This is a genomic window from Nonomuraea sp. ZG12 (genome assembly GCF_052068115.1).
Lineage (GTDB): Bacteria > Actinomycetota > Actinomycetes > Streptosporangiales > Streptosporangiaceae > Nonomuraea.
Window position 1 is genome coordinate 54393 of record NZ_JBQHCW010000017.1, and the last position, 53638, is coordinate 108030.

56 protein-coding genes, 1 tRNA gene and 1 pseudogene (1 of these 58 running past the window's edge) are annotated in these 53638 nt (G+C 69.7%); 30 read left to right on the forward strand and 28 right to left on the reverse strand.

The window, feature by feature from the left end:
- The 3 genes from ACTMTF_RS33995 to ACTMTF_RS34005 form a co-directional block, all read left to right on the forward strand.
- Positions 1 to 71: the 3' portion of a DUF6461 domain-containing protein gene (locus tag ACTMTF_RS33995; protein ID WP_441114350.1), read on the forward strand. It extends 511 nt beyond the left edge of the window; 71 of the gene's 582 nt are visible here — the last part of the coding sequence; its start codon lies beyond the left edge, outside the window; it ends in the stop codon at positions 69 to 71.
- Between the two features lie 296 nt (positions 72 to 367).
- On the forward strand, positions 368 to 730 hold the full coding sequence (locus tag ACTMTF_RS34000) for a hypothetical protein (protein ID WP_441114351.1): 363 nt from the start codon (positions 368 to 370) through the stop codon (positions 728 to 730).
- A gap of 1146 nt (positions 731 to 1876) precedes the next feature.
- Entirely contained in the window at positions 1877 to 2086 is a 210-nt protein-coding gene (locus tag ACTMTF_RS34005) for a hypothetical protein (RefSeq protein ID WP_441114352.1), read from the forward strand.
- Positions 2087 to 2682: 596 nt separating this feature from the next.
- Here the strand turns inward: ACTMTF_RS34005 and ACTMTF_RS34010 are convergent.
- The 3 genes from ACTMTF_RS34010 to ACTMTF_RS34020 form a co-directional block, all read right to left on the reverse strand.
- A complete protein-coding gene (locus ACTMTF_RS34010) occupies positions 2683 to 3153 on the reverse strand; it encodes an IS110 family transposase (protein WP_441114353.1) in 471 nt (156 codons plus the stop codon).
- Between the two features lie 155 nt (positions 3154 to 3308).
- The gene (locus ACTMTF_RS34015) at positions 3309 to 3620 is read right to left on the reverse strand and encodes a hypothetical protein (RefSeq protein WP_441114354.1); all 312 of its coding nucleotides are present in this window, start codon (positions 3618 to 3620) and stop codon (positions 3309 to 3311) included.
- A gap of 113 nt (positions 3621 to 3733) precedes the next feature.
- Positions 3734 to 3804, reverse strand: a tRNA-Gly gene (locus ACTMTF_RS34020).
- A gap of 103 nt (positions 3805 to 3907) precedes the next feature.
- Here ACTMTF_RS34020 and dcd point away from each other — a divergent pair.
- The 3 genes from dcd (at position 3908) to ACTMTF_RS34035 (ending at position 6343) form a co-directional block, all read left to right on the forward strand.
- Positions 3908 to 4483 carry a dCTP deaminase gene (dcd, locus tag ACTMTF_RS34025; protein WP_397011180.1) on the forward strand — a complete coding sequence of 192 codons (576 nt, stop codon included), beginning with the start codon at positions 3908 to 3910 and terminating at the stop codon, positions 4481 to 4483.
- Positions 4484 to 4716: 233 nt separating this feature from the next.
- Positions 4717 to 5334: a DUF47 domain-containing protein gene (locus ACTMTF_RS34030; RefSeq protein WP_049567507.1), complete on the forward strand. Its 618-nt coding sequence runs from the start codon at positions 4717 to 4719 to the stop codon at positions 5332 to 5334.
- Positions 5335 to 5338: 4 nt separating this feature from the next.
- Positions 5339 to 6343 (forward strand): anion permease, encoded by a 1005-nt coding sequence (locus ACTMTF_RS34035; protein ID WP_441114355.1) that lies wholly within the window; start codon positions 5339 to 5341, stop codon positions 6341 to 6343.
- On the opposite strand, the gene mshD is transcribed toward ACTMTF_RS34035, so the two are convergent.
- The gene (mshD, locus tag ACTMTF_RS34040) at positions 6276 to 7250 is read right to left on the reverse strand and encodes a mycothiol synthase (protein ID WP_441114356.1); all 975 of its coding nucleotides are present in this window, start codon (positions 7248 to 7250) and stop codon (positions 6276 to 6278) included. The genes ACTMTF_RS34035 and mshD overlap by 68 nt on opposite strands.
- Before the next feature lie 108 nt (positions 7251 to 7358).
- Here mshD and ACTMTF_RS34045 point away from each other — a divergent pair, with 108 nt between their 5' ends.
- The gene (locus ACTMTF_RS34045; protein ID WP_441114357.1) at positions 7359 to 9140 is read left to right on the forward strand and encodes a bifunctional metallophosphatase/5'-nucleotidase; all 1782 of its coding nucleotides are present in this window, start codon (positions 7359 to 7361) and stop codon (positions 9138 to 9140) included.
- A 204-nt stretch (positions 9141 to 9344) separates the two neighbouring features.
- Here ACTMTF_RS34045 and ACTMTF_RS34050 read toward each other — a convergent pair whose 3' ends face one another.
- Positions 9345 to 9920: a TetR/AcrR family transcriptional regulator gene (locus ACTMTF_RS34050; protein ID WP_441114358.1), complete on the reverse strand. Its 576-nt coding sequence runs from the start codon at positions 9918 to 9920 to the stop codon at positions 9345 to 9347.
- 152 nt (positions 9921 to 10072) lie between these two features.
- Between ACTMTF_RS34050 and ACTMTF_RS34055 the strand changes: the two genes are divergently transcribed.
- Together ACTMTF_RS34055 and ACTMTF_RS34060 are read left to right on the forward strand one after the other, a co-directional pair.
- Positions 10073 to 11122: an aldo/keto reductase gene (locus ACTMTF_RS34055; RefSeq protein ID WP_397011190.1), complete on the forward strand. Its 1050-nt coding sequence runs from the start codon at positions 10073 to 10075 to the stop codon at positions 11120 to 11122.
- A 211-nt stretch (positions 11123 to 11333) separates the two neighbouring features.
- Complete coding sequence (locus tag ACTMTF_RS34060) at positions 11334 to 12317, forward strand: NAD-dependent epimerase/dehydratase family protein (protein WP_441114359.1); 984 nt, start codon at positions 11334 to 11336, stop codon at positions 12315 to 12317.
- Positions 12318 to 12351: 34 nt separating this feature from the next.
- Here the strand turns inward: ACTMTF_RS34060 and ACTMTF_RS34065 are convergent, their stop codons facing one another.
- Positions 12352 to 13830: an MFS transporter gene (locus ACTMTF_RS34065; protein ID WP_441114360.1), complete on the reverse strand. Its 1479-nt coding sequence runs from the start codon at positions 13828 to 13830 to the stop codon at positions 12352 to 12354.
- Between the two features lie 237 nt (positions 13831 to 14067).
- Here ACTMTF_RS34065 and ACTMTF_RS34070 point away from each other — a divergent pair, with 237 nt between their 5' ends.
- Positions 14068 to 15477 (forward strand): purine-cytosine permease family protein, encoded by a 1410-nt coding sequence (locus ACTMTF_RS34070; protein WP_441114361.1) that lies wholly within the window; start codon positions 14068 to 14070, stop codon positions 15475 to 15477.
- 29 nt (positions 15478 to 15506) lie between these two features.
- A complete protein-coding gene (locus ACTMTF_RS34075) occupies positions 15507 to 16019 on the forward strand; it encodes a hypothetical protein (protein ID WP_441114362.1) in 513 nt (170 codons plus the stop codon).
- On the opposite strand, the gene ACTMTF_RS34080 is transcribed toward ACTMTF_RS34075, so the two are convergent.
- Complete coding sequence (locus ACTMTF_RS34080) at positions 15958 to 17760, reverse strand: alkyl/aryl-sulfatase (RefSeq protein WP_441114363.1); 1803 nt, start codon at positions 17758 to 17760, stop codon at positions 15958 to 15960. The two genes, ACTMTF_RS34075 and ACTMTF_RS34080, sit on opposite strands and share 62 nt — an antisense overlap.
- Positions 17761 to 17862: 102 nt before the next feature.
- Between ACTMTF_RS34080 and ACTMTF_RS34085 the strand changes: the two genes are divergently transcribed.
- The 3 genes from ACTMTF_RS34085 to ACTMTF_RS34095 are packed head-to-tail and all read left to right on the forward strand — an operon-like array spanning position 17863 to position 19952.
- Positions 17863 to 18528 carry an HAD family hydrolase gene (locus ACTMTF_RS34085; RefSeq protein WP_441114364.1) on the forward strand — a complete coding sequence of 222 codons (666 nt, stop codon included), beginning with the start codon at positions 17863 to 17865 and terminating at the stop codon, positions 18526 to 18528.
- Positions 18525 to 18995 carry an N-acetyltransferase family protein gene (locus ACTMTF_RS34090; protein ID WP_441114365.1) on the forward strand — a complete coding sequence of 157 codons (471 nt, stop codon included), beginning with the start codon at positions 18525 to 18527 and terminating at the stop codon, positions 18993 to 18995. Before ACTMTF_RS34085 ends, ACTMTF_RS34090 begins: the two co-directional genes overlap by 4 nt.
- An 18-nt stretch (positions 18996 to 19013) precedes the next feature.
- The gene (locus tag ACTMTF_RS34095) at positions 19014 to 19952 is read left to right on the forward strand and encodes a ribose-phosphate diphosphokinase (protein WP_397011206.1); all 939 of its coding nucleotides are present in this window, start codon (positions 19014 to 19016) and stop codon (positions 19950 to 19952) included.
- Here the strand turns inward: ACTMTF_RS34095 and ACTMTF_RS34100 are convergent.
- Complete coding sequence (locus ACTMTF_RS34100; protein ID WP_441114366.1) at positions 19949 to 20713, reverse strand: SDR family oxidoreductase; 765 nt, start codon at positions 20711 to 20713, stop codon at positions 19949 to 19951. The two genes, ACTMTF_RS34095 and ACTMTF_RS34100, sit on opposite strands and share 4 nt — an antisense overlap.
- A gap of 90 nt (positions 20714 to 20803) precedes the next feature.
- Here ACTMTF_RS34100 and ACTMTF_RS34105 point away from each other — a divergent pair, with 90 nt between their 5' ends.
- The 3 genes from ACTMTF_RS34105 (at position 20804) to ACTMTF_RS34115 (ending at position 23173) form a co-directional block, all read left to right on the forward strand.
- Entirely contained in the window at positions 20804 to 21538 is a 735-nt protein-coding gene (locus tag ACTMTF_RS34105) for a nucleotidyltransferase domain-containing protein (RefSeq protein WP_441114367.1), read from the forward strand.
- A gap of 43 nt (positions 21539 to 21581) precedes the next feature.
- Entirely contained in the window at positions 21582 to 22223 is a 642-nt protein-coding gene (locus tag ACTMTF_RS34110) for a maleylpyruvate isomerase N-terminal domain-containing protein (RefSeq protein WP_441114368.1), read from the forward strand.
- A 113-nt stretch (positions 22224 to 22336) separates the two neighbouring features.
- On the forward strand, positions 22337 to 23173 hold the full coding sequence (locus tag ACTMTF_RS34115; protein ID WP_441114369.1) for an NAD(P)H-binding protein: 837 nt from the start codon (positions 22337 to 22339) through the stop codon (positions 23171 to 23173).
- Here ACTMTF_RS34115 and ACTMTF_RS34120 read toward each other — a convergent pair.
- The 6 genes from ACTMTF_RS34120 to ACTMTF_RS34145 form a co-directional block, all read right to left on the reverse strand.
- Positions 23152 to 24162 carry an ABC transporter ATP-binding protein gene (locus ACTMTF_RS34120; protein WP_441114370.1) on the reverse strand — a complete coding sequence of 337 codons (1011 nt, stop codon included), beginning with the start codon at positions 24160 to 24162 and terminating at the stop codon, positions 23152 to 23154. The genes ACTMTF_RS34115 and ACTMTF_RS34120 overlap by 22 nt on opposite strands.
- The gene (locus ACTMTF_RS34125; protein ID WP_441114371.1) at positions 24159 to 25133 is read right to left on the reverse strand and encodes an ABC transporter ATP-binding protein; all 975 of its coding nucleotides are present in this window, start codon (positions 25131 to 25133) and stop codon (positions 24159 to 24161) included. The genes ACTMTF_RS34120 and ACTMTF_RS34125 overlap by 4 nt, the downstream gene beginning before the upstream one ends.
- Positions 25130 to 26011, reverse strand: a complete 882-nt coding sequence (locus tag ACTMTF_RS34130; RefSeq protein WP_397011222.1) for an ABC transporter permease — start codon at positions 26009 to 26011, stop codon at positions 25130 to 25132. The genes ACTMTF_RS34125 and ACTMTF_RS34130 overlap by 4 nt, the downstream gene beginning before the upstream one ends.
- On the reverse strand, positions 26008 to 27039 hold the full coding sequence (locus ACTMTF_RS34135; protein ID WP_441114372.1) for an ABC transporter permease: 1032 nt from the start codon (positions 27037 to 27039) through the stop codon (positions 26008 to 26010). Before ACTMTF_RS34135 ends, ACTMTF_RS34130 begins: the two co-directional genes overlap by 4 nt.
- Complete coding sequence (locus tag ACTMTF_RS34140) at positions 27036 to 28844, reverse strand: ABC transporter substrate-binding protein (protein WP_441114373.1); 1809 nt, start codon at positions 28842 to 28844, stop codon at positions 27036 to 27038. Before ACTMTF_RS34140 ends, ACTMTF_RS34135 begins: the two co-directional genes overlap by 4 nt.
- 119 nt (positions 28845 to 28963) lie before the next feature.
- Complete coding sequence (locus ACTMTF_RS34145) at positions 28964 to 30592, reverse strand: ABC-F family ATP-binding cassette domain-containing protein (RefSeq protein ID WP_441114374.1); 1629 nt, start codon at positions 30590 to 30592, stop codon at positions 28964 to 28966.
- 28 nt (positions 30593 to 30620) lie between these two features.
- Here ACTMTF_RS34145 and ACTMTF_RS34150 point away from each other — a divergent pair, with 28 nt between their 5' ends.
- From ACTMTF_RS34150 to ACTMTF_RS34170, 5 genes are all read left to right on the forward strand, one after another.
- Positions 30621 to 30968, forward strand: a complete 348-nt coding sequence (locus tag ACTMTF_RS34150; protein WP_397011230.1) for a DUF2809 domain-containing protein — start codon at positions 30621 to 30623, stop codon at positions 30966 to 30968.
- A gap of 32 nt (positions 30969 to 31000) precedes the next feature.
- Positions 31001 to 31537 carry a type 1 glutamine amidotransferase domain-containing protein gene (locus tag ACTMTF_RS34155; RefSeq protein WP_441114375.1) on the forward strand — a complete coding sequence of 179 codons (537 nt, stop codon included), beginning with the start codon at positions 31001 to 31003 and terminating at the stop codon, positions 31535 to 31537.
- A gap of 98 nt (positions 31538 to 31635) precedes the next feature.
- Positions 31636 to 33159: an amino acid permease gene (locus ACTMTF_RS34160; RefSeq protein ID WP_397011234.1), complete on the forward strand. Its 1524-nt coding sequence runs from the start codon at positions 31636 to 31638 to the stop codon at positions 33157 to 33159.
- A gap of 62 nt (positions 33160 to 33221) precedes the next feature.
- The gene (locus tag ACTMTF_RS34165) at positions 33222 to 33449 is read left to right on the forward strand and encodes a FitA-like ribbon-helix-helix domain-containing protein (protein ID WP_441114376.1); all 228 of its coding nucleotides are present in this window, start codon (positions 33222 to 33224) and stop codon (positions 33447 to 33449) included.
- Complete coding sequence (locus ACTMTF_RS34170; protein ID WP_441114377.1) at positions 33446 to 33835, forward strand: type II toxin-antitoxin system VapC family toxin; 390 nt, start codon at positions 33446 to 33448, stop codon at positions 33833 to 33835. The genes ACTMTF_RS34165 and ACTMTF_RS34170 overlap by 4 nt, the downstream gene beginning before the upstream one ends.
- Position 33836: 1 nt before the next feature.
- Here the strand turns inward: ACTMTF_RS34170 and lipB are convergent, their stop codons facing one another.
- The 4 genes from lipB to ACTMTF_RS34190 form a co-directional block, all read right to left on the reverse strand.
- Entirely contained in the window at positions 33837 to 34472 is a 636-nt protein-coding gene (gene lipB / locus ACTMTF_RS34175; protein ID WP_441114378.1) for a lipoyl(octanoyl) transferase LipB, read from the reverse strand.
- Positions 34473 to 34489: 17 nt separating this feature from the next.
- Complete coding sequence (locus tag ACTMTF_RS34180) at positions 34490 to 34672, reverse strand: PspC domain-containing protein (protein WP_397011238.1); 183 nt, start codon at positions 34670 to 34672, stop codon at positions 34490 to 34492.
- A gap of 63 nt (positions 34673 to 34735) precedes the next feature.
- Positions 34736 to 35242 carry an HAD domain-containing protein gene (locus tag ACTMTF_RS34185; RefSeq protein WP_397011240.1) on the reverse strand — a complete coding sequence of 169 codons (507 nt, stop codon included), beginning with the start codon at positions 35240 to 35242 and terminating at the stop codon, positions 34736 to 34738.
- Positions 35239 to 36159, reverse strand: coding sequence for an AraC family transcriptional regulator (locus ACTMTF_RS34190; protein ID WP_441114379.1), 921 nt, complete (start codon positions 36157 to 36159; stop codon positions 35239 to 35241). Before ACTMTF_RS34190 ends, ACTMTF_RS34185 begins: the two co-directional genes overlap by 4 nt.
- Positions 36160 to 36235: 76 nt before the next feature.
- Between ACTMTF_RS34190 and ACTMTF_RS34195 the strand changes: the two genes are divergently transcribed.
- Together ACTMTF_RS34195 and ACTMTF_RS34200 are read left to right on the forward strand one after the other, a co-directional pair.
- Positions 36236 to 37051 (forward strand): NmrA family NAD(P)-binding protein, encoded by an 816-nt coding sequence (locus ACTMTF_RS34195; RefSeq protein ID WP_441114380.1) that lies wholly within the window; start codon positions 36236 to 36238, stop codon positions 37049 to 37051.
- Between the two features lie 160 nt (positions 37052 to 37211).
- Positions 37212 to 38042 (forward strand): undecaprenyl-diphosphate phosphatase, encoded by an 831-nt coding sequence (locus ACTMTF_RS34200; protein WP_441114381.1) that lies wholly within the window; start codon positions 37212 to 37214, stop codon positions 38040 to 38042.
- 39 nt (positions 38043 to 38081) lie between these two features.
- Here ACTMTF_RS34200 and ACTMTF_RS34205 read toward each other — a convergent pair.
- Positions 38082 to 39158: pseudogene (locus ACTMTF_RS34205) on the reverse strand (MFS transporter); the annotation flags it as partial.
- 84 nt (positions 39159 to 39242) lie between these two features.
- Between ACTMTF_RS34205 and ACTMTF_RS34210 the strand changes: the two are divergent.
- The 3 genes from ACTMTF_RS34210 (at position 39243) to ACTMTF_RS34220 (ending at position 42895) form a co-directional block, all read left to right on the forward strand.
- Positions 39243 to 39560 carry an ArsR/SmtB family transcription factor gene (locus tag ACTMTF_RS34210; RefSeq protein ID WP_441114382.1) on the forward strand — a complete coding sequence of 106 codons (318 nt, stop codon included), beginning with the start codon at positions 39243 to 39245 and terminating at the stop codon, positions 39558 to 39560.
- A complete protein-coding gene (locus ACTMTF_RS34215; protein WP_441114383.1) occupies positions 39547 to 42099 on the forward strand; it encodes an ATP-dependent RNA helicase in 2553 nt (850 codons plus the stop codon). Before ACTMTF_RS34210 ends, ACTMTF_RS34215 begins: the two co-directional genes overlap by 14 nt.
- Before the next feature lie 70 nt (positions 42100 to 42169).
- On the forward strand, positions 42170 to 42895 hold the full coding sequence (locus ACTMTF_RS34220) for a hypothetical protein (RefSeq protein WP_441114384.1): 726 nt from the start codon (positions 42170 to 42172) through the stop codon (positions 42893 to 42895).
- A gap of 127 nt (positions 42896 to 43022) precedes the next feature.
- Here the strand turns inward: ACTMTF_RS34220 and ACTMTF_RS34225 are convergent, their stop codons facing one another.
- Genes ACTMTF_RS34225 through ACTMTF_RS34235 form a run of 3 tightly spaced genes read right to left on the reverse strand, consistent with a single transcriptional unit; the run spans position 43023 to position 44873 of the window.
- The gene (locus ACTMTF_RS34225; protein WP_441114385.1) at positions 43023 to 43673 is read right to left on the reverse strand and encodes a GPP34 family phosphoprotein; all 651 of its coding nucleotides are present in this window, start codon (positions 43671 to 43673) and stop codon (positions 43023 to 43025) included.
- The gene (locus ACTMTF_RS34230; protein WP_441114386.1) at positions 43648 to 43917 is read right to left on the reverse strand and encodes a hypothetical protein; all 270 of its coding nucleotides are present in this window, start codon (positions 43915 to 43917) and stop codon (positions 43648 to 43650) included. Before ACTMTF_RS34230 ends, ACTMTF_RS34225 begins: the two co-directional genes overlap by 26 nt.
- A gap of 5 nt (positions 43918 to 43922) precedes the next feature.
- Positions 43923 to 44873, reverse strand: a complete 951-nt coding sequence (locus ACTMTF_RS34235; RefSeq protein ID WP_441114387.1) for an SPFH domain-containing protein — start codon at positions 44871 to 44873, stop codon at positions 43923 to 43925.
- A 319-nt stretch (positions 44874 to 45192) separates the two neighbouring features.
- Here ACTMTF_RS34235 and ACTMTF_RS34240 point away from each other — a divergent pair, with 319 nt between their 5' ends.
- Complete coding sequence (locus ACTMTF_RS34240) at positions 45193 to 46635, forward strand: amidase (RefSeq protein ID WP_441114388.1); 1443 nt, start codon at positions 45193 to 45195, stop codon at positions 46633 to 46635.
- Between the two features lie 28 nt (positions 46636 to 46663).
- On the opposite strand, the gene ACTMTF_RS34245 is transcribed toward ACTMTF_RS34240, so the two are convergent.
- The 6 genes from ACTMTF_RS34245 to ACTMTF_RS34270 form a co-directional block, all read right to left on the reverse strand.
- Positions 46664 to 47512: an aldehyde dehydrogenase family protein gene (locus ACTMTF_RS34245; RefSeq protein WP_441114389.1), complete on the reverse strand. Its 849-nt coding sequence runs from the start codon at positions 47510 to 47512 to the stop codon at positions 46664 to 46666.
- Entirely contained in the window at positions 47505 to 47693 is a 189-nt protein-coding gene (locus tag ACTMTF_RS34250; protein ID WP_397011263.1) for a hypothetical protein, read from the reverse strand. The genes ACTMTF_RS34245 and ACTMTF_RS34250 overlap by 8 nt, the downstream gene beginning before the upstream one ends.
- Positions 47683 to 49107, reverse strand: a complete 1425-nt coding sequence (locus ACTMTF_RS34255) for an aldehyde dehydrogenase family protein (RefSeq protein WP_441114462.1) — start codon at positions 49105 to 49107, stop codon at positions 47683 to 47685. Before ACTMTF_RS34255 ends, ACTMTF_RS34250 begins: the two co-directional genes overlap by 11 nt.
- 665 nt (positions 49108 to 49772) lie before the next feature.
- Positions 49773 to 50699, reverse strand: a complete 927-nt coding sequence (locus ACTMTF_RS34260) for a hypothetical protein (protein WP_441114390.1) — start codon at positions 50697 to 50699, stop codon at positions 49773 to 49775.
- A 6-nt stretch (positions 50700 to 50705) separates the two neighbouring features.
- The gene (locus ACTMTF_RS34265) at positions 50706 to 51164 is read right to left on the reverse strand and encodes a hypothetical protein (protein ID WP_441114391.1); all 459 of its coding nucleotides are present in this window, start codon (positions 51162 to 51164) and stop codon (positions 50706 to 50708) included.
- A gap of 132 nt (positions 51165 to 51296) precedes the next feature.
- On the reverse strand, positions 51297 to 51725 hold the full coding sequence (locus ACTMTF_RS34270; protein ID WP_441114392.1) for a hypothetical protein: 429 nt from the start codon (positions 51723 to 51725) through the stop codon (positions 51297 to 51299).
- Between the two features lie 248 nt (positions 51726 to 51973).
- On the opposite strand from ACTMTF_RS34270, the gene ACTMTF_RS34275 reads away from it, so the two are divergent.
- Positions 51974 to 52543 (forward strand): SMI1/KNR4 family protein, encoded by a 570-nt coding sequence (locus ACTMTF_RS34275; RefSeq protein WP_441114393.1) that lies wholly within the window; start codon positions 51974 to 51976, stop codon positions 52541 to 52543.
- Positions 52544 to 52773: 230 nt separating this feature from the next.
- A complete protein-coding gene (locus ACTMTF_RS34280; RefSeq protein WP_441114394.1) occupies positions 52774 to 53322 on the forward strand; it encodes a hypothetical protein in 549 nt (182 codons plus the stop codon).
- Positions 53323 to 53638 lie beyond the last annotated feature (316 nt).

Genomic DNA, 53638 nt, shown 5'->3' on the forward strand with positions numbered 1-53638 from the left:
CCCGGTTGACCGACGTGGTGCTGACCCCGGAGATCATCAAAGGGCCGCTCATGAGTGGCGTCGTTGGCTGATCCGTCCGCGATGCCACGTCCGACGGACAGCCTGGAGGCTGGCACCACATTCCACTGCCCGGTCTGCCCGCGTTGCGGCACGGCTCGAACTCAAAACCTGCGGATTGAAAGATCCAGTTCGCCTCGCTCCGGATCGTTCAACGCAGGTCAAAGGGTGTGGGAGGTCCTTTGTGAACGGTTGTGAACGGCCTCGTATTGCAACCCGAATTGCAACCGGGGCGGCTCGCTGATTGCAGCGATCTCAGGGGTGCTTGATGGCTGTTGCCGCCCGCAGCGTCCCTGCCAGAGTGGGCTGCATGATCGAGATTGACGGGCCTTTCTATCGGGTCAACGACCCGGCCTTCGAGATGACGGTCCCTGTATGGGAGGGATACGTCCCCGAGACCGCTGATCAGGCCGACGCGATCGTCACACTGCCAGATGGCACCCGTCGGTACGCGACGTTCATGACACTTGGCGTCGTCAGCGGGATCATGGATCGCTGGCAGGAGACCGGCGAGCATCTCAGCGGTCGGTACTTCTCCTGCTCGGGTTTGATCATTATCCGCGAGCCTGGCTTCGCCTCGATGATCGCGGCCATCCGAGACATGATCGCAAGCGGAGACATCGAGCATGCATGCGGCCTGCTTCCGCCCGATGACGAGGAGGATGCGGGTTGAGGGGGCACGGAATTGATCGCGCAGCGACGCCGCAGGCACCCACAGCTGGCGGATTCGATCGGGACTCTCGACAGAGAGGAGAACAGGACCGCCGGATCAGAGGTGCACCGTACCGCCCTTGTCATGATCGCTTGCCTCTGTTTACATGTTCGAAGTGAGTCGCGATTCCGATATCGGCGGGCGTCCGGAACCTATTCCGGCGAAGGTGAATCCGACGAACGGAAGGGGGAACCACACCACGCTGCTCCTTGTCCTGGGCTCAGTCCCCCTTCTGCTTGCCAACTGGTACATCGGTCTCATGATCCTTGAACCCACCTGCACCCTTTTATATGAGGGTGGCAACATAACGGAGTGTGTTGGTGGGCTTTCAGAGGAAGAGATGGCCGCCGCATCCGGAGTCCTCGCGTTGGTTCTACTCCTCATTCAGATGAGACTGATCGTCATAGTGCGTCGGCGCACCCGCGAAGCGTAGCGAGGCCCGCACGATCGGCGACGGAGCGCCTTGGGGCGGCAAGTACGCGTCAGTGCGGCGGATGGGCCTCAAAGACCAGCCACGTCGCTCGGTGGGCCAAGCTGAGGAACAAAGCCCTGGGCCTTCGATCGCCCCCGCCCACCAACGGCGACCGGCCGCGATGTCGCCGATCTGTAGTTGAGCTTGGGCCACGTCGGCGTAGATGACGGCGATGCGCTTGGGGTCGGCGTCTTCGCCCACAGAGCTGAGAGCTTGCTGCCCGGCTGCGATGACCTGGCGTTCGGTAGCCGCCCCTCCAGCGCGCACGCCCGATAGGCGTGGGTGCATGTCTGGATGATCGGATGCCGCTCTCCTTGGCGGCCGGCGCTGAGACGCGGTCGAACGATGCGTACTGTGCGGGCTGCTTGAGGTCCCAGGCCGGCCAGGAAGCCAGTGTCGCCGCCTCCCCTGCCGTAGAGCGGCCAGCCTGGCGGCGGAAGCGCTCGGGTGCGCTCTGGAGGACGCTGCTCAGCTCGTTGAGGTGGCTGGTCAGCCCTTGATAGAGGGCGCTGGCGGGAAGGACGTACTCCAGCCGGTGGAATCCAATGGTCCTGGCTTCGAGCCGTTCAACGGTGTCCTCGTCGAGGGTCTGGGGGCCGGCAAGGGCGCGAATCAGGCGTTCCCACGGGTCGGTGATGGTGGCGGCGGACTCGGGTGCGGGGCTCAACGGCCTCATGGCGCGCATGGGACACGACAACGTCCGGGCCGCGATGATCAACCAGCACGCCGTCCGGGGAGCCGACAAGCTGATCACCGAAGCGATCGACAAGCACCTACTCGGGCACGAACGGGCACGCGACGATGATGAGGACGACCCGCCTGGCCTCCTGGTCTCCGCCGGATGATCCTCAGGCTTAATGGCACGCCAATTGCACGCAGAGATCAACAGCCCTGGACAAGATCAAAGCCCAGGCACCGAATTCCTCGGTCTACCTGGGCTTTCGCTATGAGAGCGGGCGACGGGAATCGAACCCGCGCTATCAGCTTGGGAACTGCAGGCATCGCGGCACGTGAGAGCTCTGAACTGGGCGGAAAGCCGGTCGTGAGTGACCGTGGTTGACCCCTCGCCACCCCTCTTAATGGCACGCTAATGGCACGGCAGCAATACAGGGAACTCATTCGACACGTCTAGAACGGGTGCCATCGCACGCACTCTGGGCAACGCTCCCAGTGATCGGGAATTGGGCTGCTCCAGGGGAACCCATAGGGGAGAACTCGGTCAGCTCCACAGTCAGGCCTGTTGCTGCCAGGAGCAACCGCATGGGCAACAGGTTGGCCATCCTGAACCAGCCTTAGGTCGGAGTAATCCTTGATGGGAACATCGGGATCCTTAGGCGCGACGCGTACGTTGCCCCAAAACCAAGTCTCGTACTCCACAACCCAGAGCGTAAGCGAACTTGCCGCACCCCCTGGCCTGATCTTCCCGATGCTCCTATGGATGTCAAGCAGCCAAGTTATGACCGTTTGGGACCTCGGCGCGTGGCATGAGGATGCGGTAGATCTCTCGGGCGGCATAGCGCTTGAGGCACCGGATGATCTCTGTCTTCGACAAGCCGTCCTTGGTGCGGCGCTCAACATAGTTGCGGGTGCGCGCATCCCATCGCATCCGGCACAGCACGATGCGATACAACGCGGCGTTGGACACGCAGCGCGATCTTGGCCGCGATGGCCGGGTCAGCGAGGCCGCCGCGATCGGGTCGGCCTGGCCGGCCCTGTAGGCACCGGTGTCCTCGATCCCGACCAGGACCAGGGTGCCGAAGGCGCGCAGCCAGGCCAGCAGGGTGGCATACCCGGCGGCGGTGGCGGAGACCTGCCCGGTGCCCAGCACCCGCCCTGCGCTGTCGAGTGCGGCGGCGGTGTGGGAGTCGCGGTGGGTGTCGATACCCCCGGTTATCTCCCCGGGAACGGTCACTTGGGAGTAAAACGCCTCCCAGCTGGGCCGATAGGTCGGGTCGAGGGCCCCAGGGTCAGTCTGCCGTTGGGTCAACCCACCGAGAGGCGCTCATCTACGTCATCACTGTCTGCCGTCGACTGACTCACTCACTCCCATCAGGTGATCACTATGGATCACATGTGTTCCTCGGCAAGGCGTGCGATCTCGTCGACGGTTTCGAGCGGCACCGTGACGGCGATGTCCCACGTTTCGTCGTCCTGGCCGACGAGGATCGTCGCTTGCCCCTCGCTTGCTGCCCAGAACACGCGAGCGTCAGCGCAGGTCCCAACTGGGAGTGAGCGGCGCGCGTCCCAATCCACCTCCCTGATTCCGCGGAGACGGAACAAGTCAGCCATCGGCGCCCAGATGTTGAGCTCCCACGTTTCGGCCTGCAGCTTCACCACAGCTACGGAGTCGTCGGACTCATCCAAGGTCACATCAACCACGTGGCCATGATCGCACTCAGCGAACGCTTAATGGCACGCGGAGATCAACAACCCCATACAAGATCAAAGCCCAGGTCTCGGAAACCGTCTCCGACCTGGGCTTTCGCTATGAGAGCGGGCGACGGGAATCGAACCCGCGCTATCAGCTTGGGAAGCTGAAGTTCTGCCATTGAACTACACCCGCGTGCGACCCGAGCCGCGCCTCTACTGTAGCGGAAACCAACACCACTTCACCAAGCCAAAGCGCCCCCGACTTCCCCAACCACCCACACGGTAAGTTGCTCATCGTGCTGCTATCTGACCGCGACATCGTCGCCGAGATCGACTCCGGCCGGCTGGCGCTGGACCCCTTCGACAGGGAGATGATCCAACCGTCCAGCATCGATGTCCGCCTCGACAGGTTCTTCCGGGTGTTCGAGAACCACAGATACCCACACATCGACCCCGCCGTGGAGCAGCCCGATCTGACCCGTCTGGTCGAGCCGGACGGTGACGAGCCGTTCATTCTTCACCCGGGCGAGTTCGTGCTGGCTTCCACGTACGAGGTCATCACGTTGCCGGACGATCTCGCCTCCAGGCTGGAGGGCAAGAGCTCGCTGGGCCGTCTCGGTCTGCTGACGCATTCGACGGCCGGTTTCATCGATCCCGGGTTCAGCGGTCACGTCACGCTGGAGCTGTCCAACGTGGCCACGTTGCCGATCAAGCTCTGGCCGGGGATGAAGATCGGGCAGCTGTGCGTGTTCCGGCTCAGTTCGCCGTCGGAGTTCCCGTACGGGTCGGAGAAGTACGGGTCGCGCTATCAGGGACAGCGGGGGCCCACACCTTCGCGATCGTTTCGTAACTTTCATCGGACCAAAATCTGAACCGTAGGCGGCCGAAAGGGGTGGTGGTGGACGGGGGATGTCACCAAGATGGTGTAGGTAGCGGCCTGAAAGTCCCCCGCCTGCGTTGTGAGGTGCAGCCCCGAGTAACCTGACGACGGTGTCGTAAGGCATACCGGGGGGTAGCGACCAGGAGATGAGGACATGAAGTTCGCATTTTGCCTGGTAACCCGTACTCTCTTCCACGGACCATCCCCGCACATCTGGAGAACGACGTGCGCCTGCGTCTCACGCCACGTGAGGACAGCTACTATGACCTGTTCGCCGATTCGGCGAACAACCTGGTCACCGCATCACGATTGCTCGTGGAGATCATCAGCGACGGCTCGGACCGCGAGGCCCTGGCCGAGAAGATGCGCGCCTGCGAGCACGCCGGGGACGAACGCACTCACGCGATCATGAACCGGCTCAACGAGAGCTTCATCACCCCCTTCGACCGCGAGGACATCTATCGTCTCGCCTCGAACCTCGACGACGTGATGGACGCCATGGAAGCGGCGTCGGATCTCATCGTCCTCTACCAGATCGATCATCTCCCCAAAGATGTCGTCCGGCAGGTCGAGGTGCTGGAGCGGGCCGCCGAGCTGACCGCGGAGGCCATGCCCCGGCTGCGCTCGATGAAGAACCTCAACGAGTACTGGATCGAGGTCAACCGCCTGGAGAACCAGGGCGACCAGGTCTACCGGCGACTGCTGGCCAAGCTGTTCAGCGGTGAGTACGACGCTCTCACGGTCATGAAGATGAAGGAAGTCATCGACGCCCTCGAAGAGGCCGCCGACGCCTTCGAGCATGTGGCGAACACCGTCGAGTCAATCGCGGTCAAGGAAAGCTAACTCAGTGGACCTCACGCTCGCCCTTGTCATCGGCGTGGTCGTCGTGGCACTGGTCTTCGACTACACCAATGGCTTTCACGACGCGGCGAACGCCATCGCGACCTCCGTATCCACTCGCGCTCTCACTCCCCGGGCCGCCCTGTTCATGGCCGCGGCGATGAACTTCATCGGCGCCCATCTCGGCACTCAGGTCGCCCAGACCGTGGGCAGCGGGATCATCGACGCACCCCAGGGCTCGCACGGCCTGGTGATCGTGGCGGCGTCGCTCATCGGCGCCATCGTCTGGAACCTCATCACCTGGTACTTCGGCCTGCCCTCATCCTCCAGCCACGCGCTCATCGGCGGTCTCATCGGCGCGGCGCTGGCCTCGGCCAGTCTCGTGCACTGGGACGGCGTGGTGGCGAAGGTGGTCATTCCCATGATCATCTCACCGCTGGTGGGCTTCACGCTGGCGGCCTCGATCATGATCGCAATCTACTGGATCTTCCGCCATGCGCAACCCGGCAAGACCAACCGCGGCTTCCGCTACGCGCAGACCATCTCGGCCGCCGCGATGGCGCTCGGCCACGGCCTGCAGGACGCGCAGAAGACTATGGGCGTGATCTTCCTGGCGCTCCTGGTAGGTGGCTACGCCTCGCCGGGCGACCCGATCCCGCAGTGGGTGATCCTGGCCGCCGCGGGCGCGATCTCGCTCGGCACGTACGCCGGTGGCTGGCGCATCATGCGCACGCTGGGCCGCCGCATCATCGCGCTGGACCCGCCGCAGGGCTTCGCGGCTGAGGCCGCCGCGGCGACGGTGTTGTACGGCGCGGCCATCGGATTCGGGGCGCCGATCTCCACCACGCACACGATCACCTCGGCGATCATGGGCGTGGGCTCCACGAAGCGGTTGTCGGCGGTGCGGTGGGGCGTGGCCGGCAACATCGTGACCGCCTGGATCCTTACGATTCCGGCTGCCGCGGCGGTGGCGGCGGTGTCCTACTACGTCCTGCACTGGATCGTGGAGTAGCGGCGTACATGACGTCGACGTCCCACCGGGTGAAGCCGAGGGACTCGTACAGTCTGATCGCCGCCGGATTGGCCTCGTCCACGTAGAGCATCACCTGGGCGAGGCCGCGCGAGCGCAGGTGCGCGAGGCCGGCGACGGTGAGCGCCCGGCCGAGGCCGGTGCCCTGCTCCGCGGGATCGACGCCGACGACGTACACCTCCCCCAGAGGCTCGTCGGCGTCGTGGATCTTCGTCCAGTGGAAGCCGGCGAGCCTGTCGTCGCGGACGGCCAGGAAGAATCCCTCCGGGTCGAACCACGGCTCCCGCTCGCGCACCATCAGGTCGTCCATCGTCCAGGCGCCCTGCTCGGGGTGATGGGCGAAGGCAGCGGCGTTGACCCTGAGCCACTCCTCCTCGTCCTGACCGGGCACGAACGTGCGCAGCCGTACCCCTTCCGGCAGGTCGTAGGCGGGCAGGGGGACGGACAGGGCGCGCCGCATCCGCCAGAGGGAGCGCGCCCGCTCGAAGCCGGACGAGGCGGCCAGCGCGACGGCGGCGGGGTGGTCGCCGTGCGCCCATAGGCGCAGGCGGCCGTCCGCCAGGTCGAGCGTCGCGCGCAGGAGCCGGGCGCCGTGGCCGCGGCGGCGGTGCGCCGGGTGAATCACGAGCTCGCCGCTGGGGCTTTCCGGTTCGTCGCTGGGGCCTTCGGCGTCGTCGGCGGGGTCGAGGTGGGCGTAGCCGACCAGCGTGTCCTGCTCCAGGATCAGCAGGGAGCGGGCGCGCGGGTCGCCGCCATGACGCAGGTGGAGCATCGCGTGCTCGCTGAGCGGCCGGACGCCGTCGGCCTCCGTCGCCGCTTCGACGACGGCCAGCACGCCGTCCGTCTCCTGGTCGTCCAGCTTCTCTTTGATCTTCACGTACGCGCTCACAGATCGAACTCTAGGCGTACCACTGGCAAATAGCGCCATGCGGTGGGCCGCTGAATCGTTACCTTTGCGACATGGGCTGCACGGGTTCCCGCCGTAACGTCTTGGGCCATGACGTCCCGTTCCCTCCTCCGGCTCACGCTGGCCGGAGCCGTCGCCGCCGGCGCACTCCTGCTCGCCGGCCTTCCGGCGGACGCGACCAAGGCTCCCCGGACCGTTCCCGTCCGGCTCCTGGCCCTCAATGACTTCCACGGCCACCTCGAACCGCCGTCCGGGTCCTCCGGCCGGGTGGTCGACGAGCACGGCCACACCGTCGACGCCGGCGGCGCGGCCTACGTCGCCACCCACATGAAGACGCTGGCCGACAGGAACACGATCGCGGTGGCCCAGGGAGACCTCATCGGCGCCACGCCGCTGATCTCCGCCGCCTACCACGACGAGCCGTCCGTCGAGTTCATGGGCAAGCTCGGGCTGGAGGTGGCCGCGGTCGGCAACCACGAGTTCGACGAGGGATACGCCGAGCTCCGGCGGATCATGTACGGCGGCTGCCACCCGGTGGACGGCTGCTCGCCCGCCGGCCGGTGGAAGGGCGCGGAGTTCGACTACGTGGGCGCCAACGTGCTGTTCAAGAACCGCCACGAGAAGACCGACGCGCTCGCCGGGCTCGGCCACACCGGCCAGGTCAAGAAGCTGCTGGCCGACTGGGGCGTGCCCGCGCTGCCGCCGGTGAGCGTCAAGTGGATGAACGGCGTGCCGATCGGCTTCATCGGCATCGTCACCAAGACCACGCCGAACATCGTCACCGCCGAGGGCATCAAGGATCTCAAGTTCGTCGACGAGGTCAAGGCCACGAACGTGGCGTCCAAGCTGCTCAAGCTGCTGGGCGTGCGGGCCCAGGTCGTGCTGGTGCACGAGGGCGACCAGGTCACGCCGGGGCAGTCCCCCGACGCCTGCAGCGCCGTCCCCGGCGCCGGCAGCCGCATCGCCACGCAGGTCGACGCCGAGGTCGACATGGTGCTCAGCGGGCACTCGCACCAGGCGTACCTGTGCACGGTGAAGGACCCCGCCGGCGGGGATCGCCTCTACTCGCAGGGCGGCTCGTTCGGCCGCGTCATCACCCAGGTGGACCTCAAGGTCGACCGGAGGACCCGGGACATCGACCGCGCCTCGGTCGTCGCGGACAACCACATCGTGACCAGGACTGTCACCCCGGATCCCGAAATTTCGTCTTTCGTGCAGACGTGGAAGGACCGCGTCGCCCCGGTCGCCAACCGGGCGGTCGGCACGATCACCGCTGACATCACCAACACCGCCGCCCCGTCCGGCGAGTCACCGCTCGGCAACCTCATCGCCGACGCCCAGCTCGCGGCCACCAGGACCGGCGGCAACGCCCAGATCGCGCTGATGAACCCCGGCGGCGTCCGCGCCTCCCTCACCCACGCAGGCTCCGCCGCCGGTGAGGGCGACGGAGTGGTCACCTATGGAGAGGCGTTCTCCGTTCAGCCGTTCAACAATCTCATGCAGGTCGTCACGCTGACCGGCGCCCAGCTGAAGACGGTGCTGGAGCAGCAGTTCACCGGCGGACCCAACAACCAGGCGTTCACCAAGATCCTGCAACCCTCGGCGAACCTCACCTACACCTACAGCCAGAGCGCCGCCTGGGGCAACAAGATCTCCGGCATCCAGATCGACGGCGCCCCCGTGACGGACACCCAGACGATCCGGGTCGCGGCGAACAACTTCCTGGTCGGCGGCGGCGACGCCTTCCAGGCGTTCACCGAGGGCACGGAGCTGTGGAGCGGCCCCCTCGACATCGACGCCTTCGTCGAGCACCTCGGCCAGGCCAACCCCATCGCCCCGCCCGCCACCGACCGCATCACGGTGACCGGCTGACCGCTCGCATGAAAGAGGCCCGCTTCTCACGCACCTGAGAAGCGGGCCTCTCTGTCCCCTACCAACGCTGCTGAGAACGCCCGCCTCGCGACCCATCGCCGCCATGACGTCCGTCCCATCACCGCATCCACTTCCGCCACTGCCCCCTGTTCAGCCCCTCAGTCCCCTTTGCCGACAAGAAGGCAAAAGCACTGTCGTGTACGGCTAGCAGCGCGCCCGGGTGAGACCGTCCATCAACAGGTCGAGCAGCCGTTCGGCCTGCGGGCGCTGGTGGGCGGCCCCAGTCACGAGAGTGACGCCCGCCAGGGCCATGAGGATGTCGGGTGCGGGCACGTCCTCGCGCATCACCCCTTGGGCGATCCCCGCGAGGCGGAACTCCTCGACCGCGCCGGTCAGTAGCTCGCGCGTCTGCGAGCTCAGCCCTTCGTCACTCCGCAGGAGGGTCTGCAGCGTGTCGGCCATGCCGTGCTTGGCGGCGAGGTAGTCCAGCACCTCGGACATCCACGCCCGCAAGGCCCGGTCGGCGGGCAGCTCGCCGAGAAGATCCGCGGTCCGGCCGGCGAGCCGGGCCGTCTCGTATCGGTAGGTGGCGTCAACGAGCTGCTCGCGGGTCGGGAAGCGTCGGTACAGGGTGGCGATCCCGACCCCCGCGTCCTTGGCGATCTGTTTCAGGGTCGCGGCGGCACCGTCCCGGGCGAAGGCCAGGGCGGCCGCGGCGAGCAGCTTGTCCTCGTTGGCCCGTGCGTCGGCCCGCATCGGCCTGTCAAACGGATCAGACATGCGTCTCTTTCCCCCCGGCTTGCTATGTGGAGTCGGCTCCGCTTAGCATGGCGACGGGTAAGCGGATCCGGCTCCGATTGTCCGGGACGGTAGCAGATGCCCGCCGGCCGTTCCATCACAACCGCCTCGATCCCGAAAGGCACCACCACGCCATGAGGTACCGCACGCTGGGTAGTACAGGAGTCCAGGTCAGCTCGTTGTGCCTCGGCGCGATGATGTTCGGCGAATGGGGCAACCCCGATCACGACGAGTCGATCGCCATCATCCGCACAGCGCTCGACGCGGGCGTCAACATCATCGACACCGCCGACGTGTATTCGGGCGGCGAATCCGAGGTCATCGTCGGCAAGGCGATCACTGGGCGGCGCGACGACGTCGTCCTGGCGACCAAGGTGTCGAGCCCCATGAGCCCCGGCCTCAACGAGCGCGGCGCCTCACGGCGCTGGATCGTCCGGGCCTGCGAGGAGAGCCTGCGTCGCCTGGGCACCGATCACATCGACCTGTACCAGGTGCACCGGCCCGACCCGGCCACCGACCTCGACGAGACCCTGGGCGCGCTCTCCGACCTCATCCGCGCGGGCAAGATCCGCTACGCGGGATCTTCGACGTTCGCCCCCTCAATGATCGTGCGGGCGCAGTGGACCGCCGAGCGACGGCAGCGCGAGCGCTTCGTCTGCGAACAGCCGCCCTACTCCTTGCTGGCCCGGGGCGTCGAGGCCGACGTGCTGCCCACCTGCGAGACGTACCGGATGGGAGTACTCGCCTGGAGCCCGCTGGCCGGGGGCTGGCTGTCCGGCCGCTGGCGCCGCGACGCCGCCGACCTGAGCAGCCACCGCACACGGACGATGCCCTTCCGCACCACGCTCTCCCACTACGACCTGGACGTACCGGGCAACCAGGCCAAGCTCGACGCCGCCACCGAGCTCGCCGGTATCGCCGACGAGGCGGGCCTCACGCTGATTCAGCTGGCGCTCGCCTTCGTCACCACCCACCCCGCAGTGACCGCGGCGATCATCGGTCCGCGCACCGCCGAACACCTGCACGACCAGCTCAGCGCTGCGGACATCGTCCTGGAGCCCGCCGTACTCGACCGCATCGACAGCATCGTGGCGCCCGGAACCGACCTCAACCCCGACGACACGGGCTACAGCGCCGCGATCCTGGCCGACCCGAAGCACCGTCGCCGCACCGCTGTCCACTGAACCGGGCGAGCCGCGACCGCACGGCCTGGTCCCTCGGTCAGCGATCCTTGCTCCCGGCTGATCGCGTACTCGGCCTCACCACGCAGGGAGACCGTCACCGGGCCGGGCGTCGGCACCTCGCACGATCACCGTTCGGGGGTTTCGCTTTGGGCGATTCCGCTGTCGGCTTGGACGGGTTCCGGGGCTTGGGGCCGGCGGGCACAGTGGTGGGATGAAGGTATTGGTGCTGGGTGGGACCGAGTTCGTGGGGCGGGCCTTCGTCGAGGAGGCGCTGGCCGCCGGGCATGACGTCACGGTGTTCAACCGGGGCACGCACCAGCCCCCCGCCGGGGTGACCGGGCTGCGGGGAGACCGGTCGGCGGCCGGCGGGCTCGCGGCGCTGGAGCGGGGCGAGTGGGACGTCGTGGTCGACACCTGGTCATGGGCGCCGGCCGCGGTCCGGGACGCCGCCGCGCTGCTCGCCGGGCGGGCGGGCCACTACGTGTACGTGTCCAGCCGCTCGGTCTACGCCCCACCGGTCCCGCGCGGGGCGGACGAGAGCGCCCCCGTCGTGACGGCGTCGGCCGATGACGGCGACGGCGGCTACGCCGAGATGAAGGCCGGCGCGGAGCTGGCCGCCACGGCGGCGTTCGGGGATCGGGCGCTGCTGGCGCGGGCCGGGCTGATCCTCGGACCTTACGAGAACATCGGACGGCTGCCGTGGTGGCTGTCCAGGATCGCACGTGGCGGGCCGGTGCTCGCGCCGGGCCCCGAAGATCTCGGGCTGCAGTACGTCGACGCGCGGGACCTGGCTCTGTGGTGCCTGGACGCCGCTGATCGCGGGCTGGGCGGGGCCTACGACGTGGTGAGCCCGCCCGGGTTCACCACGATGCGGGAGCTGCTGGAGACCTGCGTCAGGGTGACCGGCTCCGATGCCGAGCTGCGGTGGACGGACTCGGAGGCGATCCTCGCGGCAGGGGTGCAGCCGTGGACCGACCTGCCGATCTGGCTGGTGGGCGAGGACCACGGCTTCATGCACGGTGGCGACACGTCCAAGGTCGGCGCGGCCGGGCTGCGGTGCCGTCCGGTCGAGGAGACGGTGGCGGACACCTGGAAATGGCTGCGCGGCATCGGCGGCCAGGCCCCCATGCGTACCGACCGTCCTGCTGTCGGCCTCTCCCCCGCCGTGGAGGCCAAGCTGCTCGCCCAGGCCTGACACCACCGTCGGCGATGGCCGGGGGCGGGCTGGTTCAGGAATGGTCGGGGGTGGTGGCGGTGCGGATCAGGTCGTACAGGGCGGCGGTGAGGGCGATGGTGACGCACAGGAGCACCACCAGGAGCCCGTGCCTGAAGGCGGTGGGCCAGCCCTCGGGCAGGGCGCCGAAGAAGACCGAGCCCGCGGCGGCGATGCCGATGGCGGAGCCGAGGCGCTGGCCGGTCTGCAGCACCCCTGCCGCGCTGCCGCCGCCCGCGGGTGGGACCTCCGAGAGGGTGATCGCCTGGTTGGGGGAGATGACCAGGCCGCTGCCGATACCCGCCACCAGGAGCGGCAGCGCGGTCGCCAGGGCCACGTCCGGGCCGGGCACCAGCAGGGTGGCGGCCATGGTCGCGCCCAGGCCGACGATCACCGTGGTCAGGCCGGTGGCCACGACCCGCCGACCTGCCCGGGTCACCAGCCGGCCGCCGACCACGGAGGCCGACGCCGAGCCGAGCGCGAACGGGGTGATCGCCAGCCCGGCCATCAGGGGGGTGTAGCTCAGGCCGCTCTGCAGATACAGGGTGAAGATGAAGAAGATGCCGGTGAAACCGGCGAAGTAGAACAGCGCGATGGTCAGGCCGATGCTGTAGGAGCGCTTGGCGAACAGGGCCAGGTTGATCAGCGGCTCCCGGCGTTGACGCCGCTCCCAGACGACGAAGCCGGCCAGCACGAGCAGGGCCGCCGGGATGAGCAGCCACTTGGCCTCGCCCTTCCACTGGTGCTGCTGGATGACGGGCACGAGCAGCATGGCGACCCCCGCACCGAGCAGCAGCACACCGACGGGGTCCATGCTCTCCCGCCGCCCTGACAGACCCCGCCCTGACGGAGCGCGCCCGGACAGGCCGCGCTCGGAGGAGCGATCGGGCGGGCGTTGGGGTGGGTGGTCGGGGATCGGGCGGGCGGGTGATGGGAGGAGTCGGTGGGCCAGGGGCAGCAGGATGAGGCCGATCGGGACGTTCACCAGGAACACCCACCGCCATCCGTGCTCGCCACCGAACGCGGTGACCAGGGCGCCGCCGATCAGGGGGCCCGCCGCGGTGGAGACCCCGATGGTCGCGCCGAGCGCGCCGAAGGCCCGGCCCCGCTCGGAGCCGCTGAACATCTGCTGGATCAGCCCGGACACCTGCGGGTTGAGCACCCCCGCGCCCAGCCCCTGCACCAGCCGGGAGGCGATCAGCATGGGCATGCTCTGGGCCAGGCCGCACGCCGCGCTGGCCAGGGTGAAGAGCACGGCTCCCCAGATGAAGACCGTCCGGCGGCTGCGCGCGTCGCCCAGCCGCCCGGCGGGCACCAGCAGCAGGCCGAACGTCAGCGCGTACCCGGAGACGGTCCACTGCAGGCCGTCCTCGGAGGCGTTCAGACCTTCGCGGATCGACGGCAGGGCCACGTTCACGATGCTCACGTCCAGGCCCGACATGAACGCCGCCACCAGGCAGATGGCCAGCGCCCGCCTGCGGGGGTCACGTACCACGAGCGATCACACCCGCCTTCCCAACACCCACCCCAGAGAAGCATGGGGGTGCACAAACCCCCACGATAAGCAGGGGGGAGTGCACAAACCGCCACCGGGGAGTAGGGCCGTGCAGGCGACCACGGCCCGAGCATGATTCCCCAGGCATCACGAATTATCGCCGTTCGCTGACAATGATGTCTTTGCTGTGGGCAGAGGGGCGTTACCAGGCGCGCACCCGCGGTGTACGGTCCGATCATGGGCACGATGACGGTCGAGCAGAACGGCATCAACAAGGTCCCCGAGGCGGAGCGGCGTGGCAGGCCGTCCGGCCTGTTCTGGCCCTGGGCCGGGTCCAATCTGTCGCTGTTCGGGGTGGCGTTCGGCGTCTACATCGTGGGCCTGGGCCTGGGCGTCTTCCCGGCGATCATCACCGGCGCGATCGGCTACGTGCTCTCGTTCGGGCTGGTGGGGCTGGTCGCGATCGCGGGCGCGCGGTCCGGGGTGCCGACGATGACGCTGGGCCGGGCCCCGTTCGGCTATCAGGGCAACAAGCTGCCGGCCGCGCTGTCGTACATCTCCAACGTGGGCTGGGAGACCGTGCTGGTCACGCTGTCGGCGCAGGGCGGGGCGGCCATTCTGGGGCGGGTCGCGCCCGGCATACCGGCCTCGACCGCCACGGCCGTCTGTTTCGTGGTCGCCGCGCTGGTCACGATCGCGGTCGGGGTGTACGGCCACGCGATGATCATGGTGGTGCAGCGATATCTGACGTACGCCTTCATCGTGCTGACCGTCGTCTACATGGTGTTGATGGCGCCCAGGCTCGGCACGTCGCTGGAGACGACCGCGGGCTTCGGCGGCTGGGTGGGCGGGGTGATCTTCGCGATGACGCTGCTCGGCCTCGGCTGGGTCAACTGCGGCGCCGACTACTCCCGCTATCTGCCCACGAGCTCGCGGCCCTCCAGGGTGGCGACGTGGACCATGCTCGGCGGAGCGGTGCCGCCCATGCTGCTGCTGGTGTTCGGCGTGCTGCTCGCGGGCGGCGACCCCCGGCTGGCCGACGCCGCGGCGGCCGATCCGGTGGGGGCGCTGGCGGGGGCGTTGCCGACCTGGTTCCTGCTGCCCTACCTGCTGACCGCCATCGGCGGGTTCCTGGCCGGGGCGATCATGGACATCTACTCCTCCGGGCTGTCCATGCTGGCGCTGGGCGTGCCGGTCAGGCGGCACTACGCGGTGCTGATCGACGGCGCGCTCATGGTGCTCGCGGGCTACTACGTGCTGTTCGTCTCGACCAGCTTCCTGGCGACCTTCCAGGCGTTCCTGGCGATCATCGGCGTGGTCATGGCCGCGTGGGTCGCCATCTTCCTCGTGGACATGTGGCGCTGGCGTGCCGGCGGCCGCGCCTACGACGAGCGCCTGCTGCGGCCCGGCGCCCCCGCCGTGAACGTGCCGGGGCTGATCTCGCTGGTCACCGCCTCTGTCGTGGGCGTCGGCCTGATCGCCTCCGCCGACCCGAACATCGCCCGCTTCGTCGGGTTCCTGATGAGCGAGGACCTGAAGGCCGGCACGTTCGCCTCGGCCAACATCGGCGTGGTCGTGGCCCTGGTGCTGGCCGGGCTGCTCTACTTCGCGATCTCCAGCTTGGCGCCGCGCCGTTCCGGTGCCTGACGGTCATCAGAGGTTACTCTCCGTAGGAGATGCCTCGTTCCCCGGATGTGCTCCGGCTGCTGTGGTGGGCTGTCCACGGCGGGTCCGGAGTGCTGTTGCTGGTGGCCGTGCTCGGCGCGGCCCGTGACGGCCACATCGCCGTGGCCGTCGCGGGCCTGCTGCTGGGCGTGCTCTACGCCGCCGGTCCAGCCTTCACGGGCTGGGTGAACGGGCGGAGGCGGGAGCGGGCCTGGCTGGTGGTGGTCACGCTGGGCTGGGCTGTTCTCAGCGCGCTCGCGCCGGTGTTCGCCTGGCTCGCGTTCCCGCTGTCGCTGGCCGTCCTGTACGTGCTTCCGCTGTGGGCGGCGATGTTCGGCGTTGCCGTACTGACCTGTGTGAGCGTCGCGGCGGCGAGCCTGCACGCGGGCGGGGTGTCGGCGGTGCTGGTGGCCGGGCCGGCTGCGCAGGCGGTGGTGGCCACGGTGATGTGGGCGGGACCGATCACGGGGTCACGATCGCGAAGTCGCGCACGGGCGCGTCCAGCACGGCCACCAGGCGTTTGAGCGCCCGCGTGTCCCCCTCCCGATCCACTCCCTCCACGTCCCTGCCCATGAGCATGGCCAGGAGCTGGGCCTTGGTCAGCCTGAGCGTGAGGTCGGCGGGCTGCGGCGGCGGGTCCATCTGCTGGATGAGCGCGCCGTTGGACAGCGTCGTCCGGAAGCACTGCCCCAGGTCGGTGAGGTGCCAGTCGATCGACAGACTTTCGTTCCAGGCGCGGGGCCCGTCGACGCGGACGGCGATCGCGTCGAAGATCTGGCTCACGCTCAACGCGGCGGCCAGGTCCGGTGACACGGCCGGGCCGGGCACGCCGGTGGCGGGCACGATGCCGTCGTCCAGCTCCAGAGCGCCCATCAGGTACGCGTTGCGCCAGGCGGCGTTCTCCGCGCCGTGGCCCAGCCGGGTGTAGACCTCGGCGAGCAGGTCGCGGGCCTCCTTGTTGCCCTCGTCCGCGAAGACCGCGTGGTTGAGCAACTGGGCGGCGAAGCGCAGGTCGTTCTCCGCGAGGTAGCCCTTGGCCAGGGCGACCACGGCCGCGCCGCCGCCGAGGCACTCGACGTAGCGGATGGCGCTCTGCCTCGGCGGATGCTCCCACAGGTGGGCCGGGTTGCCGTCGAACCAGCCCAGGTAGTGCTGGTAGATGGCCTTGACGTTGTGGCCGGTCGAGCCGTGGTAGCCGTGGGTGTGCCAGACCTGCTCCAGGGCCGGCGGCAGTTGCATGTGCTCGGCGATCTCCGCTCCGGTCAGGCCCTTGCTCATCAGGCGCAGGGTCTGGTCGTGCAGGTAGGCGTGCAGGTCGCGGTGCTGCGACAGCATGCGGACGATGTTCTCGCCGCCCCAGGTGGGCCAGTGGTAGGAGGCGAAGGCCACGTCCGCCTGACCGCCGAAGAGCGTAAGGGTCTCGGTCAGGCAGCGCGTCCACAGGCGGGGGTCGCGGACGTGCACGCCGCGCAGGTCCAGGAGGTCGTACTGGCTGTGGGTGACGTTCCCGGCCAGACAGAGGGCGCGCACGTCGGGGAGCAGGAAGACCATCCCCGGCGGGGAGCCGGGGCCGAGCTGGAAGGTGAAGCGGACCCCGTCGACCGTCTCCTCCTGGCCGGTGCGCCGGATGTGCACGGTGGGCGGGATGAGGGAGATCCTCCCGGTCGAGGCGGCCAGGCCGAGCCCGGCGCCGAGCTGACCGGCCGGCGACCTGTCCAGCGCGGGACCGTACAGATAGAGCGAGCGGCGGGTCCTGGCCGGGCCGGCGTAGACGCTCTCGGCGGCGGCGTGCTCCAGGAAGCCGACGGGGGCCAGGATGGGGATGCCGCCGCCGGTGACGCCGCGTACGCCGCCGAAGTGGCCGACGTGGGCGTGGGTGTAGACGACGCCGGTGACCGGGCGGTCGCCGCGGTGGCGGCGGTAGAGCTTGAGCGCCGCGGCGGCGCACTCGGTGGAGATGAGCGGGTCGATGACGACGACGCCGGTGTCGCCCTCGACCAGGGTCATGTTCGACAGGTCGAGGCCGCGGACCTGATAGATGCCGTCGGCGACCTCGTACAGGCCCTGTTTGGCGCAGAGCCGGCCGTGCCTCCAGAGGCTGGGGTGGGCGCTGTCCGGGCATTCCTGATCCAGGAACGCGTAGGCGTCGCCGTCCCAGACGACCCTGCCGTCGGCGTTTTTGATCACCGCGGGGGTAAGGTGCGCGATGAAGCCGCGGTCCGCGTCGTCGAAGTCGGCACGGTCATGGAAGGGAAGGTCGGCCATGCCAGGGGGATGCCCGGAAACCGGCACAGGCACGGTCAATGAACGTACGAAATACCATGAACCTCCGTTGCATATCCGGAAATATCAAGACATGGCGGCGTCGTGAGTGATCTGGGGGGATTCGGGGTGGAAGCGTGGGTGTTCGATCTTGATGGGGTGCTCGTCGACTCCGAGCCGGTGTGGGAGGAGGTCCGGCGTGCCTTCGTCGCCGACCACGGCGGCACCTGGCAGCACGACACCCAGTCGCGGCTCATGGGCATGAGCACCGGCGAATGGGCGGCGTACCTGCACGAACTCGGCGTCGAGCTGCCTCCCGACGAGATCGCCCGCGGCGTGATCGACCAGATGGCGGCCCACTACCGCGAGGGCGTGCCGCTCATGAAGGGCGCCACCGCGGCCGTGCGGCGGCTCGCCGACCGGTTCACGCTGGGCCTGGCCAGCTCGTCGCCCCGGGCGCTGATAGACGTGGCGCTCGACGCCAGCGCGCTGCGCGAGTGCTTCACCGCCACGGTCTCCACCGAGGAGGTCGCGCGCGGCAAGCCCGCACCCGACGGCTACCTGGAGGCGGCCCGGCGGCTCGGCGTCGACCCCAGGAGCTGCGTCGCCGTGGAGGACTCCAGCAACGGCCTGCGCTCGGCCGACGCGGCCGGCATGCGCGTCATCGCCGTCCCCCACCCCCGCTACCCGCCCGCCCCCGACGCCCTCGCTCTGGCCTGGCAGGTGGTGGACGACCTCGGCTCGCTCACCCCCGAGCTCCTCGGGCGATGATCCGCCTCAGGACCGACGCGGACCTGGACGCCTGCGTCCAGGCCCTCGCCGACGTGCAGGCCACCGACCGCTACCCGGTGAACTGGCCGGACGACCCCCGGGCCTGGCTGACCCCCGACGACCTCACCGCCGCCTGGGTGGCCGTGGCGGACGGCGCCGTGCTCGGGCACGTGGGGCTGACCAGGACCGGGCCGGAGCCGGCGGAGTCGCTCGGGGTCACTCTGGGCGGGGCCGTGACCCGTCTGTTCGTCACCCCGCCGGCCCGCCGTGGCGGGCTCGCCGCCCGCCTGCTCGACGAGGTACGGGTCGCCGCCGGCGGCCCCCTGGTCCTGGAGGTGTCGGACGAGGGCGGGGCCGCCATCGCCTTCTACGAGCGGCACGGCTGGCGCAGGTTCGCCAGCACCCGGGCCCGATGGCTGAACTCCGCCGGTGAGCCCGCCCTGCTCCACCATTACCTCAGCCCGTGAGGCTATCCTTTGTGAATCGTGCGAGACATCACGGTTTTTTCTGGCAGCGCCCATCCCGCTCTGGCCGAGGAGATATGCGCCCACCTGGGCACTCCCCTCCATCCCGTCAAGGTCGACCGCTTCGCCAACGACGTCATCGAGGTCCAGCTCCAGGCCAACTGCCGCGAGCGTGACGTCTTCCTCATCCAGCCTCTCGTGCCACCCACCCAGGAGAACCTCGTCGAGCTGCTGCTGATGCTCGACGCCGCCCGGGGAGCGTCGGCCGCCAGGACCACCGTGGTGCTGCCGCACTACGCCTACGCGCGTTCGGACAAGAAGGACGCGCCGCGCATCTCGATCGGCGGGCGGCTGGTGGCCGACCTGATGGTGGCGGCGGGCGCCAGCAGGGTGCTGGCGATGACGCTGCACTCGCCGCAGGTGCACGGCTTCTTCAGCGTTCCCGTGGACCACCTGCACGCGCTGCGCGAGCTGGCCGCGCACTTCAACCGCTACGACCTGTCCAACACGGTCGTGGTCTCCCCCGACCTCGGCAACGCCAAGGAGGCGGCGCACTTCGCCCGGCTGCTCGGCACCGGGGTCGCGATGGGGGCCAAGCAGCGCTTCCCCGACGACCGGGTGGTGATCAGCTCGGTGATCGGCGACGTCGCGGGCAAGGACGTGATCATCCTGGACGACGAGATCGCCAAGGGCAGCACGGTCATCGAGCTGCTGGACCGGCTGCGCGAGCTGGGGGTGCGGTCGGTGCGCGTCGCCTGCACGCACGGCCTGTTCGCCGACGGCTCGGTGGAGCGGCTCGGCGCGCTGCCGGAGGTCGAGGAGATCGTCTGCACCAACACGGTCCCGCCGCCCAAGCCGAGCGACAAGCTCACGGTCCTGTCGATCGCCCCCGCGCTGGCGGAGGCCATGCGGCGGATCCACTACGGCGAGTCGGTGAGCGCGCTGTTCGGCACTCCCTAGCCGAAGCCGCCGTTGCTCATGAGCAGTTGGCCGTTGATCCACTGGCCCTGCGGCGAGCAGAGGAAGTCGACGAGGTGCGCGGTGTCCTGCGGCGTGCCGAGGCGGTTGAGCGGTGTCTGGCGCAGGCAGGTCTCCCGCACCTCGTCCGACATCCAGCCGGTGTCCACCGGCCCCGGGTTGATGACGTTGGCGGTGACCCCGAGGTGGGCGAGCTCGTGCGCGGCGGCCAGGGTGATGCGGTCCAGCGCGCCCTTGCTGGCGCCGTAGGGCAGGTTGCCGACGGTGTGATCGCTGGTGAGGCTGATGATCCGGCCGGTGCCCGGGGTGCCCCGGAAGCGCAGCCCGTACTCACGGATCAGCAGCCAGGTGGCCCGCGCGTTCACGGCGAAGTGCCGGTCGAAGCTCGCCACGGTGGTGTCGAGCAGCCCGGAGTCCACGGACTCGCAGTGGCACAGCACCAGGGCGGTGACCTGGCCCAGGGCGTGCTCCGCCCGGTCGAAGACCATGGCGGGGGCGGACACGTCGGCGAGGTCCGCCTCGATCGCCACGGTGGCCGCGCCGCTGTCTCTCAGCGCCGCGTCGATCGCCTCGGTCGCGCCGGCCTCGACGCCCCAGTCCATGCGCTCGTCGTACGGGCTCCAATGGGTGAAGGCGATGTCCCAGCCCGACGCCGCGAGCCGCCTGGCGATCCCGGCGCCGATGCCGACCGTGCGCCCCACGCCGGTGATCAGCGCGACTGGGCGAGATGCGGTGTCTGTCATCCCTGAGATCGTCGAGGATCGGCGGCGATCCGGCAACCGGCTTTTCCCGCGATCTTTTCTCGGAGCCGGGGCTGGATCATAGTGATATTCATGCACACCGCCACTGAGCTCCTGTTGACGCAGTTCCTCGCGCAGGTCAGGCCGGTCGTGCCGCTGGTCGCGCTGTGGGCGCACGGGTCGCTGGCCAAGGGCGACTACCAGCCAGGACGCAGCGACCTCGATCTGGTCGCGGTGGTCGAGACGCCGCTCACGGACGCGCAGCGGGACGGGCTGGCGAGCCTGCACCAGGACCTCGACCTGCCGCTCGCCCCGCACCTGCACTGCTCCTACCTGCCCCTGGGCCGGCTGTCCGATCATGGGACGGAGCATGTGACGTGGGCCATGGAGGAGCTGTTCGAGCGGCCGGTCACGGCCGTGACGCGCCGCGAGCTGCTGACGGGCGCTCTGGAGCTGTACGGCGAGCCGCCGGACGAGCTGATCCCGCCGGTGTCGGATCAGGAGCTGGCCGACTTCGTCCGGGCCGACCTGCGTGACTTCTGGCTGGTGAAGACGGAAGGGCGCAAGCGGTGGCTGCGGGAGGTGTGGGTGGATCTGGGCATGGTGACGGTCGCGCGGGCGACGGTGACGTTGCGGGACGGGCGGCTGATCAGCAAGCGGGAGGCGCTGGACGTGCTGGGTGAGCTGGGCGCGCCGGAGGTCGTGGTGGCCGACATCCGGGCCCGGCGCTACGGGGAGCGCCGGCCCGTGCTGAGCAGGTTCCGGCGCGGGAAGCTGGCCCGGGCCTTCGTCAGGAGCGCCATCCGGCGTGTCCTGGCCCCGCACTAGTCTTTGACACGAAATATCACCCAATCAGGGGGAAGGGGCGCATATGGGGGAAATCAGGGAGTCGTACCTGGTGGCCGCGGCGTCGGCGGTGGCGCTGCTGCGCGATCCGGCCGTGGCCGCCGCCTGGGACAAGCCGAGCGCGCTGACGGAGTTCAGCGTCGCGGGCCTGGCCGGGCATCTGTCTCTGCAGCTCGTCAGGGTACGCCAGGTGCTGGAGTCGGGGGCCGAGGCGACCCGGGAGCCGGTTCCGCTGATCGAGCACTTCTCGATGTCCGCCTGGGTGCAGGCGGGACTCGACCACGAGAGCAACGTGACCGTCAGGCGAGGCGGCGAGGCGGCCGCCGCCGAGGGCCCCGCCACGCTGGTCACCAGGGCCACCGAAGTGCTGGAGAACCTGCGAGCCATGCTGCCCGCCGAGCCCGCGGACAGGGTCGTCGACCTGCCCTGGGCGAGCTGGTCGCTGCGGCTGGACGACTTTCTGCTCACGCGGCTGATCGAGCTCGTCGTGCACTCCGACGACCTTGCCGCCAGCGTCGGCGTGGAGACGCCCGAGCTGCCGTCCGACGTCGTCGACCCGGTGGTCGAGATGCTGGCGCGGCTGGCCGTACAGCGTCATGGAGCGACGGCGGTCGTCCGCGCCCTGAGCCGGGCGGAGCGGGCTCCGGCCACCATAAGCGCCTTCTAGCGTCCGGCACGCCCCGACGAAGAACCAGGGCGGCGGAATTGCGGAATGAAGCGTTCTGTTCTGATACTATAAGAGCAGAACGTTCCGTTCCGTGCATGTAGAAGGAGTTCGCCATGACCATCCTCGTCACCGGAGCCACCGGGACCGTCGGCCGCCTCATCGTCGAGGAGCTCGTCCAGGCCGGGCAGCGGGTGCGCGCCCTGACCAGGAACCCCGCCAAGGCAGACCTGCCCGAGGGCGTCGAGGTCGTTGAGGGCGACCTGGCCCGGCCCGAGAGCCTCGCCGCCGCCTTCGACGGCGTCGACGCCGCGCACCTCATCAACTTCGCCGGCGACGACTACGCGCCCCTCCAGCACGGCGACCGGATCGCGGAGCTGGCCGCGCGGGCGGGCGTGCGGCGGGTGACCGTGCTCGGCGGGCGCGCCGACGGGCCGCTGGAGCAGGCGCTGGCCGCCACCGGCATGGAGTGGACGCTGCTGCACCCGGTCGAGTTCATGGCCAACACGCTGCAGTGGTGGACCCACTCCGTCAGGGCCGAAGGAGTCGTCAAGGAGCCGTTCGGCGACAGGCTGAGCGCCATGGTGCACGAGCGGGACATCGCCGCGGTGGCCGCCACGGTGCTGGTCCAGGGCGGTCACCACGGCGAGACGCTGACGCTGACCGGACCGGAGGCGGTGGCCACCCGCGACAAGGTCCGCCTGCTCGGTGAGGCGGTCGGCACGGAGATCCGGTTCGTGGAGCTGAGCAGGGACGAGGCGCGGGCCCAGTGGCAGCTGGCGGGCATGGGCGCGGAGACCGTCGAGTTCCTCATCGAGGCGCTCGGCAACACCCCCGAGGTGGGCTACACGGTGGTCCCGACCGTCGAGCAGGTCACCGGCCGGGCACCGCGCGGCTTCGCCCAGTGGGCCGCCGAGCACGCGGAGGCGTTTCAGCCGGTGGCGTCCGCGTAGTGGCAGGCCGCCTGGGACAGCGGTGAGGCGGGCAGGATGTCGAGCAGTTCGCCCCTGCATCTGGCGTCCACGCCCGCCTCGGCGGCCTTGCCCGAGGCGAGCACCTGACAGCGGGCGTGGAAGCGGCAGCCGCCCGGGATCCGGGTCGGGTCCGGCGGCTCTCCGGTCAGCACCACCCGTTCGGGAGACTCGGGCAGCACCGACAGCAGGGCCTGCGTGTAGGGGTGCCGGGGTGCGGTGAGCACCTGCTCGACGGGCCCCGACTCGACGATCCGGCCCAGGTACATCACCGCCACCCGGTCGGCGATGTTCCAGGCCAGGCCCAGGTCGTGGGTGACGACCAGCGCGGACAGGCCGAGGTCGTCGCGCAGCTTGAGCATCAGGGCCAGGATCTCACCCCGCACCGAGGCGTCCAGCGAGGCCACCGGCTCGTCGGCGACCAGCACCTTCGGGTTCAGCGCGAGCGCCCCGGCGATCACCACCCGCTGCCGCTGGCCGCCGGACAGCTCGTGCGGGTAGCGCAGCAGGAACCGCTCGGGCGGTCGCAGCCCCGCCCTGGACAGCGCCGAGTTCACCACCTCCGCCTCGTCGGGCATGCGGTGGATGCGCGGGCCCTCGGCCACCGCCTCGTAGACGGTCTGGCGGGGGTTCAGCGAGCCCGTGGGGTCCTGCAGGACGAGCTGCACCTGCCTGCGGTAGGCCTTCAGCGCCTTGGAGCCGTACTTCAGCGGCTGCCCGCCGTACCGGACCTCGCCCGAGGTGGGGCGTTCCAGGCCGAGCAACGTGCGCGCCAGCGTCGTCTTGCCGCAGCCGGACTCGCCGACCAGCGCCACGATCTCGCCCGCGCCGAGCGAGAGGTTCACGCCGTCGACCGCGCGGGCGCGACGCCCGCGCGAGGTGAACTCGACGTGCAGGTCGCGCGCCTCCAGCAGGGTGCTGCTCGCCGTCGCCACGGGCTCCGCCGCCTGCGTCTCGGTCGTCTCGGTCATGACGCCTCCTCTTTCGACCGTACGTGTACGCACGCGGCGGCGCGGCTGTCACCGGCGGGCCACAGCTGGACGTCCAACGTCGAACACTCCTCCAGCGCGACCGCGCAGCGCGGGTGGAACGGGCACCCGGCCGGCAGGTGCATGGGGTCGGGCGGGTCGCCGCCGAGCCCCTTGGGCGCCAGCCGCGAGACCGGGTCGCCCACGGTGGGGAAGGCCGCCGCCAGCGCCTTGCTGTAGGGATGCCGGGCATCGTGGAACACCTCCCGCGACGGGCCGTGCTCGACCAGCCGTCCGGCGTACATGACCGCGAGCCGGTCGCAGACGTCGGCCAGCACGGACAGGTCGTGCGAGATCATGATCAGGGAGATGCCGTGCTCGGCGACCAGCTCCTTGATCAGCGTCAGCACCTGCGCCTGGACCATCACGTCGAGCGCGGTGGTCGGCTCGTCGGCGATGATGAGCTTGGGCGAGCACGCCAGCGCCATCGCGATCATCACGCGCTGGCGCTGCCCGCCGGACAGCTCGTGCGGATAGCTGCGGGCCCGCCAGGCGGGCAGGCCCACCTGCTCCAGCAGCTCGGCCACGCGCTTGGCCGCCTCATCGGGCTTGGCCAGGCCGTGCACCAGGATCGGCTCGGCGATCTGGTCGCCGATCCGCTGCACCGCGTTGAGCCCGTGCTGGGCGCCCTGGAACACGATCGAGGCCTCGGCCCAGCGCACGGCCCGCAGCCGGCCCCACTTCATGGTCAGGATGTCCTCGCCGTCGAGCAGGATCCGGCCGCCGACGCGGGCGTCGCGCGGCAGGAGCCGCAGCAGCGCCATGGCCAGCGTCGACTTGCCGGATCCCGACTCGCCGGCGACCCCGAGAGCCGCCCCGCTGTCCAGCGAGAGCGACACGCCTCGGACGGCGGGCACCTCGCCCGCCGCGATCCGGTACGTGACCGAGACGTCGTCCAGTTCGAGCAGGGTCATGATCCCGCCTTCCGCAGTCGCGGGTTGAGCACGGCCTCCAGCGCCCGGCCGAACAGCGTGAACGCCATCACGACCGCGACGATGCACAGGCCCGGGATCAGGATGTACCACCAGGCGCCGTTGGTGGCCGCGCCCCAGTCGTAGGAGCCGCGCAGCATGGTGCCCCAGGAGGTCTTGTTCGCGCTCACGCCGAGAAAGGCCAGCGTGGACTCGGTGACCATGGCGCTGGCGACCTCCAGCGTGGTGCTGGCCAGCAGCAGCGGCGCCACGTTGGGCAGCACGTGCCGGGTGGTGACGTGCCAGTGGCCGGCGCCGAGCGCCTTCGAGCGTTCGATGTACGGCCGGGCCTCCACCGCCAGCGTCTGCGCCCTGATCAGCCGGGCGGTCGTCGGCCAGGTGGTGATGCCGATGGCCATGATGATGGTGAACGTGCTGCCGCCCAGGATGGCCGCCAGCACCAGCGCGGTGATGAGCGAGGGCAGCACCAGGAACCAGTCCGTGACGCGCAGGATGACCGCGCCGATCCAGCCCCTGAAGTGCCCGGCGGCGATGCCGAGCACGGTGCCGATCAGCATGCTGACCAGCGCGGCGAGGAAGCCGATGAGCAGGGAGGTTCGCGAGCCCCACCAGACCATCAGCAGGATGGACCGCCCCGACTCGTCGGTGCCGAACGGGTAGTCCCAGCTCGGCGGGGCCATCTCGGGCCCGGTGCCGCGCACCACGCCGGTGACGCTCTCGTCGATGAACAGCGGCGCGACCAGGGCCGCCGCGACGGCGATCACCAGGATGGCCAGGCCGATCACGCCGGGGCGCTGCCCGCGGAAGGTGTCCCAGAAGCGCCCGAGCGCCATGCGTCTGCGGGTCCAGGTGACGCTCATGCCGACCTCACCCGTGGGTCGAGGATGTGGTAGACCACGTCGGCCAGCGTGTTCATCAGGATCACCGACACCGCGATCAGCATGAAGGTGCCCTGCATGAGGGTGAAGTCCGGCACTCTGATCGCCTCGTAGAAGAGCTGGCCGAGTCCGGGCCAGCTGAAGACGGCCTCCACGGTGACCGCGCCGCCGACGACGAAGCCGATGCGCATGAAGACCAGCGTCACCGTGGGCAGCAGCGCGTTGGGCACGGCGTGGCGCTTGCGCACCTCGTCGTCGCGCAGGCCCTTGGCCCGCGCGGTGGTCACGTAGTCCTGCCCCACCTCGTCCAGCAGCGACGAGCGCATCACCAGCAGATACTGCGCGTAGAGCACGCCGACCATGGCGATGCAGGGCAGCACCATGTGGTGGGCCACGTCGAGGACGTAGCCGAAGCCGTCGGGGGCGTCCACGTCCTGGATGCCCCGCGACGGGAACCACTGGAACCAGGAGCTGAAGACCAGGAGCAGCAGCAGGCCGAGCCAGAACGTCGGCACCGACCAGAGCACCAGCGAGGTGCCGGTGGAGAACCGGTCGAACCTGCTCCCGTGCCGCCAGCCGGCCCGCATGCCCTGCCACAGGCCCAGGCTGACCGCGATGACCAGGCTGGTCCCGGCGAGCAGCAGGGTCGCCCCGACCCGGTCGCCGATGAGGTCGAGGACCGGCCGCTTGTACTCGTAGGAGGTGCCGAGGTCGAACCGCAGCGTCTGGCCGACGAAGTCGAGGAACTGGTCGAACAGCGGCTGGTCCAGGCCGAGCCGGCGCCGCTCCAGGTCGAGCTGCTCGGGCGTCATGTTGCGGCCCTGGGCCAGGTTGCGCACCGGATCGCCGGGCAGCAGCCGGAACAGGAAGAACGTCCCGATGATCACCATGCTGATACTGAGCAGCGCCCCGCCGGCTTTCGACAGCGCGTAACGCAGGGTGCCGAGCCGGGCCGGGCCCGCCGCCGCCTGGGCGACGGCGGGCTCAGCCGTTTCGAGCGGTGCTGTCATTCGCGGTCGTCCGCGACGCTCTTACGCCGCCTCATCAGGAGGAATCCCGCCAGTCCGAGGACCACCACGCCGCCGACCACACCGGCGATGAGGCCGGTGTTGGAGCCGCCCTCGGCGGACGCGGAGGCGGGCTGGTCCACTGCCTCAAGGGAGTAGAACGGCCAGAAGCTGCTGCCGCCGTACAGGATGCCGTCGGCCTCCGGGATGGAGGTGATGGACTTGATCCGGTCCTTGCGGTAGCCCTCGAGGTCGTTCGGGTAGTAGATGGCGATCACCGGCGCGTCGGTATAGAGACGCTCCTGCATCTGCTTGATCAGCTCGGCGCGCTTGGGCCGGTCGAGCTCCTTGAGCTGCTCCTTGTAGAGCTTCTCGAAGGTGTCGTCGCAGTAGAAGGACTCGGTGCCGCCGCCCTCGCCGGACGGGGTGGGCCTGCGGCTGCACAGGTGGGTCGCGAGGACCTCCTCCGGGTCGGGGTTGACCGACCAGCCGCTGATGGCGATGTCGAACAGGCCGGTGACACCGGTCTCCTCGGTGAACTTGCTGGAATCGAGCTTCTTGGTGGTCAGCGTGATGCCGATCTCCTTGAAGAACCCGGCCAGGTATTCGGCCAGCTTGTCCTCGATGGGGGTGTCGGTGTGGATGCTGAAGCGGAACTCCAGCTTCCTGTCCCCGTCGGGCATCGTGCGGACGCCGTCGGCGCCCTTCTTGTAGCCGGCGTCGTCGAGGATCTTGTTGGCCTTGGCCACGTCGTAGGTGACCTTGGTGTCGCCGTCGGCCTCCCAGAAGAAGTCGGTGTACATCGGCGGCACGATCGAGCCGTCAGCGGGCTTGGCCAGGCCGTTCTGCACCTCGTCGACCAGCTTCTGCTTGTCGATGGCGTAGTGCAGCGCCTGGCGCACCTTCTGGTCCTTCAGCGCCGGGTGGCCGTCGCCGACGGCCTTGTCGTCGGTGGTGGTGGCGCCGTGGTTGATCTGCAGGTACGCGGCACGGCGGCCCTGCTGGTTCCACTGGACGATGTTCGCGTCGCCCTTGAGCGCCTCGAAGTCCGGCGGGTTGAGCCGGCCGATCAGGTCGATCTCGCCGTTCTTCAGGCCGATGATCGAGGCGGCCGGGTTGTCGTAGAAGACGACCTGCAGCTCGTCGATCTTGGGCGCGCCCCGCCAGTAGCCGGGGTTCGCCTTCAGCTTCACGAACTGGTCCTTCTGGTGCTCCACCGCGATGTACGGGCCGCTGGTCACGGCTGGGTACTGGTCACCGGTGAAGTTGGCCAGGTCGGTGACCTTCTCCCAGACATGCTTGGGCATGATCGGGATCGGGTTCTCCAGCATCGACGCCTGCGGGGCCTTGAGCTTGATGGTCAGCTCCTGGCCGTTGGCCGTGACGGTCTCGAAGTTCTCGACGGCCGGGCCGTTGGCGGTCTTGGCCGCGTCGTCCGTCATGATCTTGTTGAACGTCCACGCGGCGTCCTCGGCCGTGACCGGCCGGCCGTCGGACCACTTGGTCTCACGGATCTTGAACGTCCAGGTGAGCCCGTCGTCGGACGTGGTCCACGACTCGGCGAGGTCGGGGCTGGGCTGCAGCGTCTTGTGGTCGGGGACGGTGAGGAAGCCGTACATCCAGCGGTGGATCGAGGTGGAGACCAGGCGCACGGCGAGGAACGGGTTCATCGAGTCCACGGCCTGGGTCGCACCGACGCGGATGGTCTTCTTCCCCGCCGAGGGATCCTGCGCCAGGGCCGTCTGACCCTGACCTGCCACTAAAAGCGCGACGCCCACTGCTGCTAGGCGTACGAGCCATTTCCTCATGATGCCTCACCTTCAGGCGGGGGGGTATCTGTGTAGAGCACGGCACACCATACGAACACCGCATGTCAACGAGGCACGGAGAATTGTTTCATCTTCGTTTCTTTGTGCGGTGTAAATTTTCAGTGGCTCTCGTACACCTTGCCCTGATCCACCCGTAGCCGGCGGTCGACCCGCACCGCGTCGAGCATGCGGCGGTCGTGCGTGACGAGCAGCAGCGTGCCGGGATAGTTCGCCAGCGCCGACTCCAGCTGCTCGATGGCGGGCAGGTCCAGATGGTTCGTCGGCTCGTCGAGCACCAGCAGGTTGACGCCCCTGGCCTGCAGCAACGCCAGCGCCGCCCGGGTCCGCTCGCCGGGCGAGAGCGTGGCGGCCGACCGTAGCACGTGCGCCGCACGCAGGCCGAACTTGGCCAGCAGCGTCCGCGCCTCGGCGGGCGGCAGCTCGGGCACATGCGGGGCGAACGCGTCGAGCAGCCCCTCCTCGCCCTCGAACAGCCGGCGGGCCTGGTCCACCTCCCCCACCACGACGCCGGGGCCGAGCGAGGCGTGCCCCTCGTCGAGCGGGGTGCGGCCCAGCAGGGCGGCCAGCAGCGTCGTCTTGCCCGCGCCGTTGGCCCCGGTGATCGCCACCCGCTCCGCCCAGCCGATCTCCAGGTCGACCGGGCCGAGCGTGAACGAGCCGCGCCTGACCACCGCGCCGCGCAGCGTGGCCGTCACCGCGCCGGACCGGGGCGCGGCGGCGATCTCCATCCGCAGCTCCCACTCCTTGCGCGGCTCCTCGACCGTATCCAGCCGCTCGATCATCTTCTCCGTCTGGCGGGCCTTGGCCGCCTGCTTCTCCGTGGCCTCGACGCGGGCGTTGCGGCCGATCTTGTCGTTGTCGGGGGCCTTGCGCCTGGCGTTCTTGACGCCCTTCTCCATCCACGCCCGCTGGGTCCTGGCGCGGGCCTCCAGCTGGGCGCGCGTGCCGGCGTACTCGTCGTACTGCTCCCTGGCGTGCCTCCTGGCCACCTCCCGCTCGTCCAGGTAGGCCTGGTAGCCGCCGCCGTACAGGCTGATCTGCTGCTGCGCCAGGTCCAGCTCCAGCACCTTGGTGACGGTCCTGGCCAGGAACTCCCTGTCGTGGCTGACCAGCACGGCCCCCGCGCGCAGGCCCTTGACGAAGCCCTCCAGGCGCTCCAGCCCGTCGAGGTCCAGGTCGTTGGTGGGCTCGTCGAGCAGGAACAGGTCGTAGCGGCTGAGCAGCAGCGAGGCCAGCCCGGCCCGCGCCGCCTGGCCGCCGGACAGCGAGGTCATCTTCTGGTCCAGGCTGACCGACAGCCCGATCGCCTCGGCCCGCTCCTCCAGGTCCGCGCCGCCCAGCGACAGCCACCGCTCCAGCGCCACGCTGTAGGCCTCGTCGGCCCCCGGCGCCTGCTCGACCAGCCCCTGCGTGGCGGCGTCGAGGTCGAGCTGCGCCTGCGCGACGCCGGTGCGCCTGGCCAGGAACTCCGCCACCGTCTCACCCGGCCGGCGATCCGGCTCCTGCGGCAGATGACCGACCGTGGCCGTCGGCGGACTGAGCTGGATCGAGCCGTGCTCGGGCCGGTCGATGCCGGCCAGCAGGCGCAGCAGCGTGGACTTGCCCGCGCCGTTCGCGCCGACGAGCCCGATCACGTCGCCGGGGCTCACCACCAGATCCAGCCCCGAGAAGAGCACCCGCTCCCCGTGCCCCGCCGCCAAGTCCCGCACCACCATGGTCGCGCTCATGTCCGCCGATGCTACTAGGGTGAGCGAGATGTCCCGTTTGCCCGTTGCTCTCGCTGCCCTGCTCACCATCGCGGCCGGCCTCGGGATCCGCCTCCTGTGGGACGGCCCGTTCGCCAAGTACGCCGGCGACGCGCTCTACACCGTGCTGATCTACCTGCTGCTCGTGCTGGCCTGGCCGGCGATCCGCCCCTGGGTGGCGGCGCTGGTGTCGGCCGGGCTGAGCTGGGCGATCGAGTTCGCCCAGCTCGGCGACATCCCCGCCGTCCTGCGCCCGGTGCTGGGCAGCACGTTCAACCCGCCGGACCTCTTCTGGTACGCCGTCGGAGCGGCCCTCGCCTGTGCCGTGCACACGTGTAGGCCGGGATCGTCCGGATAGAGGGAGGGGAATCGACACAGGAGAGGATCACCATGGACAAGACCATCGCGTTCCTCATGGCGCCCGAAGGGGTCGAGCAGGTCGAGCTGACCGAGCCGTGGAAGGCCGTCAAGCAGGCCGGCGGCACGCCGCGGCTGATCTCCACCGAGCAGGGGCAGATCCAGGCCTTCAACCACCTCGACAAGGGTGACACCTTCGCCGTGGACGCCACCGTCGAGGACGTCTCGGCCGCGGACTTCGACGGGCTGGTGCTGCCCGGCGGCGTCGCCAACCCCGACTTCCTGCGCACCGACCCGCAGGCCGTGCGCTTCGTCAGGGACTTCTTCGACGCGGGCAAGCCGGTCGCGGCGATCTGCCACGCGCCGTGGACCCTGGTCGAGGCGGACGTGGTCCGCGACCGCACCCTGACCTCCTGGCCGAGCCTGCGGACCGACCTGCGCAACGCCGGGGCAACCTGGGAGGACAAGGAGGTCGTGATCTGCGACGCCGGGCCGAACGTCCTGGTCACCAGCCGCAAACCAGATGATCTCAAGGCATTCTGCCAGGCGGCCGTCGACGCGTTCGACTGACAGCATCGAAACTCACCCGTAACTCCTTGCTCGCGCGGAGGAAATGGTCTAGATGTAGACCAAATAGCGTCCTCCGCGCCCCCCAAGGAGTACGTCGTATGAGCACAACAGAAGAGGATTCCAGGCGGCTGGCCGAGCTCGGCTACAAGCAGGAGCTGGCCAGGACCTGGAGCGGTTTCTCCAACTTCGCGATCTCCTTCTCCATCATCTCGATCCTCGCCGGCTGCTTCACCACCTTCGGACAGGCCTGGAACAACGGCGGCCCCATCGCCATCTCCTGGGGCTGGCCGCTGATCTCGCTGTTCATCCTGATCATCGGTTTCTGCATGTCGGAGCTGGTCTCCGCCTACCCGACCGCCGGCGGCATCTACTGGTGGGCCGCCAAGATGGGCAAGCCGATCCACGGCTGGTTCACCGGCTGGCTCAACCTCATCGGCCTCATCGCGGTCACCGCCTCCGTCGACTACGGCTGCGCGACCTTCCTCAACATCACCCTGTCCCGGCTGACCAGCGGGGCCTGGGAAGGCACGCTCTCCCAGGCGTTCCTGCTGTTCGTCATCGTGCTCGTCCTGCACGCGCTGATCAACATCTACAGCCACCGGCTCATCTCACTGCTGCAGAACGTCTCGGTCTGGTGGCACGTGGCCGGCGCGGCGGTCATCGTCGGCATCCTGATCTTCGCCCCGACCGAGCATCAGTCGCTCGGCTTCGTCTTCACCGAGACCATCAACAACTCCGGCTTCGGCGACGGCGACGGTGGACTGCCCTTCTGGCTGTACGTGCTGCCGCTCGGCTTCCTGCTCACCCAGTACACGATCACCGGCTTCGACGCCTGCGCGCACGTGTCGGAGGAGACCCAGGGCGCGTCCACGGCCGCCGCCCGGGGCCTGTGGCAGTCGATCTTCTACTCGGCGATCGGCGGCTGGATCCTGCTGCTGGCGTTCCTGTTCGCGGCCACCAACGTCGAGGAGATCAACAACCAGGGCGGTTTCGTCGGCGCCATCTTCACCACGGCGCTCTCCTCGCCGCTGGCCACCGCCATCTTCGCGATCTCCACGATCGGCCAGTTCTTCTGCGGCATGAGCTGCGTGACCTCCATGTCGCGGATGACGTACGCCTTCTCCCGCGACGGCGCGGTGCCCGGCTGGCGGCTGTGGTCCAAGGTGGACCGCAACCGCACCCCGGTCAACGCCATCCTCGCGGGCTGCGCGGTGGCCGCCCTGATCACCCTGCCCGCCCTCTACGCCCCCGCCGGCCTGACCACCCCGGTCGCCTTCTACGCCGTCGTCTCCATCGCGGTCATCGGCCTCTACCTGGCCTTCCTGATCCCCATCTGGCTCCGGCTGCGGATGGGCGACCGCTTTGAACCCGGCCCTTGGACGCTGGGCCCGCGCTACAAGGTGCTGGGCTGGATCGCCTGCGTCGAGATCGCGATCGTCTGCGTCTACTTCATCATGCCGTTCTCCCCCGCCGGCGTCCCCGGCAACGAGAACTTCACCTGGACCTCGGTCAACTACGCGCCGATCGCGGTCGGCGTGGTGCTCATCGGCATCGCCCTGTGGTGGCGCCTGTCAGCCCGCCACTGGTTCACCGGCCCCCGCCGCACCGTCGACGAGGACTGACCTCCAGCGGGTGCGGCCCACCTGGCCGCACCCGCTGCTAGCAACCTGCTAGCATGGTCTCTATGGCGACACTCTACATTCGTGATGTCCCCGAGCCGGTTGCGGACTCATTGAAAGAACGCGCCGCCGAAGCCGGCATGTCGCTCTCGGCCTACGTCGCCCGAGAGCTGGCCGACATCGCAGCCCGGCCGACCAACGCCGAAATCGTCAAACGGCTCAAGGCACAAGACCGTTCACAAGGACCCTCGACCGCCGACATCCTCGAAGCCGTCGCGGAAGGCAGGCGATGATCGTCATCGACTCATCCGCCATGGTCGAAGCGCTGGCAGGCCGTGATGCCGACACCGAGCTGCTCGATGCCATCCAGGCCAGCGTCCACGCCCCGCACCTTCTCGACGTCGAAGTCCTCTCAACCCTGCGAGGGCTGACCTTCGGCCGAAAGCTGCCTCTTCAGGCAGCCGAGCAGGCGCGAGCCGACTATCTCGCGCTGAACATCGCCCGGTATGAGATCAAGGGAATCGCGGAGCGGATCTGGGAGTTGCGCTGCAACTACACCGCCTACGATGCCTCCTATCTCGCACTGGCCGAAGCGCTTGAAGCGCCCCTGTACACGTGCGACGGGAAACTGGTCGGCACCGGACACAACGCCGACGTGCAGGTGTTCCCGCGAAGCTGAGTCAGGATGCCTCGAAGGAGGCTGCTACGGCTGCGCGGACCTCGTCCATCGAGGCGGCGCCCAGCTCGCGCTGGAGCGAGGTCATGTCCACGTCCGGCATGCCGCAGGCGACTGCCCAGTGCCACGGCTCAAGCTCGCCGTCGACGTTGAGGGCGAAGCCGTGGCTGGTGACACCACGGCTCTGCCGCATGCCGATGGAGATGATCTTGCGGCCGGTCCCGGCCGTCCAGACGCCGGTGAGCAGCTCGGAGCCCGGCGGGGTGTCGCGGCGCTCGGCGGGCAGGCCGAGCTTGCCGAGCGCCTCCACCAGCCGGAGCTCCACCTCGCGGACGTAGTCGACGATCCCCTGGTCCTCGCCCAGCTTGACGATGAGGTAGCCGACGAGCTGACCGGGGCCGTGGTAGGTGAGCTGGCCGCCCCGGCCGGTCTCGATCACCGGGATGCCGCGCGACGGGTCGGGCAGATGCGCCGACGGTGTGCGGCGCCCCACGGTGTAGACCGATGGATGGCTGAGCAGCCAGAGCGTGTCCGGCCGCTCGTCGCGCTGGCGCTCGCCGACGAGGTCGGCCATGCGCTCCATCGCCTTGTCGTAGTCGACGAGCTCGTCCTGGATGAGTGTCAGCGGCCTTGCCCTCATGGTACGAGGATAAGACCTCAGTACTTCTGCGGCTCCTCGGGGACCAGGATCCACATCACGGCGTAGACGACCCACATCGGCCCGGGGAAGAGCGAGAGGATCAGCCAGAGCGTCCGGACGAGGGTCGGCGGCATGCCCGTCTTGTCGGCGATACCACCGCAGACGCCGGCCAGAATCCTGTGCTTCCTTGAGCGGTACATTCTGTTTCCTCCGTGTGGTTACGTTCTCCCTGTCCAACGGACGACCCTCTAGCACCTATCCCGCTAGGACCCCTGAGAAAACCCTGTGAGGGTCAGCCATTCCCGCGCCCGAGCCAGATGTTCGCTGGTCAGCCCGCGTGCGGCCGGCACGTGAACGAGCAGGAAGTCATCCAGACCCTGATAGGCCCTGAGATACGCGTCGTCCTCCTGGTAGACCTGGTCGTCGAACCAGACGAAGGGCCTGCGCCCGACGTACTCCGCCACGTAGCGGGTCTTGAACATCTCGCCGTGCTCGCTGTCCCGGTCCCGCCCCAGGGCGACCACCGGCAGGGCCGGCAGGCCGAGGCGGGGGGCGATCCACTCGTTGGCGTGCTCCTCCCAGGTGGTCGCCCAGGCGAGCTCGGCCCCGGTGCGCAGGGCCAGCTCCATCAGCCTGGGCCCGTGCCGGGGGTTGAGGTGCACGGTGTAGTCGTAGCCGTCGACCGTGCATCGGTAGCGCCTGAAGTCCGGGGTGACCCGGCCGGTAGGGTTGAGGACCCCGTCGACGTCCAGCAGCACCAGGGGTTTCACCGCACCGCTCCGACCCGGTGGTGGTGCGGGCTCACGCCGCGCACGCGCTTGAAGGCGGCGCTCAGCGCGAACGGGCTGCCATAGCCGACCTTCCTGGCGACCGAGCCTATCGTCTCGTCCGGCTCGCGCAGCAGGTCGGCCGCCAGGGCCAGCCGCCAGTCCGTCAGGAAGGCCATCGGCGGCTCCCCCACCAGCTCGGTGAACCGCCTGGCCAGCGAGGCACGCGAGACCCCTACATGGGCGGCCAGCGCGGCGACGGTCCACGGGTGGGCCGGGTTGTTGTGCATGAGCCGCATGGCCTTGCCCACGACGGGGTCGCTGCGCGCCCGATACCAGGCGGGCGCCTCGTGGGTGGCGAACCATGAGCGCAGCGTCGAGATGAGCAGCAGGTCGAGCAGCCGGTCCAGCACCGCCTCCTGCCCCGGCTCGTCCTTGACCACCTCGGCGCCGAGCAGCACGGCAGGTGTCCCGCCGGGCTGCACCAGCACCGGCGGCAGAGCCTCCAGCAGCCGCTTGCTGATCTCGCCTTCCATCTGGTAGACGCCGGTGATCAGCATGGTGCCGCCATCGGGGGCGTTGCCCCAGGTGCGCACCCCCAGGCTCATCTCCTGATAGAGGGACCGCCCGTCCAGGGTGGTGCAGTTCTGGCCGGGGTGGACGATCACCTGCGGCTCGGTTCCGGGGTCATCCGCGATCTTGTACGGCTCCGGCCCGCGAACGATGGCCACCTCGCCCGGTCGCAGGGACACCTCCTCCCCGTTCTGCCGGATGATCCAGGCCGAGCCGCGCACCAGGGTCAGCACGGTGAGCGGGGCCTCGTCCTGGATGCGCAGCGACCAGGGCGGATCGAGGAGGATGCGCAGGAGGAACGCCCCACGGGCTCTCGGGCCGTCCAGCAACGCCGCCAAGTGGTCCATAGCTTTAGACGATCGCATATGCCATTGCGCTTCTCAACCATGGAGAGTCTCAGGACATTGGCCGCTTAATAGGGGCATGACAATTTTGGTAGTGGGCTCGACCGGCAAGACCGGCCGCCGCATCGCAGACAAGCTGACCGCTCTCGGCCTGCCCGTCCGGGCCGGCTCCCGCTCCGGCACGCCGCCCTTCGACTGGAAGGACCAGGCCACCTGGGCGGCCGCGCTCCGCGACGTACAGTCCGTTTACATCTCCTACTATTCCGACATCGCCGTCCCCGGCGCGGTCGACGACATCCGGGCCTTCACCGAGCAGGCCGTGGCGGCGGGCGTACGCCGGCTGGTCCTGCTCTCCGGCAGGAACGAGGCACAGGCGCAGGCCGCCGAGCGCGTCGTGCAGGAGTCCGGCGTCGAGTGGACGATCGTCACCTGCTCCTGGTTCATGCAGAACTTCACCGAGGGCTACCTGCTCGACCCGGTCCGGGAGGGGGTCATCGCGCTGCCGGCTCGTGATGTGGCCGAGCCGTTCGTCGACGTGGACGACATCGCCGACGTGGCGGTGGCCGCGCTCACCGAGGACGGCCACACCGGCAAGGTCTACGAGCTCACCGGCCCGAGGCTGCTGACGTTCGCCGAGGTGGCGACCGAGCTGTCCAAGGTGACCGGAAGGGACATCGTCTACGTTCCGCTCAGCCTCGAGGAGTACGCCGCCGGGGCGGCCGAGGTCGGGCTGCCCAAGGAGGTCATCGACATGCTGACCATGCTGTTCGCCGAGACGCTCGACGGCCGCAACTCCTACCTGGCCGACGGCGTCCAGCAGGCCCTGGGCCGGCCGGCGCGGGACTTCTCCGACTACGCCCGCGCGAACGCCGCGGCGTGGGCGCAGTCCCGGTGAACCAGGGCTCCCGAGGCACGCTCATAAGATGAATTTTCGTGATCCGAAGGATGAATTTCCCCTGACCTCCCCAGCGGTGGCTCGAAGGCGGGCAACCAGGAGGCCCCGCTTCCGCTAGCCTCACCTCGTTCACTCCGGTGGTTCCTGGGAAGGTGCGCACGTGATCGGCTGGATGGAAGCGGTGGTGCTGGGGCTGCTGCAGGGTCTCACGGAGTTCCTGCCGATCTCCTCAAGTGCCCACATCCGCGTGGTCTCGGCGTTCCTCGGCTGGGACGACCCCGGGGCCGCCTTCACCGCCGTCATCCAGCTCGGCACCGAGACGGCCGTCCTGATCTACTTCAGGAGAGAGATCTGGGAGATCATCTCCACCTGGACCCGCTCCCTGTACACCCCGGCCCTGCGCTCCCTGCACGCCGCGCGCATGGGCTGGTACGTCATCGTCGGCAGCATCCCCATCGGCGTGCTCGGTCTGCTGCTGAAGGACCAGATCGAGTCCCCCTTCCGGGACCTGCGCCTGGTGGGGACCACGCTGATCGTCTTCGGGATCATCCTGTGGTTCGCCGACCACACCGCGCGCAACAAGCTCACGCTGGTCAAGCACCTGAGCCTGCCGCACGCCCTGGTGTACGGCTTCGCCCAGTCACTCGCCCTCATCCCGGGCGTCTCCCGCTCGGGCGGCACCATCACCGCCGGCCTGCTGCTCGACTACCGGCGCGAGGACGCGGCCAAGTACTCCTTCCTGCTGGCCATCCCGGCCGTGCTGGCCTCGGGGTTCCTGGAGATCACCGAGATCGGCGAGGGAACGGCGCCCGCCTGGGGGCCGACGATCCTCGCCACGGTGATCTCGTTCATCGTCGGTTACGCGGCGGTGGCCTGGTTCCTGCGCTACATCAGCAGCCACCGCTTCACCGGCTTCGTCATCTACCGGATCATTCTGGGCGTGTTCGTCATCCTGGCCGTGACCCTCGGCTGGATCCCCGCCCAGGCGTGACGCCTCCGGCCGGTAGGTGACCAGGGTGAACAGCACCGCCACCAGGCCGAAGCCGGTGGCGAGCACGATCACCCCCGCCCGTCCCCACCCGTCGAAGGCCAGCCCGCCGGTGATGCCCGCAACCACGAGCCCCGCGTACTGGAAGGAGGACAGCAGCCCGAGCCCGATCGGCACGTTGTCCGGCAGGACGGCGACGGTCCTGTACTGCTGCGCGGGCCCGATCAGCCAGCCCAGCCCGCCCCAGAGGAACGCCCACACCAGGGCCACGGGCAGCGCGAGGTTGGCCAGCGGGATGAGCGCCACGAACACGGTGGACGCGGCCAGCCCGGCGAAGACCATCCGGCGCGGCCCGTAGGCGTCGGTGAGGCGCCCGCCGAGCTGGTTGCCGACGATGGCGCCCACTCCCCACGCCCACAGCACGGCCGGTAGCGGAAGGTCGATCAGCGAGCCGATGTAGACGTAGGCGGTGAACCCGGAGGCGAACATGAGCAACTGGGTCACCAGCACCGCGAGCAGCCGCCGGTCCCCCAGGGGCGCGAACCTCTCGGCCGGCCGGCCCGAGACCGCGATCCTGACGTCGGGAACCACGGCCAGGACCCCGATGAACCCGACCACGCCCAACCCGACGACCAGCCACATCGCGGACCGCCAGCCCGTCACGCCGCCCAGCCAGGTGCCGAGCGGCACGCCGATCGCGGACGACACGCTCACCCCGCCCAGGACCAGCGCCAGCGCCCGCCCGCGACGCTCCGGCTCGGCCAGGGCCGTGGCCACGCCCGAGGCGGTGGGCGTGAACATCGCCGCGCCCGCCGCGGCGACCACCCGGGCGGCCAGGACGAGCGGGTAGGTCGGCGCGAGGGCCGTCAGCGCGTTGCCGAGCATGAAGACGCCCAGCGCGACGAGCAGCAGCCGCCTGCGTGACAGCCTGGCGGTCACGGCGGCGAGCAGGGGCGACAGCAAGGCGTAGGCCAGCGCGAAGACGGTCATCAGCTGGCCGGCGGCGGCCGTGGAGACGTCCAGTTCGCGGGAGATGGGGGCCAGCAGTCCTGCGGTCACGAACATGCCGGTGCCGACGGCGAAGTTCCCCACAGCCAGCGGATAGAGCCGGCGATTCACGATTCCTCCGGTTTTGTTGGATGCACATCAAACTGACGGATTGTTTGATGCTTGTCAAACAATGAATCCGGGTATCGTTCGGGCATGCGCCCGCTCTTCCATCCGACCGTCGAGGACATCCAGCTCACGGAGGTCCTGCGGGCCCTGTCCGACCCCGTACGCCTGGAGATCGTCATCCGCCTGGCCGTCAGCGGCGAGTTGACGTGCGGCGACGCGGGCGACGAGCTCGGCGTCCACAAGTCCACCGCCTCCCACCACTACCGCATCCTGCGCGAGGCGGGCATCTTGCGCACCAAGCAGGAGGGCCGGCTCAAGTTCCTGAGCCTGCGCCGCGACGACCTCGACGCCCGCTTCCCTGGCCTGCTCGACTCCGTGCTCTCGGCGACGCATGCCGCCGCCTGACCCGCCACCCTCTGACGCGCCTGCCGCGTCGCCCGACGCGCTGCCGATCCGCCACGTCCTGCCCGAGCTGTTGGACGTCCTGAAGCGGGCGGGCAGCGCCGTGCTGACGGCACCGCCCGGCACCGGCAAGACCACGGTCGTCCCGCTCGCGCTGGCCGCGACCGGCCTGCGCGTCCTGGTCGCCGAGCCGAGACGCCTGGCCGTGCGCGCCGCCGCCAGGCGCATGGGCGTCAGCTTCTCCATCCGCGGCGAGCGCCACGTCGGCGCGAACCCGATGGTCGAGGTCGTCACCACCGGCGTGCTCCTGCAGCGGCTCCAGCGGGACCAGGAGCTGCCTGGGGTGGACGTGGTCATGCTCGACGAGTGCCACGAACGCCACCTGGACGCCGACACGGCGCTCGCCTTCCTCCTGGACGTCCGCGACACCCTCCGCCCCGACCTGCGCCTCATCGCCACCTCAGCCACCGCCGACGCCGCCCCCTGGGCCCGCCTCCTCGGCCGTAACGCCCAGAACGCCCGTGACCCCCGTGACGCCCAGGACGCCCAGGACGCCCAGGACGCCCAGGACGCCCAGGACGCCCAGGACGCCCAGGACGCCCAGGACGCGCCGATCGTCCGGGCCACCGGGACCACCCACCCCGTCGAGATCGTGTGGGCCCCGCCGCCGCGCCCTGTCGCCCCGCCGCACGGGCTGCGCGTCGACCCCGCGCTGCTGTCGCACGTCGCGCAGGTGGTACGGCGCGCGCTGGCCGAGCGGGACGGCGACGTGCTCTGCTTCCTGCCGGGCGTGGGCGAGATCTCCAGGGTGGCCGCCATGCTCGCCGACATCCAGGGACCCCAGCGCGTCCAGCAGGTCGAGGTGCTTCAGGTGCACGGCCAGGCACCGGCCCGCGTCCAGGACGCCGTGCTGGCGCCGGGGACGACCCGCCGCGTGGTGCTGGCCACCTCGGTGGCCGAGTCGAGCCTGACCGTCCCCGGCGTGCGCGTGGTGGTCGACGCGGGCCTGGCCAGGGAGCCGCGCACCGACCACGCGCGCGGCCTCGGCTCCCTGACCACCGTCAGAGTCTCCAAGTCCTCCGCCGACCAGCGCGCCGGACGGGCCGGCCGCGAGGCTCCCGGCTCCGTCTACCGCTGCTGGACGGCCGCCGAGCATGATCGCCTGGCCGCCCATCCACGCCCGGAGATCGCGCTGGCCGACCTGACGGCCTTCGCCCTCCAGACGGCCTGCTGGGGCTCCCCGGACGCCGCCGGCCTCGCCCTGCTCGACCCGCCGCCGCCCGCCGCCATGTCCGCCGCGCTCAGGACCCTGCAGACGCTGGGCGCGGTCGAGTCGGGCCGGGTGACCCCGCGAGGGCGCCGGATGGCCGTGGCGGGCGTCGAGCCGCGCCTGGCCCGAGCGCTGGTCGACCTCGGGCCGCGTGCCGCCGAGGTGATCGCCCTGCTGTCGGAGCAGCTCCCCCGCGAGACGGGCGACGACCTGGTGGAGGTCTGGCGCACGGCCCGCCGGGGCGACGACGCCTTCACCGCCCGCTGGCGCAGGGAGGCCAGACGGCTGACGCGCGCCGCGGACGGCCCGCGTACGAACACGAGCCTGAGTGACGACGAGCTGGCCGGGCTCGCGGTCGCGCTCGCCTTCCCCGAGCGGGTGGCCCGCCGCCGGGGCGGCGGCTACCTGATGGCCTCCGGCACCGAGGCACAGCTCAGGGAGGGCTCGAAGCTCGCCACCGCGCAGTGGCTGGCCGTCGCGGTCGCCGACAGGCCCACGGGCTCGGCCTCCGCGCGCATCCGCCAGGCGGTGGCCATCGACGAGCACATCGCCAGGCAGGCCCACCCGGTGACGACCGAGGAGGAGGTCGCCTGGAAGGTGCCGCCCGGCGGGCGGCGCGGGGACGTGGCCGCGCGGGTGGTCGAGCGGCTCGGCGCCATCGAGCTGTCCTCCGCGCCGCTGCCCGGCGCCGACGTGCGAGAGGCCCTGCTGTACGGCCTGCGTACGGAGAACGTGCTGACCTGGACCAAACAGGCTCAGGCCGTACGGGATCGGCTGGCGTTCTGTCATCGGGCCCTCGGGGCGCCGTGGCCCGACATGGACCGGCTCATCGACCTGGCCGACCAGTGGCTGGAGCCGGAGCTGTCCAGGGCCCGGCGGCGGGCCGACCTGGAGCGCGTCGACGTGGCGGCGGCGCTGCACCGGCTGGTGCCGTGGAGCGAGCGACTGGACGCGGTGGCGCCGGAGCGGGTCGAGGTGCCGACCGGGTCGCGGGTGCGCCTGGACTACTCGGGCGAGCAGCCGGTGCTCGCGGTGAAGCTGCAGGAGCTGTTCGGCTGGGAGGACACGCCGCGCATCGCGGGCGTCCCGCTGCTGATCCACCTGCTGTCCCCGGCCGGGCGGCCGGTCGCGGTGACCGCGGACCTGGCGTCGTTCTGGCGGGACGGCTACCGTGCCGTCCGCGCGGAGCTGCGGGGCCGCTACCCCCGGCACCCCTGGCCCGAGGACCCGCTCACGGCGGTTCCGACGCGCCGGGTGAAGCGGAGAACATGACGCCGCGGACGGCCCGAGCAACACCGACCCTGATACCGCGGACGGCCCTGAACAACACCGAACGGAAGGCATGATGCTTCAGGCGGCCCTGAACAACGCCGAGTGGTGCGACGCCATGTGCCGCGCCCACGGCCGCCCCGGCGTGTTCGCCCCCCGTGCCTGGACGAACCCGGTCCGGACCCCGCTGTTCTACCCGGACGCCGTCACCCTGTCCCCCGACGCCACCTTCGACGACGTCCTGCCCGGTATCGACACGGGCCCCGGCGCGTCGATCAAGGACAGCTTCGCCACCCTGGACCTGCGGCCGGCAGGCTTCGAGGCGCTGATCGAGGCCACCTGGATCCACCACCCGGCCCCGGCGTCGACCCAGGCGTCGGCGTCGCGGCAGGCCGCAGGCGGCATCACCTGGCACCTCGTGGCCGAGGCGGACGGGCTGCGCGCGTGGGAGCTCGCCTGCTTCGACGGCGAGCCCCAGGGCCTGTTCACCGCGCCGCTGCTCACCGAGCCGGGCATCGCCATCCTGGCCGGCGTCCAGAGCGGCGACACGGGCGGCGACATGGGCGGCATCGTCTGCGGCTTCGTGCTCAACGCCACGCGTGCCGACCACACCGTCGGCGTCTCGAACGTCTTCGCCCGGCCGGGCCACCTGGACGCCGCCTGGGCGGGCACGATCGCGCAGGCCGCGGCCCTCTTCCCCGGCCGTTCGCTGGTCGGCTACGAGTCCGACCCGGCCCCGGCCGCCCAGCACGGCTTCACCCCGGCGGGCCCGCTGCGCATCTGGCTGAAGTCCCGCTGACGGCCGCACGCGGTCAACGCGGGGGCCAGGGCCCGCTCGATGGCGCGGGTCCCGGCCAGTGCTTCGAATGGCGTGGTCAAGCGATCTCCTCCGAGAGCCGCGGTGGGAGCCGCCGTGACTCGCCGTGTCAGCCGCCTGCGCTCGCCGCCGTGGCCGCCTCGACGCTCTTGCGCAATGCGGTCGCGATCGGCTCGATGGGCGCGGACAGCTGCTGGATCCGGTCCCGGAGCAGACGCCTCTCCCGCCAGGATGGAACCACCGTCTTGAGCCGGGCCGCCGTGGCCAGCGCCGCCAGGACGCGGACGTCCTCATCCAGGTGCCCGACCGGCTGGCCGCCGCGGATGGCCCGGCCGACGCGCTCGGCCAGCCTGCGCGACAGGTACGCCTTGCGCGGCGTGATCCGCTCTACCGGGAACAGCAGGATCCGGCGCCGCTCCACGCTGATCAGCCGGGCGCCCGCCAGCTCGTCGCGTACCACGCGGACCGCCTTGCCGTGGTCCTTCTGCACCCACCGCCGCCACGAGCGGGGCGGCGAGCTCGAGATCTGCTCCCAGACCACGGCCGGCAGGGATCCCGGCTCGGCGGCCGGGGCGGTGCGAGCTCGCGCCTTGCCCGACTCGTCCGCCAGGTTGCCCGCCAGCAGCAGCTCGGCGAGGGCGGCCGCGCGCAGCAGATAGCCCAGCATGTCCCGCTGGGTCAGCTTTTCCTTCCGCGGGTCGAAGGCCAGTAGGAAGGTCGATCGGGTCAGTGACTCACCCTGCTTCACTTGCGTCTCCATCCGCCCGCTCCTGTTCTTCTTCCTGGTCTGTGTCGTCCCCTGTGCCGTCCTCCGGTGCCTTCTTCGGCCGTCCGCGTGGGCGCATCCGCCCCACCCCATCTGGCAGGCGCCCGGCCTCGGAAAGGGCCCTGCGCAGCAGGAACTCGATCTGAGAGTTCGTGCTGCGCAGCTCGTCGGCCGCCCACCTGGCCAGCGCGTCATGCACCACCGGGTCAAGGCGCAGCAGGATCTTCTTCCGCTCCACAGTGACTAGTGGTAGAGCGTGCCCGTGTTGACCACGGGCTGGGTGTCGCGGTCACCGACCAGCACCACGAGCAGGTTGCTCACCATGGCCGCCTTGCGCTCCTCGTCCAGCTCGACCACGTCGTGCTCGGCGAGCCGGGCCAGGGCCATCTCCACCATGCCGACCGCTCCCTCGACGATCCGCTGCCGGGCCGCCACCACCGCGCCCGCCTGCTGGCGGCGCAGCATGGCGTGGGCGATCTCGGGCGCGTACGCCAGGTGGATGATACGGGACTCGATGACCTTCACCCCGGCGGACGACACCCTGGCCGCGATCTCCGTGGACAGCCGCTCGTTGATCTCGTCGGCGTTGTCCCGCAGGGACAGTCTCGGGTCGCCGTGCGCGTCGTACGGATAGCTGCCCGCGATGTGCCGCACGGCCGTTTCCGCCTGGATGGCCACGAACTCCACGAAGTCGTCCACCTCGAAGACCGCCTGCGCGGTGTCCTCCACCTGCCAGACCACCACGGTCGCGATCTGGATCGGGTTGCCGTCCGCGTCGTTGACCTTCGTCACGCCCGTCTCGTGGTTGCGGATCCGCGTGGACACCCGCCGGCGCACCGTGATCGGGTTGACCCATTGGAAGCCGGGGGTGCGCAGGGTGCCGATGTACCGGCCGAGCAGCTGCACCACCCTGGCCTCGCCCGGCGCCACCGCGGTGAGGCCGAAGCACATGAAGAACCCGAGCAGGATCATCAGGATGCTCACGATGACCACCCACATGCCGCCCTGCCCGGCCCCCGAGGCGAGCATGACGATTCCCATGACGAGCAGCGCGATCCCGCCCAGGACCAGCGCCGTCGCCACCCCCAGCATCACGAACCCGTTGGCCGCCCGTACTGGGTGCTCGCTCGTACGCGGTGCGGGCATGTCCACGACGGCGGCCTCAAGTGCGGCCCCGCCCGATGTGTTCGCCATCGTCCGTCCCTTCTATGTGAATTCATCCTGCTATCAACGTGATATCACTTTTTCAGCGACCGTGGAAGGCTGATTCTCAGGGGGAATCGATGGGAATGCCGCACTTCTCCCACATCGTCGGTTGCACCATCACCTCGGACAGTCCGTAACCCCGGCCGGCAACAGAGGTGATCAGAACTCGTGAACCACTCAGAAGAACAGCCCCCATGGTCTCCAACCTCCTGGTCGTGCTCTGCGGCGACCGCGCGACCGGTGGGCAGGGAGCAGAAGGCAGGCAAGGAGCCTCGCAACGAGGAGTAGAAACCTGCACACTCTAGGCATGTTGTGGGCAGGCAGGTCCGCCATGGAGATCGCGGCGGCCGTACGGCAGGGTGAGGTCACGGCCCCGGCGATCGTCGAGGAGCACCTGCGCGTGATCGCCGAGCGCGACTCACGCGTGGGCGCGTTCCGCCTGGTGCGGCGGGAGGCGCTGGAGGAGGCGCGAGCCGTGCAGCGCCGCCGTGACCTGGCGGACCTGCCGCTGGCCGGGGTGCCCGTCGCCGTCAAGGACAACGTGGAGGTCGCCGGGGAGGCCACCCGGCTCGGCTCCGCCGTCACGGGCGACGCCCCCGCCGCCGAGGATCACGTCGCGGTCGCCCGGCTGCGGGCGGCGGGCGCGGTGGTGATCGGGCTGACCAACCTGCCCGAGCTCGGCCTGGTGGCCTTCGGCGACAGCGCGTACGGCACCGTACGCAATCCCTGGGACAGAAGCCGCACGGCGGGCGGCTCTTCGTCGGGCAGCGCGGCGGCGGTGGCGGCGGGGATGGTGCCGATCGCGCTCGGCAACGACGGGATGGGCTCGCTCCGGATCCCGGCGGCGTGTTGCGGCGTTCTGGCGCTCAAGCCGGGCACCGGCCTTGTCCCGCCCCCGTCGGACGCCTGGCAGGGCCTGTCGGAGAACGGCCCGATCGCCACTGCCGCCGCGGACCTGTCGCTGATGCTGTCCGTGCTGGCCGCGGACCCGTCGCTGGCGGAGGCGTGGCGTGGCGGCTGCCGGTTGGAGCCCCGGCGGCCGATGCTCCGCTCGGTCTGGGCGGACGACGACGAGGTCTGGCAGCAGCCGCCGCCGCAGGACAGCCCCGAGCCGTTCGACCTGCGCATCGCCTACGCCCCGCAGCCCCTTCCCGCGGGCCTGCCGATGGACAAGGAGTTCCAGGCGGCGGTACGCGGGGCGGCCGAGACGCTGCGCGTCGCCGGGCACACCATCGTCGAGCGTGACGCCCGCCTGCCCACCTGGCTCGGCCCCGCCACGATCGCCACCTGGCTCTCGCGTGCCCACGACACGGCCACCGGTCTGGACCGGCGGCGCCTGGAACGCCGTAGCCGCGCGCTGGCCCGCGCCGGGCGGGTGCTCACCCGGCTCGGCCTGGACGGCAGGCGGGGCCGGGACCGCTGGAGCGGCTACGGCGCCGACCAGTGGTTCGGTGACGCCGACGTGCTCATCACCCCGGTGCTGGCGGCGATCCCGCCCAAGGCCGAGGGCTGGGGCGGGCGCGGCCTGCTCCGCACGGTGCTGGGCAACGTCCGCTACGCCCCCGTGACGGGCCCGTGGAACATGTGCGGCTGGCCCGCCATGACGGTCCCGATCGCCACCCACTCCAGCGGCCTGCCCATCGGCGTGCAGCTCATCGCCCCGCCGGGCGGCGAGCCCCACCTGCTCGGGCTGGCCGCCCAGCTGCAGGCGGCCCACCCGCCGATCCGGCCACCGGGCTTCTCCCTCTGAGGATCTCTTCGAGGGCTCCTTCGAGGGCTCAGACGCCCAGGGGGTGCCAGACGGTCTTGGTCTCCAGGAAGCGGGTCATCCGCCTCAGCCCGGGATCGGCCGCCCAGTCCTCCGCCATGACGTGGGGCAGCACCCGCTTGAGGTTGACGGCCGCCTCCTGCTCGCAGCGCAGCGCCAGGTCGGCGTCCGCCACTCCCGTCAGGTCCAGGCCGTTGACGTCCATGTGGGCCGCCAGCCAGGGAGCCAGCTCCGCCTGGTGACCGGTGAGGATGTTGACGACACCGCCCGGCAGGTCGGACGTGGCCAGCACCTCGGCCAGCGTGATCGACGGCAGCGGGATCCGCTCCGAGGCCACCACCACGCACGTGTTGCCCGTGACGATCACCGGCGCGACCACCGAGATCAGTCCCAGCAGCGGATCGGCGGGCGCCACGACGGCGACCACCCCGGTCGGCTCCGGCGAGGACAGGTTGAAGTACGGGCCCGCGACGGGATTGGCGGTGCCGTGCACGGATGCGATCTTGTCCGACCAGCCCGCGTACCAGACGAGCCGGTCGATCGTCGCGTCCACCGCCTCCAGCGCAGCCTTCTTCCCCGTGCCGAGCTCCTCGGCGAACTGCCCGCGGCGGCCCTCCAGCATCTCGGCGACGCGGTAGAGGATCTGGCCGCGGTTGTAGGCGGTGGCGCCCGACCAGCCGGGGAAGGCCTTGCGCGCGGCCGTCACCGCGTCCCTGGCGTCCTTGCGCGAGGCTCTGGACGCGTTGGCGAGGAAGTCGCCCTTGGGCGAGGTCACGGTGTAGGACCTCCCACTCTCAGAGCGCGGGAACTTCCCGCCGATGAACAGCTTGTAGGTCTTGCGAACGGACAACCTACTCATCGCCGCGCCCCCTCCACATGATCTCCTGAGTCGTCTGGACCGGCACGAACACCTGGCCGCACCGGCTCACGCCGCAGCGGTGGGCGTACCAGCCGGTGCGCACGGGGCGTCCGGCGCGGGCGAAGGCGTGGCCGCGGGTGGCCTGGGCGCGCGTCCCGCGACGGCGGTGGTCACACGTCAAGGTACGCCTCCAGGCCGAGCAGGCCGCCTTCGCGTCCGTACCCGGACTCCTTGTAGCCGCCGAAGGGGGATGCCGGGTCGAACCGGTTGAAGGTGTTGGCCCAGATCACTCCGGCCCTGAGCTGGTCGGCCATCCACAGGATGCGCGACCCCTTCTCGGTCCAGATGCCCGCGGACAGGCCGTACGGCGTGTTGTTGGCCTTCTCGACGGCCTCGGCCGGGGTGCGGAAGGTCAGGACCGACAGCACCGGCCCGAAGATCTCCTCTCGGGCGATGCGGTGCGACTGGGCCACGCCGGTGAAGATCGTGGGCGGGAACCAGTAGCCCGTGCCGGGCAGCTCGCAGGCCGGCGACCAGCGCTCGGCCCCCTCCGACTCCCCGAGGTCCGACAGCTGCCGGATCTTGGCGAGCTGCTCGGCGGAGTTGATGGCGCCGATGTCGGTGTTCTTGTCGAGCGGGTCGCCCAGCCGCAGCGTTCCCAGCCTGCGCTTGAGCGCCGACAGCAGCTCGTCCTGGATCGACTCCTGGACCAGCAGCCGCGAGCCCGCGCAGCAGACGTGGCCCTGGTTGAAGAAGATGCCGTTGACGATGCCCTCGACGGCCTGGTCCAGGGCGGCGTCCTCGAACACGATGTTCGCGGCCTTGCCGCCCAGCTCCAGCGTGAGCTTCTTGCCGGTGCCGGCGACGGTGCGCGCGATGACCCGGCCGACCTCGGTCGAGCCGGTGAAGGCCACCTTGTTCACGTCGGGGTGGGCGACCACGGCGGCGCCGGTCTCACCCGCGCCGGTGACGATGTTGACGACCCCGGGCGGCAGCTCGGCCTGCCGGCAGATCTCCGCGAACAGCAGCGCGGTCAGCGGGGTGGTCTCGGCGGGCTTGAGCACCACCGTGTTGCCGCAGGCGAGCGCCGGCGCGATCTTCCACGCCAGCATGAGCAGCGGGAAGTTCCACGGGATGACCTGCCCGGCGACGCCGAGCGGCCGAGGATCGGCGCCGAACCCGGCGTAGCCCAGCTTGTCGGCCCAGCCCGCGTAGTAGAAGAAGTGCGCCGCGACCAGCGGCACGTCCACGTCGCGCGACTCACGGATCGGCTTGCCGTTGTCGAGCGACTCCAGCACGGCCAGCTCCCTGGCCCGCTCCTGGATGATCCGGGCGATGCGGAACAGGTACTTGGCCCGCTCCGCGCCCGGCAGCCCGCTCCAGCCGTCGAAGGCCTTGCGAGCGGCTTGTACGGCGCGGTCGACGTCGTCGGAGGAGGCGGTGGCCACCTCCGCGAGCGTCTCCTCGGTCGCCGGGTTGACGGTCTTGAAGGACGGCCCTGAGCCGTCCACGAACTCTCCGTTGATGAACAACCCGTAGGACGGCTTGAGATCGACGATGTCGCGCGACTCTGGCGCGGGTGCGTACTCGAACATCGCCATCAGCCCAGAGTGAAGTATTGGGACATCACGCCTGCCAGCGTAGACGGTCCTCCCGTGTGCTCAGCGGGCCCGGCACAGAACGCGCCACAATCGCCACCAGGACCGCGCGTCCACCGGCCCGAGGCGCTACTGATGTCACCGTACAGACAGCCCCGTACAGGCCGTCGATGAGTTCATCGGCCGTGTGCGTGGGGCAGATTCTGTGGGCTGCCGGGCGAAGGGGCCGTGCTCGCCGGCAGCAGAGCGGGCAGGGGTATTGGCGCTCTTCCTCCAGAATCGTCCAATGCTCGACGAGCTCGTCGATGTGCATCGAGGGTCGTGTCATGCCCGCCCAGCATCAACGCCCCAGGTCTGGGGTCGAGAAACGCGGGGACAGCCACTGGCGGTGAGACCGATCACGAAACAGATGGCCATCGCGGCCTGCGGAAACACTCAAGATCACGGTAGCTGGCTGGACTGTCCCCGCCAGATTCGGGCCGAGAGCCGACTCGACACTGTTGGGTCGTGCACCGCCCTTGATGGACTGGCCGCCCCCCTGGCGGGCCCGGGCGGCGGCCGATGAGATCACGCTGCACAGCGATGAGGCTTGTGGGCCGGCCGAACTGGCCCGGCACGTTCGCACAGGCGTACACGCCGGCTGACACGCGGATGAGTGAGCTTTATGCAGCCCAGGTGACCTCGCCGTCGGCGTTCACCGTCACCAGGCGGCCCGTCTCAGTGAAGCTGGCCGCGACGACGTCCTCGCGCCGCTCGCGGACCTCCCCCTTGACGTCGAGCAATTCCAGCTCACCCTCGTGGACCAGGCCGACCGCCGTACCGGACGGATCGGCGATCACACCGGCCCGAGCGGCGACATCGCGCGACCACGTCTGCCGCCCGCTCGGGTCGATGCCGCGAACCTCGGTGTGATGGGTTCCGCGCTGGTCAACGTAGCGGGACACCACCGCGCCCCCTCGCGTACCGGCCACGCATTCCCCGGGCTGGTCGAGATTGACCTGAAGGGGAACGACGGTCCCGTCCTTGAGTATCCCTCCGCGCTCGCCGGTCAGGACCGCCCAGTCTCCGGCGACGCAGCCACCCCAGAACCCCCCAGCGGGCACGCGCTTCCCTGTAGCCCGCCATCCGTGAGCGTCGCGCTGGAAGCGCAGGATCTCGCCGCCGGGCAGCGTGGGGTCGGCGTAGAGCAGCAGAGCCGTCGTCCGGTCGGGGCTCTCCCGCCAGAGGACGTTCTCCACGCCGGCGATCTGATGGCTCTCCTTCTTGCCGTCCGAACGCTGGATCTGGAGTGTGCCTCCCTCGGCGACGACCGTGTCCGTATCGCCCCGCCGGCTCAGCACCTTCCGGGTAGCGGTGGAGAAGGCCGCTTCAGGGCACCGGGCCGCGCAGACGGCAGCCTGCTTGTCCGTCCACACGTGCCGCCCGTCCGAGGCGTATCCGAGGTGCGATTCGGTCTGCGGGTCGTACACGATCGCCCCTGTCGAGGAGACGGCGACGAACACCGGCGGAGTTTCCTGCTCACCGCCGGTGGAACACGACGTGACCGCCACCAGCGCCAGCAGGGACGCGACAAGTGCGCGGTGGTTCATCGGCCGCTAGATCCGCTTGGTCTGGAAGCTGCACGTGGGGTCGAGGCCCGGAAGGTCCCAGCGCACCCAGAATTTCACGTAGACCTTGTCCTTCGACGAGGCGGGGATGCTGACGGTCACGCTCTTCGTGCCCACCTTGGCGCTGTCGGTGCTCCAACCGTTCCACCACGTGTCGGGTGCGTTGTTCTTGTCCGAATAGACATCGATGGCCACGTCGGACTTCGATCCAGCGCGACTACCGCCATCGCCGATCGTGTACGTGAACTTGGTGAAGACGTCACGCCCTACGCCGTTGTAGTAGTAGCGTGCCGAGCCGCTGAAACCCTTGGGGTCCGACGAGCAACTACCGCTGAGAGTCTTGTCAGCCGACGCAGAGGCGGAAGCGCCGCCGGCGCCGACGATCGACAACGTCAGTCCCGCGGTCCCGACGATCGCCGCATGCCGAAGTATGGTGCTCAGTCGCATGATGCCCTTTCCGTTGCCTTACTTGCATCCGTCGAAAGGATCGTAGGGATCAGCGGTATATCGGCGGTATGCCGGCCGTAGATGATCATGTCTGCACAGATTTCGGGAAGAAGACTCGGGCGCGCATCAAGGTCATGCCCCAGGAGGCGGCCGCCGCGACCGCGCCGACCCGCAAAAAGAGCCGTCCCGGAAACGGTCGATTTCAAGAGAAGATCGCCAACGTGCGTCACCGGACAGCCGTAGGGCGCGCTGCAGCTCCCGTGCGGCCGCGTCGGCGACGTCGATCTGGCGGACCTGATCGGCGAGCCGGGCCCGCCTCTCCTGCAGCGCCTTCTCCGCGGGGCCGCCCCCGTCGCGGGCGTATCGGCGGGCCTGCTGTTCAGCGGCTTGGCGAGCGGCGGCCGCCGAACTGGCGCGCTCGGTGAGCGGCCGCGTCCGGGCGGCCAGCTGGCTGTCGGTGAGCATGCCCATTCCGAGCGGGAGCTGGCTCAGGGCCAGCGGGGCGCTGGCGCGTTCTACGGCGGCCCGCGCCTCCCGCTCGGCGTCCTGCAGCCACGCCACCCGACCACCCCGCCGCCCTCTGACCTTTGGGTTTGAGCCTCTTGTGTTGCGGCCGGCGATACGTGGGTTCTTCTCCCGATCTTCCCTTAAAGGTGATGAGGAGATGGTTTGGCATGCCTTGCACGCCCGTCCCGGCGAGCACCGATTGGACCCGCTACCCCAGAACGGCAACAGGCCCCGCGCTCGCGTACGCAGTGGGCGAGGATCTTCACCAGGCCAGTGGCGCTTTTCCGGACCGAGATACGATCTTGAAGCTGAAGCCGGTGCTGCTGAGCCGTAGGCTGCGTGCCATGGGGCGATTCGATGAGGTCATGGCGACGTTCTGGGGTGACGGTGATTACGGTGTCCAGCAGCCCCTGACGGACGAGATGGTGCGAGAAGCCGAGCATGTGCTCGGTGTGACGTTGCCCTCGGCCCTTCTGGACCTTCTGCGGGTTCAGAACGGCGGCATCGTTGCCGCTGATCACGATGCGTTCCCGACCAGTCAGCCGACCTCGTGGAGCGAAGACCACGTTCCCTTCGACAATCTGATGGGCATCGGGCGACGCGACGGGATGACCTCGTTGCTCGACACCCCGTACTTGGTCGCGGAGTGGGGTATGCCAGCACCACTTGTGCTGCTCTCCGGCGATGGGCACTGCTGGATTGGGCTCGACTACCGCGCCTGTGGGCGGGATGGAGAGCCTTCGGTTACATGGTTCGAGACCGACCTCGACGCGGAGCTCGTCCTGGCTGGTGACTTCCGCTCGTTCGTCGAAGGCCTCACTGCGGGCAGCACGTATGGTGACGGCTCTGCTGACGACCCCGTACCAGCTTGATGACAGCGGCGCCTTCCGGACTAAGAAAATGATCTTGCCCTCATGTTGTATCGACAGCCGCTGGGATGATGGCGTGGGCGGAAATATCTGATTGTCCGGGGACTCACGGATCGCGACCATCCTGGGATGAGTGATCAGAAACTGTCCGACGGCACCATCGCCCTGTCCCCTTTGCGTCTCGATGAGGCGGGAACGCACCTGGCCGGGGAAGACGAGCAGGTTCGAGGCTGATGGATCAGCTTGAGCAGACTGTCGGGCTGGTCCGGGACGTCGTGGGGCCGGAGCTCGTGGGGACATACCTTCATGGGTCTTCGGTGCTCGGTGGCCTATGCCCGGCCAGTGACCTGGACGTCCTCGCTGTGACACAGGCGAGTCTGGAAGAGGGGCAGCGGCGATCTCTACTCAAGGGCCTGCTGGAGATCTCCGGCCTGACCCCCGAAGTCCGGCCGGTGGAACTCACTGTCGGCGTCCAGTCGGAGGTCCGCCCTTGGCGGTTCCCTCCGATCGGAGACTTCCTCTACGGCGAATGGCTGCGCGAAGACTTCCTGGCCGGCGGAACTCCGCAGCCCGTACCGATGCCCGACCTGGCCCTTGTGCTCACGATGGTCCTTGCCGGTGACCGTCCCCTGACAGGACCGCGACCTGCGGAGGTTCTCGCCCCCGTGCCGCACGCCGACCTCATGCGGGCGAGCATCGCGGGTGTCCCCGAGCTCCTGGCCGAGCTGGACGGGGACACCCGAAACGTCCTGCATGCCGAGGTCGACCGGTTCCGCGCCTGAGCCGCTGGCTCCTGCCCATCACCGGCGAGCTGAAGCTCGGCGGCTCCTACCAGTTCGAAGGCAACGCCGGCGGCGAGATCCTGCACTGCGAGCCGCCCCGCCTGCTGAAGGTCGACGGGCGAAGGGCGGATCGAGGGAGAGGCCTTCCACCTGACCGAGGAGGGCAGGCGCTTCGTCTCGGCCAGCGCCCAGATGTGGGGCCGGGCCTACGAGGCCGCAGGCGGCTCACCGGACCAGGTCTCCGCCACCGTGGCGGCCACCGCCACCGTCCATACCCCCAAGAGGAACAGTCATGACCTAGAAGACCATGACGGAG

What these genes read in the sequence shown, in the direction of transcription:
- ACTMTF_RS34000 (WP_441114351.1), top strand. Translation starts at nt 368, where the DNA reads ATGATCGAGATTGACGGGCCTTTCTATCGGGTCAACGACCCGGCCTTC.
- ACTMTF_RS34005 (WP_441114352.1), top strand. Translation starts at nt 1,877, where the DNA reads ATGGTGGCGGCGGACTCGGGTGCGGGGCTCAACGGCCTCATGGCGCGC.
- ACTMTF_RS34045 (WP_441114357.1), top strand. Translation starts at nt 7,359, where the DNA reads ATGACGTCCCGTTCCCTCCTCCGGCTCACGCTGGCCGGAGCCGTCGCC.
- ACTMTF_RS34050 (WP_441114358.1), bottom strand. Translation starts at nt 9,920, where the DNA reads ATGTCTGATCCGTTTGACAGGCCGATGCGGGCCGACGCACGGGCCAAC.
- ACTMTF_RS34055 (WP_397011190.1), top strand. Translation starts at nt 10,073, where the DNA reads ATGAGGTACCGCACGCTGGGTAGTACAGGAGTCCAGGTCAGCTCGTTG.
- ACTMTF_RS34060 (WP_441114359.1), top strand. Translation starts at nt 11,334, where the DNA reads ATGAAGGTATTGGTGCTGGGTGGGACCGAGTTCGTGGGGCGGGCCTTC.
- ACTMTF_RS34070 (WP_441114361.1), top strand. Translation starts at nt 14,068, where the DNA reads ATGGGCACGATGACGGTCGAGCAGAACGGCATCAACAAGGTCCCCGAG.
- ACTMTF_RS34075 (WP_441114362.1), top strand. Translation starts at nt 15,507, where the DNA reads ATGCCTCGTTCCCCGGATGTGCTCCGGCTGCTGTGGTGGGCTGTCCAC.
- ACTMTF_RS34080 (WP_441114363.1), bottom strand. Translation starts at nt 17,760, where the DNA reads ATGGCCGACCTTCCCTTCCATGACCGTGCCGACTTCGACGACGCGGAC.
- ACTMTF_RS34090 (WP_441114365.1), top strand. Translation starts at nt 18,525, where the DNA reads ATGATCCGCCTCAGGACCGACGCGGACCTGGACGCCTGCGTCCAGGCC.
- ACTMTF_RS34100 (WP_441114366.1), bottom strand. Translation starts at nt 20,713, where the DNA reads ATGACAGACACCGCATCTCGCCCAGTCGCGCTGATCACCGGCGTGGGG.
- ACTMTF_RS34105 (WP_441114367.1), top strand. Translation starts at nt 20,804, where the DNA reads ATGCACACCGCCACTGAGCTCCTGTTGACGCAGTTCCTCGCGCAGGTC.
- ACTMTF_RS34110 (WP_441114368.1), top strand. Translation starts at nt 21,582, where the DNA reads ATGGGGGAAATCAGGGAGTCGTACCTGGTGGCCGCGGCGTCGGCGGTG.
- ACTMTF_RS34115 (WP_441114369.1), top strand. Translation starts at nt 22,337, where the DNA reads ATGACCATCCTCGTCACCGGAGCCACCGGGACCGTCGGCCGCCTCATC.
- ACTMTF_RS34120 (WP_441114370.1), bottom strand. Translation starts at nt 24,162, where the DNA reads ATGACCGAGACGACCGAGACGCAGGCGGCGGAGCCCGTGGCGACGGCG.
- ACTMTF_RS34125 (WP_441114371.1), bottom strand. Translation starts at nt 25,133, where the DNA reads ATGACCCTGCTCGAACTGGACGACGTCTCGGTCACGTACCGGATCGCG.
- ACTMTF_RS34130 (WP_397011222.1), bottom strand. Translation starts at nt 26,011, where the DNA reads ATGAGCGTCACCTGGACCCGCAGACGCATGGCGCTCGGGCGCTTCTGG.
- ACTMTF_RS34135 (WP_441114372.1), bottom strand. Translation starts at nt 27,039, where the DNA reads ATGACAGCACCGCTCGAAACGGCTGAGCCCGCCGTCGCCCAGGCGGCG.
- ACTMTF_RS34140 (WP_441114373.1), bottom strand. Translation starts at nt 28,844, where the DNA reads ATGAGGAAATGGCTCGTACGCCTAGCAGCAGTGGGCGTCGCGCTTTTA.
- ACTMTF_RS34145 (WP_441114374.1), bottom strand. Translation starts at nt 30,592, where the DNA reads ATGAGCGCGACCATGGTGGTGCGGGACTTGGCGGCGGGGCACGGGGAG.
- ACTMTF_RS34150 (WP_397011230.1), top strand. Translation starts at nt 30,621, where the DNA reads ATGTCCCGTTTGCCCGTTGCTCTCGCTGCCCTGCTCACCATCGCGGCC.
- ACTMTF_RS34155 (WP_441114375.1), top strand. Translation starts at nt 31,001, where the DNA reads ATGGACAAGACCATCGCGTTCCTCATGGCGCCCGAAGGGGTCGAGCAG.
- ACTMTF_RS34160 (WP_397011234.1), top strand. Translation starts at nt 31,636, where the DNA reads ATGAGCACAACAGAAGAGGATTCCAGGCGGCTGGCCGAGCTCGGCTAC.
- ACTMTF_RS34165 (WP_441114376.1), top strand. Translation starts at nt 33,222, where the DNA reads ATGGCGACACTCTACATTCGTGATGTCCCCGAGCCGGTTGCGGACTCA.
- ACTMTF_RS34170 (WP_441114377.1), top strand. Translation starts at nt 33,446, where the DNA reads ATGATCGTCATCGACTCATCCGCCATGGTCGAAGCGCTGGCAGGCCGT.
- lipB (WP_441114378.1), bottom strand. Translation starts at nt 34,472, where the DNA reads ATGAGGGCAAGGCCGCTGACACTCATCCAGGACGAGCTCGTCGACTAC.
- ACTMTF_RS34180 (WP_397011238.1), bottom strand. Translation starts at nt 34,672, where the DNA reads ATGTACCGCTCAAGGAAGCACAGGATTCTGGCCGGCGTCTGCGGTGGT.
- ACTMTF_RS34190 (WP_441114379.1), bottom strand. Translation starts at nt 36,159, where the DNA reads ATGGACCACTTGGCGGCGTTGCTGGACGGCCCGAGAGCCCGTGGGGCG.
- ACTMTF_RS34195 (WP_441114380.1), top strand. Translation starts at nt 36,236, where the DNA reads ATGACAATTTTGGTAGTGGGCTCGACCGGCAAGACCGGCCGCCGCATC.
- ACTMTF_RS34210 (WP_441114382.1), top strand. Translation starts at nt 39,243, where the DNA reads ATGCGCCCGCTCTTCCATCCGACCGTCGAGGACATCCAGCTCACGGAG.
- ACTMTF_RS34215 (WP_441114383.1), top strand. Translation starts at nt 39,547, where the DNA reads ATGCCGCCGCCTGACCCGCCACCCTCTGACGCGCCTGCCGCGTCGCCC.
- ACTMTF_RS34220 (WP_441114384.1), top strand. Translation starts at nt 42,170, where the DNA reads ATGATGCTTCAGGCGGCCCTGAACAACGCCGAGTGGTGCGACGCCATG.
- ACTMTF_RS34225 (WP_441114385.1), bottom strand. Translation starts at nt 43,673, where the DNA reads ATGGAGACGCAAGTGAAGCAGGGTGAGTCACTGACCCGATCGACCTTC.
- ACTMTF_RS34235 (WP_441114387.1), bottom strand. Translation starts at nt 44,873, where the DNA reads ATGGCGAACACATCGGGCGGGGCCGCACTTGAGGCCGCCGTCGTGGAC.
- ACTMTF_RS34240 (WP_441114388.1), top strand. Translation starts at nt 45,193, where the DNA reads ATGTTGTGGGCAGGCAGGTCCGCCATGGAGATCGCGGCGGCCGTACGG.
- ACTMTF_RS34245 (WP_441114389.1), bottom strand. Translation starts at nt 47,512, where the DNA reads ATGAGTAGGTTGTCCGTTCGCAAGACCTACAAGCTGTTCATCGGCGGG.
- ACTMTF_RS34255 (WP_441114462.1), bottom strand. Translation starts at nt 49,107, where the DNA reads ATGTTCGAGTACGCACCCGCGCCAGAGTCGCGCGACATCGTCGATCTC.
- ACTMTF_RS34260 (WP_441114390.1), bottom strand. Translation starts at nt 50,699, where the DNA reads ATGAACCACCGCGCACTTGTCGCGTCCCTGCTGGCGCTGGTGGCGGTC.
- ACTMTF_RS34265 (WP_441114391.1), bottom strand. Translation starts at nt 51,164, where the DNA reads ATGCGACTGAGCACCATACTTCGGCATGCGGCGATCGTCGGGACCGCG.
- ACTMTF_RS34280 (WP_441114394.1), top strand. Translation starts at nt 52,774, where the DNA reads ATGGATCAGCTTGAGCAGACTGTCGGGCTGGTCCGGGACGTCGTGGGG.